Origin of the sequence: Neisseria sp. P0004.S004 (assembly GCF_051963335.1) — a bacterium.
Taxonomy (GTDB): Bacteria; Pseudomonadota; Gammaproteobacteria; order Burkholderiales; family Neisseriaceae; genus Neisseria.
Map to the genome: position 1 here is coordinate 1 of NZ_JBQCUK010000012.1, position 57,671 is coordinate 57,671.

Annotated in this window: 49 protein-coding genes (1 of these 49 running past the window's edge); 26 read left to right on the forward strand and 23 right to left on the reverse strand. The window is 50.0% G+C overall.

All coding sequences use genetic code 11. From position 1 onward, the window contains the following. Positions 1-207: 207 nt before the first annotated feature. From ACTHRY_RS09915 to gmk, 3 genes are all read right to left on the reverse strand, one after another. A complete protein-coding gene (locus ACTHRY_RS09915) occupies positions 208-2,364 on the reverse strand; it encodes a RelA/SpoT family protein (RefSeq protein WP_049359958.1) in 2,157 nt (718 codons plus the stop codon). Positions 2,365-2,464: 100 nt separating this feature from the next. Then, entirely contained in the window at positions 2,465-2,671 is a 207-nt protein-coding gene (gene rpoZ, locus ACTHRY_RS09920; protein ID WP_003682294.1) for a DNA-directed RNA polymerase subunit omega, read from the reverse strand. A gap of 52 nt (positions 2,672-2,723) precedes the next feature. Beyond that, positions 2,724-3,341: a guanylate kinase gene (gene gmk / locus ACTHRY_RS09925; protein WP_003745825.1), complete on the reverse strand. Its 618-nt coding sequence runs from the start codon at positions 3,339-3,341 to the stop codon at positions 2,724-2,726. Between the two features lie 168 nt (positions 3,342-3,509). On the opposite strand from gmk, the gene ACTHRY_RS09930 reads away from it, so the two are divergent. Continuing rightward, positions 3,510-4,070 (forward strand): adenine phosphoribosyltransferase, encoded by a 561-nt coding sequence (locus tag ACTHRY_RS09930; protein WP_003745823.1) that lies wholly within the window; start codon positions 3,510-3,512, stop codon positions 4,068-4,070. 49 nt (positions 4,071-4,119) lie between these two features. Here the strand turns inward: ACTHRY_RS09930 and ACTHRY_RS09935 are convergent, their stop codons facing one another. From ACTHRY_RS09935 to ACTHRY_RS09945, 3 genes are all read right to left on the reverse strand, one after another. Then, positions 4,120-4,857, reverse strand: coding sequence for a toxin-antitoxin system YwqK family antitoxin (locus ACTHRY_RS09935; RefSeq protein ID WP_049322129.1), 738 nt, complete (start codon positions 4,855-4,857; stop codon positions 4,120-4,122). Positions 4,858-5,082: 225 nt separating this feature from the next. Then, a complete protein-coding gene (gene prmB / locus ACTHRY_RS09940; protein ID WP_049322128.1) occupies positions 5,083-5,982 on the reverse strand; it encodes a 50S ribosomal protein L3 N(5)-glutamine methyltransferase in 900 nt (299 codons plus the stop codon). A gap of 103 nt (positions 5,983-6,085) precedes the next feature. Further along, entirely contained in the window at positions 6,086-8,341 is a 2,256-nt protein-coding gene (locus ACTHRY_RS09945; RefSeq protein ID WP_440374220.1) for a nitric-oxide reductase large subunit, read from the reverse strand. A 399-nt stretch (positions 8,342-8,740) separates the two neighbouring features. Here ACTHRY_RS09945 and nirK point away from each other — a divergent pair, with 399 nt between their 5' ends. The 4 genes from nirK (at position 8,741) to ACTHRY_RS09965 (ending at position 13,587) form a co-directional block, all read left to right on the forward strand. Then, on the forward strand, positions 8,741-9,910 hold the full coding sequence (gene nirK, locus ACTHRY_RS09950) for a copper-containing nitrite reductase (RefSeq protein WP_049359956.1): 1,170 nt from the start codon (positions 8,741-8,743) through the stop codon (positions 9,908-9,910). Positions 9,911-10,083: 173 nt separating this feature from the next. After that, the gene (locus ACTHRY_RS09955; protein ID WP_003745813.1) at positions 10,084-10,839 is read left to right on the forward strand and encodes a formylglycine-generating enzyme family protein; all 756 of its coding nucleotides are present in this window, start codon (positions 10,084-10,086) and stop codon (positions 10,837-10,839) included. A gap of 209 nt (positions 10,840-11,048) precedes the next feature. Beyond that, positions 11,049-11,318: a 30S ribosomal protein S15 gene (gene rpsO, locus ACTHRY_RS09960; protein WP_036491726.1), complete on the forward strand. Its 270-nt coding sequence runs from the start codon at positions 11,049-11,051 to the stop codon at positions 11,316-11,318. Positions 11,319-11,493: 175 nt separating this feature from the next. Beyond that, a complete protein-coding gene (locus ACTHRY_RS09965; protein ID WP_049322126.1) occupies positions 11,494-13,587 on the forward strand; it encodes an AsmA family protein in 2,094 nt (697 codons plus the stop codon). Positions 13,588-13,665: 78 nt separating this feature from the next. On the opposite strand, the gene ACTHRY_RS09970 is transcribed toward ACTHRY_RS09965, so the two are convergent. Together ACTHRY_RS09970 and ubiD are read right to left on the reverse strand one after the other, a co-directional pair. Beyond that, a complete protein-coding gene (locus ACTHRY_RS09970; protein WP_049322125.1) occupies positions 13,666-13,854 on the reverse strand; it encodes a hypothetical protein in 189 nt (62 codons plus the stop codon). Beyond that, positions 13,855-15,333 carry a 4-hydroxy-3-polyprenylbenzoate decarboxylase gene (ubiD, locus tag ACTHRY_RS09975; RefSeq protein ID WP_049322124.1) on the reverse strand — a complete coding sequence of 493 codons (1,479 nt, stop codon included), beginning with the start codon at positions 15,331-15,333 and terminating at the stop codon, positions 13,855-13,857. A gap of 248 nt (positions 15,334-15,581) precedes the next feature. Between ubiD and ACTHRY_RS09980 the strand changes: the two genes are divergently transcribed. From ACTHRY_RS09980 to trmA, 7 genes are all read left to right on the forward strand, one after another. Beyond that, complete coding sequence (locus ACTHRY_RS09980) at positions 15,582-16,244, forward strand: DedA family protein (protein ID WP_049322123.1); 663 nt, start codon at positions 15,582-15,584, stop codon at positions 16,242-16,244. A gap of 66 nt (positions 16,245-16,310) precedes the next feature. Next, on the forward strand, positions 16,311-17,294 hold the full coding sequence (locus ACTHRY_RS09985; protein ID WP_049322122.1) for an asparaginase: 984 nt from the start codon (positions 16,311-16,313) through the stop codon (positions 17,292-17,294). A gap of 13 nt (positions 17,295-17,307) precedes the next feature. Continuing rightward, complete coding sequence (locus tag ACTHRY_RS09990) at positions 17,308-18,075, forward strand: TatD family hydrolase (protein WP_049322121.1); 768 nt, start codon at positions 17,308-17,310, stop codon at positions 18,073-18,075. Between the two features lie 287 nt (positions 18,076-18,362). After that, entirely contained in the window at positions 18,363-19,631 is a 1,269-nt protein-coding gene (locus tag ACTHRY_RS09995; protein ID WP_049322120.1) for an Nramp family divalent metal transporter, read from the forward strand. Between the two features lie 156 nt (positions 19,632-19,787). Continuing rightward, positions 19,788-20,864 (forward strand): peptide chain release factor 1, encoded by a 1,077-nt coding sequence (gene prfA, locus ACTHRY_RS10000; protein WP_009174477.1) that lies wholly within the window; start codon positions 19,788-19,790, stop codon positions 20,862-20,864. A 149-nt stretch (positions 20,865-21,013) separates the two neighbouring features. Further along, entirely contained in the window at positions 21,014-22,516 is a 1,503-nt protein-coding gene (pta, locus tag ACTHRY_RS10005; RefSeq protein WP_049322119.1) for a phosphate acetyltransferase, read from the forward strand. Between the two features lie 117 nt (positions 22,517-22,633). Then, positions 22,634-23,716, forward strand: a complete 1,083-nt coding sequence (trmA, locus tag ACTHRY_RS10010; protein WP_440374221.1) for a tRNA (uridine(54)-C5)-methyltransferase TrmA — start codon at positions 22,634-22,636, stop codon at positions 23,714-23,716. Positions 23,717-23,787: 71 nt separating this feature from the next. Here the strand turns inward: trmA and ACTHRY_RS10015 are convergent, their stop codons facing one another. Next, on the reverse strand, positions 23,788-24,828 hold the full coding sequence (locus ACTHRY_RS10015) for a zinc-dependent alcohol dehydrogenase family protein (protein WP_049322117.1): 1,041 nt from the start codon (positions 24,826-24,828) through the stop codon (positions 23,788-23,790). Between the two features lie 161 nt (positions 24,829-24,989). Here ACTHRY_RS10015 and mutY point away from each other — a divergent pair, with 161 nt between their 5' ends. Further along, on the forward strand, positions 24,990-26,024 hold the full coding sequence (gene mutY, locus ACTHRY_RS10020) for an A/G-specific adenine glycosylase (RefSeq protein WP_049322116.1): 1,035 nt from the start codon (positions 24,990-24,992) through the stop codon (positions 26,022-26,024). 6 nt (positions 26,025-26,030) lie between these two features. Here mutY and ACTHRY_RS10025 read toward each other — a convergent pair whose 3' ends face one another. Next, on the reverse strand, positions 26,031-26,387 hold the full coding sequence (locus ACTHRY_RS10025; RefSeq protein WP_049322115.1) for a hypothetical protein: 357 nt from the start codon (positions 26,385-26,387) through the stop codon (positions 26,031-26,033). Between the two features lie 3 nt (positions 26,388-26,390). Then, the gene (locus ACTHRY_RS10030) at positions 26,391-26,588 is read right to left on the reverse strand and encodes a zinc-finger domain-containing protein (protein WP_003745781.1); all 198 of its coding nucleotides are present in this window, start codon (positions 26,586-26,588) and stop codon (positions 26,391-26,393) included. A gap of 112 nt (positions 26,589-26,700) precedes the next feature. Here ACTHRY_RS10030 and ACTHRY_RS10035 point away from each other — a divergent pair, with 112 nt between their 5' ends. Beyond that, the gene (locus ACTHRY_RS10035; RefSeq protein ID WP_049322134.1) at positions 26,701-27,195 is read left to right on the forward strand and encodes a DMP19 family protein; all 495 of its coding nucleotides are present in this window, start codon (positions 26,701-26,703) and stop codon (positions 27,193-27,195) included. A 63-nt stretch (positions 27,196-27,258) separates the two neighbouring features. On the opposite strand, the gene ACTHRY_RS10040 is transcribed toward ACTHRY_RS10035, so the two are convergent. Together ACTHRY_RS10040 and ACTHRY_RS10045 are read right to left on the reverse strand one after the other, a co-directional pair. Then, entirely contained in the window at positions 27,259-28,032 is a 774-nt protein-coding gene (locus ACTHRY_RS10040) for a M48 family metallopeptidase (protein WP_003745777.1), read from the reverse strand. Between the two features lie 108 nt (positions 28,033-28,140). Then, positions 28,141-29,049, reverse strand: a complete 909-nt coding sequence (locus ACTHRY_RS10045; protein WP_432757685.1) for a serine hydrolase — start codon at positions 29,047-29,049, stop codon at positions 28,141-28,143. A 313-nt stretch (positions 29,050-29,362) separates the two neighbouring features. Here ACTHRY_RS10045 and clpX point away from each other — a divergent pair, with 313 nt between their 5' ends. After that, complete coding sequence (gene clpX, locus ACTHRY_RS10050) at positions 29,363-30,628, forward strand: ATP-dependent Clp protease ATP-binding subunit ClpX (RefSeq protein WP_049322113.1); 1,266 nt, start codon at positions 29,363-29,365, stop codon at positions 30,626-30,628. A 190-nt stretch (positions 30,629-30,818) separates the two neighbouring features. Here the strand turns inward: clpX and ACTHRY_RS10055 are convergent, their stop codons facing one another. Beyond that, the gene (locus ACTHRY_RS10055; RefSeq protein WP_049322112.1) at positions 30,819-31,169 is read right to left on the reverse strand and encodes a hypothetical protein; all 351 of its coding nucleotides are present in this window, start codon (positions 31,167-31,169) and stop codon (positions 30,819-30,821) included. Positions 31,170-31,601: 432 nt separating this feature from the next. Here ACTHRY_RS10055 and ACTHRY_RS10060 point away from each other — a divergent pair, with 432 nt between their 5' ends. Beyond that, positions 31,602-32,993, forward strand: coding sequence for a DEAD/DEAH box helicase (locus tag ACTHRY_RS10060; protein ID WP_440374222.1), 1,392 nt, complete (start codon positions 31,602-31,604; stop codon positions 32,991-32,993). Positions 32,994-33,175: 182 nt separating this feature from the next. Here ACTHRY_RS10060 and acnB read toward each other — a convergent pair whose 3' ends face one another. Together acnB and ACTHRY_RS10070 are read right to left on the reverse strand one after the other, a co-directional pair. Further along, on the reverse strand, positions 33,176-35,761 hold the full coding sequence (gene acnB, locus ACTHRY_RS10065; protein ID WP_049322110.1) for a bifunctional aconitate hydratase 2/2-methylisocitrate dehydratase: 2,586 nt from the start codon (positions 35,759-35,761) through the stop codon (positions 33,176-33,178). A gap of 200 nt (positions 35,762-35,961) precedes the next feature. Beyond that, complete coding sequence (locus ACTHRY_RS10070) at positions 35,962-36,999, reverse strand: histidine kinase (RefSeq protein WP_049322109.1); 1,038 nt, start codon at positions 36,997-36,999, stop codon at positions 35,962-35,964. Between the two features lie 94 nt (positions 37,000-37,093). Between ACTHRY_RS10070 and argH the strand changes: the two genes are divergently transcribed. Next, positions 37,094-38,473: an argininosuccinate lyase gene (argH, locus tag ACTHRY_RS10075; protein ID WP_049322108.1), complete on the forward strand. Its 1,380-nt coding sequence runs from the start codon at positions 37,094-37,096 to the stop codon at positions 38,471-38,473. 168 nt (positions 38,474-38,641) lie between these two features. Further along, positions 38,642-39,166, forward strand: coding sequence for a hypothetical protein (locus ACTHRY_RS10080; RefSeq protein WP_049322107.1), 525 nt, complete (start codon positions 38,642-38,644; stop codon positions 39,164-39,166). Between the two features lie 50 nt (positions 39,167-39,216). On the opposite strand, the gene fumC is transcribed toward ACTHRY_RS10080, so the two are convergent. Beyond that, positions 39,217-40,605, reverse strand: coding sequence for a class II fumarate hydratase (fumC, locus tag ACTHRY_RS10085; protein ID WP_049359952.1), 1,389 nt, complete (start codon positions 40,603-40,605; stop codon positions 39,217-39,219). Positions 40,606-40,913: 308 nt separating this feature from the next. Between fumC and ACTHRY_RS10090 the strand changes: the two genes are divergently transcribed. The 6 genes from ACTHRY_RS10090 to ACTHRY_RS10115 all read left to right on the forward strand — a co-directional run bounded on the left by ACTHRY_RS10090 (position 40,914) and on the right by ACTHRY_RS10115 (position 47,888). Further along, entirely contained in the window at positions 40,914-42,833 is a 1,920-nt protein-coding gene (locus tag ACTHRY_RS10090) for a TonB-dependent receptor (RefSeq protein ID WP_440374223.1), read from the forward strand. Between the two features lie 58 nt (positions 42,834-42,891). Further along, the gene (locus ACTHRY_RS10095; RefSeq protein ID WP_049322103.1) at positions 42,892-43,869 is read left to right on the forward strand and encodes an ABC transporter substrate-binding protein; all 978 of its coding nucleotides are present in this window, start codon (positions 42,892-42,894) and stop codon (positions 43,867-43,869) included. Positions 43,870-44,081: 212 nt separating this feature from the next. Then, entirely contained in the window at positions 44,082-44,879 is a 798-nt protein-coding gene (locus ACTHRY_RS10100; RefSeq protein ID WP_049322102.1) for an ABC transporter permease subunit, read from the forward strand. Then, positions 44,879-45,571 (forward strand): ATP-binding cassette domain-containing protein, encoded by a 693-nt coding sequence (locus ACTHRY_RS10105; protein ID WP_193388252.1) that lies wholly within the window; start codon positions 44,879-44,881, stop codon positions 45,569-45,571. Before ACTHRY_RS10100 ends, ACTHRY_RS10105 begins: the two co-directional genes overlap by 1 nt. Before the next feature lie 309 nt (positions 45,572-45,880). Next, positions 45,881-46,495, forward strand: coding sequence for a CadD family cadmium resistance transporter (locus ACTHRY_RS10110; RefSeq protein WP_004519352.1), 615 nt, complete (start codon positions 45,881-45,883; stop codon positions 46,493-46,495). A 295-nt stretch (positions 46,496-46,790) separates the two neighbouring features. Next, the gene (locus tag ACTHRY_RS10115) at positions 46,791-47,888 is read left to right on the forward strand and encodes an NnrS family protein (protein ID WP_440374224.1); all 1,098 of its coding nucleotides are present in this window, start codon (positions 46,791-46,793) and stop codon (positions 47,886-47,888) included. A gap of 52 nt (positions 47,889-47,940) precedes the next feature. Here ACTHRY_RS10115 and pgi read toward each other — a convergent pair whose 3' ends face one another. From pgi to zwf, 5 genes are all read right to left on the reverse strand, one after another. Next, positions 47,941-49,584, reverse strand: a complete 1,644-nt coding sequence (gene pgi / locus ACTHRY_RS10120) for a glucose-6-phosphate isomerase (protein ID WP_003745746.1) — start codon at positions 49,582-49,584, stop codon at positions 47,941-47,943. 143 nt (positions 49,585-49,727) lie between these two features. Then, positions 49,728-50,576 carry a DNA-binding transcriptional regulator HexR gene (hexR, locus tag ACTHRY_RS10125; protein WP_003745745.1) on the reverse strand — a complete coding sequence of 283 codons (849 nt, stop codon included), beginning with the start codon at positions 50,574-50,576 and terminating at the stop codon, positions 49,728-49,730. A 75-nt stretch (positions 50,577-50,651) separates the two neighbouring features. Beyond that, a complete protein-coding gene (locus ACTHRY_RS10130; RefSeq protein WP_049359664.1) occupies positions 50,652-51,632 on the reverse strand; it encodes a glucokinase in 981 nt (326 codons plus the stop codon). Then, positions 51,613-52,308, reverse strand: coding sequence for a 6-phosphogluconolactonase (gene pgl, locus ACTHRY_RS10135; protein WP_049359662.1), 696 nt, complete (start codon positions 52,306-52,308; stop codon positions 51,613-51,615). The genes ACTHRY_RS10130 and pgl overlap by 20 nt, the downstream gene beginning before the upstream one ends. Before the next feature lie 63 nt (positions 52,309-52,371). Then, entirely contained in the window at positions 52,372-53,817 is a 1,446-nt protein-coding gene (gene zwf, locus ACTHRY_RS10140; protein ID WP_049322097.1) for a glucose-6-phosphate dehydrogenase, read from the reverse strand. A 481-nt stretch (positions 53,818-54,298) separates the two neighbouring features. On the opposite strand from zwf, the gene edd reads away from it, so the two are divergent. After that, positions 54,299-56,134: a phosphogluconate dehydratase gene (gene edd / locus ACTHRY_RS10145; RefSeq protein WP_440374225.1), complete on the forward strand. Its 1,836-nt coding sequence runs from the start codon at positions 54,299-54,301 to the stop codon at positions 56,132-56,134. Positions 56,135-56,329: 195 nt separating this feature from the next. After that, positions 56,330-56,968, forward strand: coding sequence for a bifunctional 4-hydroxy-2-oxoglutarate aldolase/2-dehydro-3-deoxy-phosphogluconate aldolase (locus ACTHRY_RS10150; protein ID WP_049322095.1), 639 nt, complete (start codon positions 56,330-56,332; stop codon positions 56,966-56,968). 66 nt (positions 56,969-57,034) lie between these two features. Here ACTHRY_RS10150 and ACTHRY_RS10155 read toward each other — a convergent pair whose 3' ends face one another. After that, a protein-coding gene (locus tag ACTHRY_RS10155; protein WP_049322094.1) for an NAD(P)-binding protein crosses the window boundary here: on the reverse strand, positions 57,035-57,671 show its final stretch. The gene runs 968 nt beyond the window's last position; only the last 637 of its 1,605 coding nucleotides appear in the window; its start codon lies off the right edge, out of view — the gene reads right to left on this strand; the stop codon is at positions 57,035-57,037.

A 57,671-nucleotide genomic window follows, 5' to 3' on the forward strand; every position in this document is an offset into this window, starting at 1 on the left:
ACTTCGGCACACCGTCCCGGCAACTAAAAATTCTGCGGGATTGGTGTGGAATTTAGGGCTAATCTACGTCAGCCCCTTTGGTTAAGTTAAATCCAGCCTGAAGCATTATTTTTCTTCAAAACAAACTGACAGAGTTTGTTTGTACATACTCAAAAGGCCGTCTGAACATACTTTCAGACGGCCTTTTCTTAGCACACTTATTACAGATTATTCTCGGATTACTTTGCGGATATTCGGATTGGCATGCATCTCATGAACAATCTGATTAACCTGATCCAAGTCCTTGACTTTAATTGTGAATTTAAATTCCACAAAGCCTTCCGTTCCCGCTTGCGCTTTGGTCGGCGTATCGACAGATTCGATGTCCGCACCCGAGTTGGAAATCGCTTGCGCCATTGAAGCCAGCAAGCCATGGGCATCCTCGGATTTGACGTTGAGGATGGTGCGATACGTTTGATTACGCATACTGTCCCAACTGGCATCCAACTGCTCTTCCGGATCGGCTTTAACCAAAGTTTGGCAGGTATCACGGTGAATAATCATGCCCTTGTCTTTGACCAATAAGGCGCGAATCGGATCGCCGGGAATCGGATGGCAACACTCGGCAAAATGAATCCGGCCGGTCTCTTGATCGTTGACTTTAATCGGGCTGAGTTTGACCTCACTGCCGAAATGTTGGCCAGCCAACTCGGCAATATGCATGGCAACGTGAATCGGCAAAGTATGCCCCATACCGACTTTGTAGAGAACTTCTTCAAACGAAGTTTGTTTGGTATTCAAATCGGCAAGGTATTTTTCTTTGAGGTCGTCTGAAAGCAAAATATCTTTAGGCAGCAGGCTGGATAAAGCTTTTTGCAGCAGGTTTTCACCCAAAACAACGGCATCGTGACGATTCAGATTTTTAACGTATTGGCGGATGGCGCTGCGCGCACGGCTGGAAACGGCAAAATTCAACCATGCCACATTGGGCTTGGCATGTTCGGAAGTAATGATTTCGACCGTATCGCCGGTTTTCAGCTTGGTGCGCAACGGCATCATGACATTGTTAATGCGCGCGGCAACGGTTTTATGACCGATATTGGTGTGCACGGCATAGGCAAAGTCAATCGGCGTTGCACCCTTAGGCAAGGTCAAAATATCACCTTTCGGAGTAACGATATAGACTTCGTTGGGGAACAAATCGACTTTGACATGTTCCAGAAACTCGATGGCATTTGAGCTGCTGGCTTGCAGGTCAAGAATATTTTTCAACCATCGGTTCATATGGAGGACGGCCTGATCCGGAGTGTTTTCACCGGATTTGTAAATCCAATGGCCGGCAATACCGCCCTCGGCTACGGCATCCATTTCACGTGTACGGATTTGCACTTCGATCGGCAAACCGTAAGGACCGACCAAGGTCGTGTGCAGGCTTTGATAGCCGTTGCTTTTCGGAATGGCAATATAGTCTTTGAAACGGCCGGGCTTGGGTTGGTATAAATTATGCAATGCACCTAATGCGGCATAACAGGCAGGAATGCTGTTGACGATGACCCGAAAGCCGTAAATATCCATTACTTCGGCAAAATGCAGTTTTTTAGCCAGCATTTTTTGATGAATGCTGTATAGGTTTTTCTCGCGGCCTTTGATTTTGGCTTCAATATTTGCACCCACCAAACGCTGACTGAATGCACGCAGCACTTTGCCGACAACATCGCGACGGTTTTTGCGGCTGTTGTCCATGGCTTTTTTCAGGGTTTCGTAGCGGCTTGGGTGAAGGTTTTGGAACGATAAGTCTTGAAGCTCTTGATACGCGTTGTTCAGACCGATGCGGTTGGCGATTTGAGCATAAATTTCAAGGGTTTCTTTGGCGATGCGGCGGCGCTTGTCCGGACGCATAGAGCCAAGGGTGCGCATATTGTGCAATCGGTCGGCCAGTTTGACGACGATGACGCGCACGTCTTTAGTCATGGCGAGGATCAGTTTGCGGAAACTTTCCGCCTGATGCTCGGCATGATCTTCAAATTTGAGTTTTTCCAGTTTGGAGAGGCCGTCTACCATTTCGGCAATGGTATCGCCGAATTCCGCCTCCATTTCGACTTTGGTTACGCCCGTGTCTTCCAATACATCGTGCATAACGCCTGCGCAAAGGCCCTGAACATCCATGTGCCAAATCGCAAGCTGCGTGGCAACGGCAAGGGGATGGGTGATGTAGGGTTCGCCGCTCTTACGGGTTTGTCCGTCATGGGCATGAAAAGCGTAGGCAATGGCTTTTTCAAGCTCGGCCTGTTCATTCTCATTGAGATAGGATGCGGTGCGAAACAGAAGATCGCGCGCTTCTGCTGTCAACGGGTCATAAGGAGCGGTAGGCAGTGGAGCTGGCATTTTCAGACGGCCTTTTATGGCTATTTTGAAGCCGTCAGACTGTATCGGTTGTTATATCGCACCGATACAGTCCGCGCGGCGGTTTTATCGGTTTGCCGGTTTATTTGTTGCGTGTCAAAAGCTCGGTTCCGATTTGTCCGGCTGCGATTTCACGCAAGGCGGTTACGGTTGGTTTGTTGTTGCGGATGTCGTCAACCAAAGGCGTGTTGCCGTTTTCCAGTTGACGTGCGCGACGGGCGGCGACGAGGGTAAGGTCGAAGTGGTTAGGGATTTTACCTGTGCAGTCTTCAGTAGTAATACGGGCCATGTTTGCTTGCTTTCTTTCTATGTTTCAAATAAACGGTTATTTTCGCTGTTTTTTAGGAATTTTCCAACAGGTTTGAGATAAATCCCTGCTGGGCGGATTTTTTCAGACGGCCTGCTTTAATGATGTGGAACAAATCGGCTTCGGCACGATCCAAATCGTCATTCACGACGACGTAATCGAACAAAACGGATTGTTCAATCTCGTGACGGGCTTTGGACAGGCGTGTTTGAATGACTTCTTCGCTATCCGTACCACGGCCGATCAAACGTTGCGCCAATACCTCAAAGGAAGGCGGCAGAATGAAAATGCTGCTGGCTTCAGGCAACGATTTACGCACTTGCGCCGCACCTTGCACATCGATTTCCAAAATCACATCATAGCCCTCTTCGCTCAACGAATTTACGCCGGCGATGCTGGTGCCGTAATAGTTGCCGAACACATTGGCGTGTTCCAAAAAGGCCCTTTGCTCAATCAGCGATTCAAATTCGTCTTTGGGGACAAAGTGGTAATGCACGCCATGCACCTCTCCTTCGCGCGGCTGGCGCGTGGTGTGAGAAACGGAAACACGGATATCGTCATGATTTTTCAACAGGCGCGACACCAAAGTCGTTTTGCCTGTGCCCGAAGCGGCGGAAATGATGAAAATATTGCCTTTTTTGTGATTTTGCATGGTAATTCAGCCGATGGTATGTATCTGTAAATTATAACACAACACAATGTTTCTCGGAATTTCAGACGGCCTGTTGCAAAATTTGGCTATTGTATCGATTAATTTGGCAAGTTTGCATATGACCGCTACAATGGCGTGTTAAAAACTTTTTGATTTCGGAATGTCGAAATGTTGATTCATCCTGAAGTAATGGGCGTAGAAGCTTTGGCGGACAAAATCCGTAAAATTGAAAACTGGCCGCAAAAAGGGATTTTGTTTCATGACATTACTCCCGTTTTACAAAGCGCAGAATATTTCCGCCTGCTGGTCGATTTACTGGTTTACCGCTATATGGGGCAAAAAGTTGACGTTGTGGCAGGCTTGGACGCGCGCGGTTTCATCATTGGCGCGGCTTTGGCCTATCAGCTGAATGTCGGCTTCGTTCCCATTCGTAAAAAAGGCAAACTGCCGTTTGATACGGTTTCTCAAAGTTACGCTTTGGAATATGGAGAAGCAACGGTAGAAATCCATACCGATGCCATCAAGCCGGGCGCACGCGTTTTGTTGGTAGATGATTTGGTGGCGACCGGCGGCACCATGCTGGCAGGTGTCGAGCTGATCCGAAAACTGGGCGGCGAAGTAATCGAAACGGCTGCTATTTTGGAGTTTACCGACTTGGACGGCGGCAAAAAAATCCGCGAAAGCGGCGCGCCGTTATTTACCCTGTGCCAAAACAAAGGCTGTATGTAACACACAAAAAACCGCAAGCCGATCAGCCTGCGGTTTTTTATTGTCAAAATTATTCGAGAACGTATCCATCTGTATCCCAAAAGGTTTTTTTCACCAACTGGTCGTCTTTATAAACCAACTCGGATTTCTTCGCACCATCATCATACCAATCCAAAATAATGCCGCTGCGTTTGCCGTTGCGAATACTCAATTCAGACACAATGCGGCCATTTTCATCCCAACTGATAATCTCCGTCGGTTTATCATTGCTCATCATCATTTCGGTTTTCGGGCTGCCGTCTGAATACCATTGTTTCCAATGACCATTGGCCTTATCGTGCTTGAATTGGATTTCGCTTTCTTTGACGCCGTTGCGGTAATAACGAGAGCCTACGCCCTCACTCAAGCCGTTTTGATAAGGCATGACCGCAGATTTTTTGCCGTTTGGATACCAGTTAATCCACTCGCCGTGCGGCTTGCCGTTACGATAGCTGCCAACCATCTTTTTCTGCCCGTTAAAATGCCACAGGGTCAGCGTGCCATTGTCCAACGCCGGCACAAAAACCTTAATCTGACCCGCAGGTATCTCGTACGGATCAGAATATTTTTTCATTGATGGATAGTAAAAATCCTGAACCTGCGCCTTACCTGCCGCAATTTTGTATTGGCGGACATAAGCAACCGAAGGCATGGTTGCCGTCAGTTTACCGTTTTGATTGAAATAAACGGTATATTGCTGGGCAAAGGCGGCAACGGGCATACTGAATAAAACAGCAGCCAACAGGCCTGATTTTAAACAATTATTCATAATATTGGGTTTGGCAGTATATGTTCTACAAAAAGTCAGTAATAAAAATCTACCGGCATTTAAATCTATGACAAATATTATAAGCCATAGTTTCAAACTCTGCTTGGATTTCACAGCCGACATATCATAGGCGTTTGTATTTTCTTAAGACATTAAAGACATTACAAAATAGAGGCCGTCTGATTTTTTTTCAGACGGCCTCTATTTCAATTACATTAAAACAATTTATTCTTCACCCAACAATTGCTCACGGGTCAATAAGAATACAAACCCGTCGCCACCACTGGTTTCCAACCAAGTAAACGGCAATTCCGGATAAGCCGCCTCCAATACTTCGCGGTTGTGGCCGATTTCAACCAGCAATACACCTTTCGGATTCAAATATTTCGCAGCCTGCAAAATGATTTGGCGTGTAGCATCCAAACCATCTTCTCCGCTACCCAAAGCCAATTCCGGCTCATGCAGGTACTCATCGGGCAATGCTTCCACAGATTCCGCATCAACATAAGGCGGATTGGAAACAATTAAGTCGTAGGTTTCATCCAAACCTTCAAACAAATCGGTATGCACCAAGCTGATGCGGTCTTCCAAGCCATAATCTTCAATATTGATCGCGGCCACTTCCAGCGCATCCAAGCTCAAATCAACGGCATCGATTTGTGCATCGGGATAGTGATGCGCCATTTGAATGGCCAAACAGCCGCTACCGGTACACAAATCCAAAGCTCGATGCACCAACTCATCATGTTCAATCCAAGGACGGATACCGTCGCCAAGCAATTCATAAATAAAAGAACGAGGCACGATGACGCGCTCATCGACATAAAAATCAAACTCGCCCTGCCATGCTTGATGTGTCAGATACGCGGCAGGAATATGCTCCACTGCGCGACGTTCGAGAATGGACAATACCTCCTCCTTCTCACTTTGCAACAATTTAGCATCCAAATAAGGCTCCAACGTATCCAACGGCAGATTCAAAGTGTGCAAAATCAGATAGGCTGCCTCGTCATGGGCATTATCGCTTCCGTGTCCGAAAAACAGTCCGGCATCGTTAAAACGGCTGACGGCGAAACGCAACAAATCGCGAACAGTGGTCAGCTCTTGAGCAGCTTGCTTAAACATAATGTTTTGTCTTGTCGATTTAAGAATATTGAAATTATAAAATTATAACAGAAAGGCCGTCTGAAAACTTTTCAGACGGCCTTCGATTTAATTCAGCTTAAGATTATTTATCGCGGCTGAATACGATTTTGGTAGCTTGGATAGCAATGCAGACAGCACCACCGATGAAGATCAAGTCAGCAGCGGTACGAACCCAACGCAGGGTATCCAGAATTTCCATTTGCAGGAATTCTTCGCTACGTGCATACCACAGACCGTGAGTGATAGAAGCATAAGCTTGAATCACGCCGACCGGCAACAGGCTGATGGCAATCATACCCACCAGGCCGCCGTTCAACAGCCAGAATGCCCAAGTCATCAGTTTGTCATCAAATTGAGCATTAGGTTTCAGGTAGCGTGCAACCAGCAATACGAAGCCCAGAGCCAAGAAACCGTACACACCGAACAGAGCCGCGTGAGCGTGAACTGCAGTAGTGTTCAGACCTTGGATGTAGAACAGGGAAATCGGCGGGTTAATCAGGAAGCCGAATACGCCGGCACCGATCATGTTCCAGAAGGCAACTGCTACGAAGCACATCAGAGGCCAACGCAGACGTTTCGCCCAATCGGACAGATGTTGGTAAGACCAGTGTTCGTAAGCTTCACGACCCAGCAGAACCAAAGGTACAACTTCCAAAGCGGAGAAACATGCACCGATTGCCATAGAAGCAGAGGTAGAGCCGGAGAAGTACAAGTGGTGCAATGTACCTGGAATACCACCCAACATGAAGATGGCAGCAGCAGCCAAAGTAGAAGCAGTAGCAGTACTACGGCGGACAAAGCCCATGTTGTAGAAGATGAATGCGAAGGCGGCAGTAGCGAACACTTCGAAGAAACCTTCTACCCACAGGTGAACCACCCACCAACGCCAGTATTCCATCACAGCGATTGGAGATTTTTCACCGTAGAACAGGCCAGGAGCATAGAACACACCCACACCGACCATAGAAGCTACGAAGATAGCCAACAGGTTTTTGTCTGTACCTTTTTCTTTAAAGGCAGAGACAGTACAACGCAGCATCAGGAACAGCCACAACAGCAAGCCGACCATCAGCAACAGTTGCCAGAAGCGGCCCAGATCCAAGTATTCGTAACCTTGGTGACCGAACCAGAAGTTCAGCTCAGGCGGAATGATGTGGGTCAAAGCAAAGAAGTTACCTGCATAAGAACCGCCGACTACGATGAACAGGGCGATGTACAGGAAGTTCACACCGGCACGTTGGAATTTAGGATCTTTACCGCCGTTCACAATCGGAGCCAAGAACAGACCTGCTGTCAGGAAGCCGGTTGCAATCCAGAAAATAGCGGATTGGATGTGCCAAGTACGGGTCAGCGCATATGGGAACCAGTCGGCCATTTCAAAGCCCAGTGCGGTATCGATACCGTAGAAGCCTTGACCTTCGACAGTATAGTGAGCAGTCAAACCACCCAACAGTACTTGTACGACAAACAGCGCAACAGTCAGGAATACATATTTGCCCAACGCTTTTTGAGAAGGAGTCAGTTGTACTTTAGAGATAGGATCTTCAGTAGGTACTTCAACCTCTTCATGTTTGGTCAAGAAAGAGTAACCCCACATCAGCAAGCCGATACCCATCAGCAACAATACCACGCTGGTGAAGGACCACATGTAGTTTTCAGTAGTCGGTACGTTGTTGATCAAAGGCTCGTGCGGCCAGTTGTTGGTGTAAGTGAAGTTCTCGTCAGGACGGTTGGTCGAAGCAGACCAAGAAGTCCAGAAGAAGAAGTTGAACAGTTTTTCACGCGCTTCTTGGCTTGGCAATGTGTTGTTTTTCATTGCAAAGTGTTCGCGAGTGGTTTGGAACTTAGGATCGTCGCTGTACACACCGTGGTAGTAAGGCAGAATGCTTTCGATCGCTTTCACGCGAGTATCGCTGATAACGACAGAACCGTCTTCCTTAATACGGCTTTGGTTGCGGTATTCGTCAGCCAAACGGGTTTTCAGAACAGCTTGTTCCTCAGGGGAGACTTCGTCAAATTTTTTGCCGTAAGTTTCTTGCGCAGTCAGATCCAACCATGCAACCAGCTCGCGGTGCAGCCAGTCGGCAGTCCAGTCCGGAGCTTGGTATGCACCGTGACCCAATACAGAGCCAACTTCCATACCGCCGGTAGTTTGCCATGCAGATTGACCTGCCAAAATATCGTCTTTGGTCATCAGGACTTTGCCGGATGTAGAAACGACTTGTTCAGGGTATGGCGGAGCCTTTTTATAGACCTCGCTACCCATATAACCAAGAATGGTAAAGCATACTGCCAGTACGGCAAACAGCAAGTACCAAAGCTTCTTGTACTGTCCCATTTTGAGTACTCCTTGATTTTGGTAAAAAGTGGTTGGGTATTAATTCATCAAATATGAATGTTAAAGATTGTATCACGGTTTTAAAAGTAAAGAAATATTTTGTCAATAATATTCCTTTAAAACCATTAACTTACATGATATTGATTCCTATTATCCTGTATAACTCCTCCTTTGTTATATTTTGTGTTAAGCCCACACTAACATTTTCACACAAAAATAAACTTTTCGGTTTAGTTTTTTATACTACTAAAGGAGTATTTAAGGATTAAAAGATTCATATTCATTGAATAATTTGATTTATGTCAAAATACACCCAAACAAGCGCCTACATAATCATACAAAATTTCAAACCATCCTATCAGGATACTTAACTTTTCTTACAATAAGGAAACTTTAAACATGAAACGCCAAACCTTAGCTGCACTTATCGCTTCTGTATTTGCACTGGCCGCATGCGGCGAACAAGCTGCTAAACCAGCTGAAACTCCGGCTGCCACCGCTTCTGCCGAAGCTCCTGCTGCTGCTTCTGACTCACAAGCTGCTGCCGAGACTCCTTCTTCAGAATTGCCTGTAGTCGATGCCATCATGACTCACGCTCCGGAAGTTCCACCTGCAATCGATCGCGATCATCCGGCTAAAGTACGCGTTAAAATGGAAACCGTCGAAAAAACCATGACTATGGAAGACGGTGTTGAATACCACTACTGGACATTCAACGGCGACGTTCCGGGCCAAATGATCCGTGTACGCGAAGGCGATACCGTAGAAGTAGAATTCTCTAACAATCCTTCTTCTACCGTTCCTCACAACGTTGACTTCCACGCTGCTACCGGTCAAGGCGGTGGTGCAGAAGCTTCTTTCACTGCCCCAGGCCACACTTCTACTTTCAGCTTTAAAGCTCTGCAAGCCGGTTTGTACATTTACCACTGTGCCGTTGCTCCTGTCGGTATGCACATCGCCAACGGTATGTACGGTTTGATCTTGGTTGAACCTAAAGAAGGTCTGCCTAAAGTGGACAAAGAGTTCTACATCGTACAAGGTGACTTCTATACTAAAGGTAAAAAAGGCGCTCAAGGCCTGCAACCTTTCGATATGGACAAAGCAATTGCCGAACAACCTGAATACGTTGTATTCAACGGCCACGTAGGCTCTATCGCCGGCGACAATGCCCTGAAAGCTAAAGCTGGTGAAACTGTTCGTATGTACGTTGGTAACGGTGGTCCTAACTTGGTATCTTCTTTCCACGTTATCGGCGAAATCTTCGACAAAGTATATGTTGAAGGTGGTAAACTGATTAACGAAAACGTACAAAGCACTGTGATTCCTGCCGGTGGCGCCGCCATGATCGAATTCAAAGTCGATATTCCAGGCAGCTACACTATAGTTGACCACTCTATCTTCCGTGCGTTCAACAAAGGTGCTTTGGGTCAATTGAAAGTTGAGGGTGACGAAAACCCTGAAATCATGACCAAAAAACTGAGCGACACCGCTTACCAACCTGCCGGTGCTGCCGCTTCTGCCCCAGCCGCTGCGTCTGCCGCACCTGCTGCTTCTGAAGCCGCTAAATAATCCCTCGGTTTAATACGCCAAGCCACTGCTGCTCTTCTCTTAGAGTCGCAGTGGCTTCCATCACAATTAACCTTCCCATTCAATCAGACAGATTGATTTTTCAGACGGCCTTGTTATGATTAGGCTATCTTAAAAATGAATTTTCTGTTTTCAAACGATAATAAGGGCGTACCATGAAACTCATACGACTCCTCCTCTTAGGCAGTGCCTTAATCTGCGGCAATACATTTGCAGCCGAAATGGTAAAAATCGAAGGAGGCAGCTATCGCCCTCTCTATCTCAAAAAAGAGACTTCCCTTATTAAAGTCAAGCCCTTCCAACTTGACAAATATCCTGTAACCAATGCCGAATTCGCCGAATTTTTGAAAACACATCCACAATGGCAAAAAGACAAAATCAGCTCTAAACAAGCTGAAAAAGCTTACCTGAAACATTGGGTAAAAAACGGCAGCAACAGTTATGCGCCTAAGGCCAGCGAACTCAAACATCCGGTAACCAATGTTTCATGGTTTGCCGCCAATGCCTACTGCGTTTCCAAAGGCAAACGCCTGCCGACTATTGACGAGTGGGAATTTGCAGGCTTGGCCTCTGCCACTCAAAAAGACGGCTCTGCCGAACCCGGCTACAACCGCACCATCTTGGATTGGTATGCAGACGGCGGCCGCAACGGCCTGCACGACATCGGTAAAAACAAACCCAACTACTGGGGCGTATACGATATGCACGGCCTGATTTGGGAATGGACTGAAGACTTCAACAGCAGCCAACTCTCAGCCGGTTCGTCCAACACACAAATGTTCTGTAGCGGCGCATCCGTAGGCTCAAGCGACCCATCCAACTATGCGGCTTTCTTGCGCTACGGCATCCGTACCAGCCTGCAATCCAAATATGTTTTAAATAACTTAGGCTTCCGCTGTGCAAGCAAATAAAGTTTAGTTTTATCACCAAAGCAGCTTTGGCGGTACTGGAAGGTATCGCCGCTTTTTTTGGCCGTCTGAAAAGATGTGGCACACAAAGACAAATTGTGGCATAATCCGCCCGTCTTTATAAAAAGGCACTTAGGAGTTTGCTTAGGTCGTTTGGCTTGGCAAACTTGTCCGAACCTGAAAAGGTTCTTTTATTTTCGGAGTTATCCATCATGGCATTGACCGTAGAACAAAAAGCACAAATTGTTAAAGATTTCCAACGCAAAGAAGGCGATACCGGTTCTTCTGAAGTACAAGTCGCTCTGTTAACTTTCCGCATCAACGACCTGACTCCTCACTTCAAAGCCAACCCTAAAGACCACCACAGCCGTCGCGGCCTGTTGAAAATGGTTAGCCAACGTCGTCGCCTGCTGTCTTACCTGCGCCGTACTCAGCCTGATACTTACCGTTCACTGATTACCCGCCTGGGTCTGCGTAAATAATTTATGCTTAAATCAACACCGCCTTTGGGCGGTGTTTTTATTCGTATGCCCATGCCGTCTAAAACACAGGCTCACTCTGTGTTATACTTCCACACGCTTAAGCAGCAAGGCTTAAACTCCCAATCACTCCTTAAAGCTCCCATCAAAGCGAGAATCTGAATTGTCTGTTCATTCCATGTTGCACTCAGGAAAATTTTGGTTGAAAACCCTGGTTTTCAGCATTACCGCGCTTTTATGCCTCGCGGCGGTATTGAGTGCCTTAATGTTCCGCATATTCAACACAGAAAACATCGACGCATTCATACAAAAAAACTTTTCCGCCCATGGCTGCCAAATCAAATACAACGCCACTATCGGCAGAAAATGGCTGCCACGCCCCACGCTAATTTTAAAAGACCTCAGCCTTTCCTCTTCCGAACCTGACACGCCGACGTTGAACATCGCCGAGTCAAAAATGGGCTTTGGCTGGAGCAGCCTATGGTCGGATGCCCCCATTCTTGAAAAATGGATTCTTTTAAACCCGACACTGACACTGGACTCAAAACACCATCTGCCCGCCTGCCTGCAACAAGACCCATCGTCAAAAGAAAGTTTTCAGCTCAACCGCATCATCATCAATAACGGCAGCATCCGTTATCACACTAAAGAGCAAAATATTGCCTTAAACAATCTGCAATTTTCCCTGCAGCAAGCCGATTCAGACGGCCACCCCTTCGACATCAGCGGCACATTGCAAAACATCGGCAACCCCATCAGTTGGCAGGGTGCAGGCTATCTGGTACCCAACAATGCCGGTTGGAGTGTTCCCGCCCTTAAGCTGAACCTGCAAACCGTATTACTCAAAAACAAGCTGGATGCCCAAATCGCAGGCAGCCTTAATTGGCAAAACCAAACCGCCCTACTCCGCGACTTCAATCTGCAAGCCGAAAGCGGCTTTCAAAACTTGCATATCAACGCACGTTCGCCCCTATTGCAATTCAAAAACGGCTATTTACACCTTAATACACTCAACGGCGCATTGACTGCCGGCAGCGAAAACAACCAATGGGACGGCTCATTCAAACTGGACAAAGCCAACCTCTACGCAACCGTTTTGACCGCCGCCAATTTTGAACTCAAAGGCAGCCATAAAAACGACCGCCTCCAAACCAACTTTACCTTTTCCAGCCCGTTGGTTTGGCAAAAAGGCAAAGGCATCGATGCGCCCAAACTGCACCTCAGTACCCTGCAAGACACCATCAACCGCCTTCCTCGTCCACGCTTCATCAGCACACTTGAAGGACAGGCCAACTTCAGCCTGAATACATGGGAAGGCCGTCTGAAAGGCGCATTTGACAGACAAGCCCTCGCCTTGGCCTTTAAATACCAACGCGATGCCCAACCGCGTCCGCACCTTGACGCCGGTATCGCCTTACAAAAACTTAATCTGACCCCTTATTTAGAAGACCTGAAAACCCAGCCGTCGCTCAGTCTTCCTTCCCTGCTGGCCAAATCCTGGCTGCCCGACATTGAGGCCAACCTCCAAATCGGCACCATTCAAACTGCCGGCCTGCAACTTGAAAACGTCGAATCCCTGCTTACCGCAGATAAAGAACATATCGCCCTGCACCGTTTCAAAGCCGGGCTTTATGGCGGCAAAACAGAGGGCGGACTGAGTATTGCGGCCACCGAACCCGCTTCCTACCACCTTCAGCAAAACGCAAAAGGCATACAAATTCAGCCGCTGCTGCAAGACTTGTTCGGCTTCCACAGCTTCAGCGGCAGCGGCGACGCCGTTATCGACATTCAAACTTCCGGTAACGACCGCGCCCAAATGATACAAGCCCTAAACGGCAGCCTGCTCCTCGATATTACCAACGGCGCATGGCACGGCATCGATATGGACAGCATTCTGAAAAACGGCATCTCTTCGGAAAAAATCGACAACAGCAACCTCAAAACCCCTTTCCATCATTTCATCCTCAATAGCGAAATCGAGAAAGGCATCAGCCATCATATCAATACCGAACTGTTTTCCGACAGCCTGCACGTTGTCAGCAGCGGCTATACCGATTTGAATACCCAAAAACTGTCTGAAAACCTGCTTATCAGCAACGTACTGCAACCCAAAAACAAACCGATTCCCCTCAAAATCGGCGGAACCGTACAAAACCCTTCCATTACCCTTGACTACAGCCGTTTGACCAACGGCATGAACACACCGGCAGAAAAACAAAAAGCCCTGCAAGAAACCATACAAGAACAATGGAAGTGGCTCAAACCACGCTAAGTTTTCAAATCAAAGGCCGTCTGAAACCCAAAAAGTTTCAGACGGCCTTTTAACAGATGTATTGTCAGAATAAGATGTTTACTTAGGAATGACCATATACACAATCAGTGCAACAATGACGGCAGACCATACGGTCAACATTATCAAGCCTTCTTTGGAGAGTTTTCTTTTGCTCCAATCGAGCCACAATATTTCTACCGTACCCTCAAACATCGCCCCAATCATTTCCATCACGATTTGAAGTATAAATTCCAATAGAAATGACATCTATAAGCCCAAACGCTCCCAAATCTCATCGATTTTGTCCGTAACGGCAGGGTCTTTTTTGATCACACGACCCCATTCGCGGTTGGTTTCACCCGGCCACTTGTTAGTCGCATCCAAACCCATTTTGCCGCCGAGTCCGCTGACGGGGCTGGCGAAGTCGAGGTAGTCGATGGGCGTGTTTTCCATCAAAACAGTGTCGCGTACGGGATCCATGCGCGTGGTGACTGCCCAGATGACTTCTTTCCAGTCGCGCACGTTCACATCGTCATCCACCACGATGATGAATTTGGTGTACATAAATTGGCGCAGGAACGACCAGCAGCCCATCATCACGCGCTTGGCGTGTCCGGCGTACTGTTTTTTCATGCTGACTACCGCCATGCGGTAGGAACAGCCTTCGGGCGGCAGATAGAAATCGGTGATTTCGGGGAACTGCTTTTGCAAAAGCGGCACGAACACTTCATTCAACGCCACGCCCAAAACGGCGGGTTCATCGGGCGGTTTGCCCGTGTAGGTGGAATGGTAAATCGGGTTTTCACGCATGGTGATGCGTTCGACCGTGAACACGGGGAAATGATCCTGCTCGTTGTAATAGCCCGTGTGGTCGCCGTATGGTCCTTCCAGCGCGGTTTCGTTCGGATGAATCACGCCTTCTAATACAATTTCGGCACGGGCGGGCACTTGCAAATCGCTGCCGATACATTTCACCAGCTCCGTCCGCGAACCACGCAGCAGTCCGGCAAACTGGTATTCGCTCAAAGTATCGGGAACAGGCGTTACCGCGCCCAAAATGGTGGCAGGGTCGCAACCGAGCACGACGGCGACGGGATACGGCGTATCGGGATTGAGTTTGCGGAATTCCTGATAATCCAGCGCGCCGCCGCGATGCGACAGCCAGCGCATAATCAGCTTGTTTTTGCCGATTAACTGCTGACGGTAAATGCCTAAGTTCTGGCGTTTTTTGTTTGGTCCGCGCGTAACGGTCAAGCCCCATGTGACCAGCGGCGCAACGTCTTCCGACCAGCAATGCTGAATCGGAAGTTTATATAAATCAACGTCTTCGCCTTCCCACACGATTTCCTGACACGGCGCGTTTTTCACCACGTTTGGCGCCATGCTCCAAATGTCTTTCAACAGCGGCAGTTTGGAAAACGCGTCTTTAATGCCTTTGGGCGGTTCGGGTTCTTTCAAATACGCCAGCGTCTGCCCGATTTCACGCAGCTTGGACACACTGTCCGCCCCCATGCCCAGCGCCACGCGTTCGGGCGTGCCGAACAGATTCGCCAACACGGGATAATCGTAGCGCGTACCGTCGGGCTTAATCGGGTTTTCAAACAGCAACGCCGGCCCCTCGGCGCGCAGCACGCGGTCGGCGATTTCGGTCATTTCCAAATGCGGCGACACCGGATGCTGAATGCGCTTGAGTTTGCCATCAGCTTCCAATCCGGCGATAAATTCTCGCAAATCTCTATATTTCATGATTTCATTTTCCTGAACAGACCGTCTGAAAACAGACCGCCATTTCGGCTTTGAAAGATAAACCAGTGGCTATTGTACCTGCCAAATCCGTCCATATCCCAACTTTCCGCGTCCGAATTTCCATATTTTTGCAAACTACCGTCAAATTTGAACAATATCTGCTTGTGATTGCTTTCAGACGGCCTTATCTTTGGTAGAATTCCAACTTAATCCAGTCATCAATTAATATCTATCGTGGGACGGCGGCCATGTTTGCATTTTTAGAATCTTTTTTCGTTGAATACGGCTATGCGGCCGTGTTTTTCGTTTTGGTTATTTGCGGCTTCGGCGTACCGATTCCTGAAGATTTGACGCTGGTAACCGGCGGCGTAATCTCCGGCCTGGGTTATACCAACTCGCATATTATGTTTGCCGTCGGTATGCTCGGCGTATTGGTAGGCGACGGCTTTATGTTTGCGGCCGGCCGGATTTGGGGACAAAAAATCCTTAAATTCAAACCGATCGCGCGTGTGATGACGCCCAAACGCTATGCCCAAGTACAGGAAAAATTCGACAAATACGGCAACTGGGTTTTATTTGTCGCCCGCTTCCTGCCCGGCCTGCGTACCGCCGTTTTCGTGACCGCAGGCATCAGCCGCAAGGTTTCCTACCTGCGCTTCATCCTGATGGACGGCTTGGCCGCACTGATTTCCGTTCCGGTTTGGATTTATTTGGGCGAATACGGCGCACGCAATACCGACTGGCTGATGAAAAAAATGCACAGCCTGCAATCAGGTATCTTTATCGTACTGGGCATCGGCGCAATCATTGTCGGCTGGATTTGGTGGAAAAAACACCGCCGCCACACCTTCTTCCGCGAGAAACTGCACGAAAAACGCGCGGCAAAAGCCAAAAAACAAACCAATCAATAAATCATTCCAGGCCGTCTGAAACACTTCTCCGCTTTCAGACGGCCTCAATCATTCATCAGAAACACCATGAAACAAAAAATCTTCGTCCTCTACACCGGCGGCACCATCGGCATGACCCAAAGCAGCGCCGGCCTGCGTCCCGACACCGCACTCGTCGATAAAGCCCTCGCCCCCTTTTCAAACGGCCTTGATTTCGAATGGCACGTTTGCCAGCCGCTCATCGATTCTTCCGCGGTAACGCTGCAAAACCAACGCGACTGGTTGGAGCTTATTATCGCCAAGCTGCCTGACTATGACGGCATTTTGGTGTTGCACGGCACGGATACCATGGCATACACCGCCAACCTATTCACCCTCTCGCTGCAAGGCTTGGACAAACCCGTTATCCTAACCGGCTCGCAATGGCCTTACGATGCCGCCAACAGCGATGCGCCGCGCAACCTGGCCACCGCCGTTTCCGCTTTCTCGCTCAAGCTCAAACAAGTGACGATTGCCTTTGACGGCAAGCTCTTTCCTGCCGTCGGCAGCAGCAAAGTCAGCACCGAGACCGCCGCAGGTTTCGACAACCTGCATTTTGGCGCACTCGCCGAATGGGAGGAAAACAAAGGTTGGCACAATATCCGTACCGCCCCGACCCAACATTCAGACGGCCTCAAACCGCGTCTTCCCAATCCTGAAGCCAAAGTTTCCGTCCGCACGCTGATTCCCGGTTATGCTGCGCAAGAACTTTCAGACAGCCTGCCCCACCTTTGCGCCCAAGCCCTGATTCTGCAAAGCTATGGCCACGGCAATGCACCAAGCAACGATGCGTTTGTCCGAGCCGTCCAAACCTTTACGCAACAAGGTAAGCTGCTGCTCAACATCAGCCAAGTGCCGCAAGGTTGCGCCGCCGCCGTCTATGCCCAAGGCAATGCTTTGCGTCAGGCAGGCATCATCAACGGCGGCAAATGCAATCTCGAAACGGCCACCGCGCTGATGACCCTTGCCGTATCTCATGACTTGAATGCGGATAAGGTGCAACAAGAATTGCAACAATTAAATCTGCTGTAAACCACTATTTAATATGACTTTTACCGACACCCACTGCCATCTTGCCGACCCCAAACTTGCCGATACGCTGCCTGCCGTGCTTACCGAAGCGCAAGCCGCCGGCGTGGCGCGTTTCATCGTACCGGCTACGTCCCCCAAGGATTGGCACTCCGTTGCGCAGTTGGAAAGGCCGTCTGAAAACATCCATATCGCTTTGGGCATTCATCCGTGGTTTTCAGACGGCCTCAACGAAGCTGCATTCCAAGAATTAGAGTCCGAATTAATCCGACATCCGCAAGCATGGGTTGGCGAAATCGGTTTGGATTTTTATGGAAAAGAGCAAACCCAAGCACAACGCAACACGCAGACTGACGTCTTTATCCGCCAACTTATCCTCGCCCAACACCTCAACCGCCGCGTCATCACCCATAATCTGAAAGCCACCGCCGCCATTGCCGCCGCCGTCAAAACCGTCGGTTTCACGCAAGGCGGTATCGTCCACGCTTTCTCCGGCAGTGTAGAAGAAGCGCAGATTTTAGTAAAACTCGGCTTCAAAATCGGCATAGGCTCGCTGCTGCTCAATCCCAATGCCAAAAAAGTCCGTGCCGCCTTACAAGCCTTAGACGACACGGATTTCGTTCTCGAAACCGACAGCCCCTTTATGCTCGGCCACGAAACCAATACCCCGGCCAACATCCGCCGTATCGCCGAAATTGCAGCCGAAATGCGCGGCGTACCGCTGACACAACTGGCTGAAGCAACCGAGCAAAACGTGGATTCCCTGCTCCATACTTCCCCTTAATATGCCGGCCTCAATGCATCAAAAAGCCTTGCCCAGCCGTTCCGTTTCCAAACGGACACACTCAGCCCTCCCTACCCCATGTTCATGAATAAAAAGCGATACAAGACCGTCTGAAAAAATGTTTTTGGCACAAAATATCGTTCACTCCGTCATCTCGGCTTTTTAACACCGTATTTTCCCTTTGATTGATAAAAAGTATTACGCATATTATTGGGCAAACTTTTTATTTACGTTAAAATATGCTTTTTTTTGATAATAAGGCCGTCTGAAAAAGGCGGAAACTAATTATGGCTGAACAACATACACACGCTTCCACCTGGAAGAGCAAAATCAATGCTCTGGGCCCAGGTATCATGATGGCTTCGGCGGCAGTCGGCGGCTCGCACCTGATTGCCTCCACGCAGGCAGGCGCACTTTACGGCTGGCAGCTTGCGCTGATTATTATTCTGACCAACCTGTTCAAATACCCGTTTTTCCGCTTCAGCGCACATTACACGCTGGACACGGGCAAAAGTCTGATTGAGGGCTATGCCGAAAAAAGCCGCGTTTATTTGTGGGTATTTTTGATTTTGTGTATTGCATCGGCAACGATTAATGCCGGTGCAGTCGCCATCGTTACTGCCGCCATCGTCAAAATGGCGATCCCGTCACTGACTTTCGATGCCGGCATGGTGTCCGTCATGATTATGGTTTCCTGCCTGCTGATTTTGGCAAGCGGCCGCTATAAAGCATTGGACAACGTTTCCAAAATCATCATCGTCAGCCTGACCATCGCCACCGTCGCCGCAGCCGCCGTTGCCATGTCCCGCGGTATGCAGATGAAACCCGACTTTATCGAGCCTACCCCGTGGACATTAGCAGGCTTGGGCTTCCTCATTGCGCTGATGGGCTGGATGCCTGCGCCGATTGAAATTTCCGCCATCAACTCTTTGTGGGTTACCGAAAAACAACGCATCAACCCTTCCAGCTACCGCGACGGCATTTTCGACTTCAACGTCGGCTACATCACCAGCGCGATTTTGGCGGTTGTCTTCCTCGCCTTGGGTGCATATGTCCAATACGGCAACGGCGAAGAAGTGCAAATGGCGGGCGGCAAATATGTCGGCCAACTGATTAATATGTACGCCGTGACCATCGGCGACTGGTCGCGTCCACTGGTGGCATTTATCGCCTTTGCCTGTATGTACGGCACCACCATTACCGTAGTGGACGGCTACGCACGCGCGATTGCCGAACCGGTACGCCTGCTGCGCAGTAAAGACAAAACCGGTAACGTCGAGCTGTTTGCTTGGAACATTTGGGTCGCAGGCTCAGGCTTGGCCGTGATTTTCTGGTTCAACAGCGCAATGGCGGAGCTGCTCAAATTCGCCATGATTACCGCTTTCGTTGCCGCCCCTGTGTTCGCATGGTTGAACTACCGCCTCGTCAAAAGCGACAAACGCCACAAACTGACCATGGGCATGAACTTCCTCGCCATTATCGGTTTGATTTATTTGACCGGCTTTACCGTTTTGTTCCTGCTGAACCAAACAGGCATCTTGGCTGCGCCTAAATAAGCACATATGAAAAAAGGCCGTCTGAAACTTCAAAACAGGTTTCAGACGGCCTTTCTAATCCATCATATCTTTTTGAATTTTCATTCAAACCCATTATAATGACTCCTTATTTCGCCGTTGCAGACCACTCGACGGCATCCGTATTTTGGAAAATTTATGAAGCCGTCTATCTTAGAAAAACTACAACAACTCAGCGACCGACTGGAAGAAGTCACGCATTTGCTCGGACAGCCCGAAGCCACGTCCGATATGGACAACTACCGCAAACTCACGCGCGAACACGCCGAATTGACCCCCGTCGTCGAAGTCTTCCAAAACTATCAGCTGGCTCAAAGCGACTTGGCGGATGCCGAAGAAATGCTGTCCGACCCTGAAATGAAAGACTTTGCCGCCGAAGAAATCGAAGCGGCCAAAGCCAAAATCGACACGCTCGATACCGAATTGCAAAAACTCTTGCTACCCAAAGATGCCGACGACGACAAAAACATCTTCATCGAAGTACGCGCCGGAACGGGCGGCGACGAAGCCGCGCTGTTTGCAGGCGATTTGCTACGTATGTACAGCCGCTACGCCGAGCGCAACCGCTGGCAGGTCGAAATCGTTTCCGCCAACGAAAGCGAGTTGGGCGGCTATAAAGAAGTCATCGCTCGCATCGTCGGTTTGGGTGCGTACAGCCGTCTAAAATTTGAATCCGGCGGCCACCGCGTGCAGCGCGTTCCCGCCACCGAAAGCCAAGGCCGTATCCACACCTCCGCCTGCACCGTCGCCGTCATGCCCGAAGCGGACGAACTGGAAGACATCGAGTTGAATCCGGCTGATCTGCGCATCGATACCTTCCGCGCATCCGGCGCCGGCGGTCAGCACATCAACAAAACCGACTCCGCCGTCCGTATTACCCACTTGCCGACAGGCATGGTGGTCGAATGCCAAGACGGCCGCAGCCAGCATGCCAATAAAGCGCAGGCGATGAAAGTCCTCGCCGCCCGCTTAAACGATGCGCAAAAACGCGAAGCCCAAGCCAAAGAAGCCGCCGAACGCAAATCCCTCATCGGCAGTGGCGACCGCAGCGAGCGCATCCGCACCTACAACTACCCACAAGGCCGCGTGACTGATCACCGCATCAACCTCACCCTGCACAAGCTGGATTTTGTGATGGACGGCGATTTGGAAGAAATCACCAATGCCCTGATTGCCGAGCATCAAGCCGAGCTTTTGGCGGCAATGGGGGATTGATGGATTTGGTCCATTGCGTTTATACTTTTCAGACGGCCTGATGACATATGTCAATATGACCGTGTATATGTTATCCCAAAGTGATAAAATGCAGCACCAGCTGCACAACAGCAACACCCTTCTACAATCACCGAAAGAGAGGACACAAAATGGCAAAAATCCTGATCGCACCGGTATCTACCGGCCTGAGCGCCGATGCAGCGGCAAAAGCATTTGCAGCGGCATTGAATGCGCAAGTTTTCCAAGCCGTTGACTCCACTACAGAAGCCCTGTTGGCTCAAGGCAAGAGCGACGACTGGTTTGACGCGCTTGTCGGTAAAGTTGCAGCATTGAACGCAGATAACCTCGTTATCGAAGGCATCACTCCTGATGCGGACAAATTGTTCTTGGCAGGCAAAAACGTAGAATTGGCGCTGTCTTTGGACGCAGGCGTTGTATTGGCGCTGAAATCCGACAACACCGATGCAGCCGCCGTCGCCCAACAATTAAACCTCACCAAACAGCTCTACACCAACGCACCAGGCTTATTGGAAGGCTTTATCATTGACGGCGCAGCCGCCGCTTTAGGCGCACAAGTTGCCGAGCAAACCGGCCTGACTTTCTTCGGCTCCAGTGACAAACTGCAAGATGTATCCGCTTTGGCTAAACGCGAAGCCAAACGCCTGTCTCCAGCCCAATTCCGTTACAACCTGATCGATTTCGCACGCAAAGCCGATATGCGCATCGTTCTGCCTGAAGGCGCAGAGCCTCGCACCGTTGCTGCCGCCGCTATCTGTCACGAAAAAGGCATTGCCCGTTGCGTACTGTTGGCGACCCGCGAAGAAGTTGAAGCCGTAGCGAAAGAACGTGGCATCTCCCTGCCTGATTCTTTGGAAATCATCGATCCTGCTTCTTTGGTTGAACAATACGTTGAGCCAATGTGCGAATTGCGCAAATCCAAAGGTCTAACTCCTGAAGATGCACGCAAACAGCTGCAAGATACCGTCGTACTGGGCACCATGATGATGGCTCAAAATGACGTGGACGGTTTGGTTTCCGGCGCAGTCCACACTACTGCCAACACCATCCGCCCTGCCCTGCAACTGATTAAAACCGCTCCGGGTGCAAGTCTTGTATCCAGTGTATTCTTCATGTTGCTGCCTAACCAAGTATTGGCATTTGCCGACTGCGCGGTTAATCCGAACCCAACACCGGAACAACTGGCCGACATCGCCATCCAATCTGCCGACAGCGCCAAAGCCTTCGGTATCGATCCAAAAGTAGCCATGATTTCCTACTCCACCATCAACTCAGGCAGCGGCCCTGATGTCGATGCTGTGATCGAAGCCACCAAACTGGCTAAAGAGAAACGCCCTGATTTGGCTATCGAAGGTCCGTTGCAATACGATGCAGCTACCGTTCCATCTATCGGCAAATCCAAAGCTCCGGGTAGCGCTGTTGCCGGGCAAGCAACCGTTTTGGTTTTCCCAGACCTCAATACCGGCAACTGTACTTACAAAGCCGTACAACGCAGTGCCAACGTCCTGAGCGTAGGCCCGTTGCTGCAAGGCTTGCGTAAACCGGTTAACGACTTGTCCCGCGGCGCATTGATTGAAGACATCGTCTTCACCATCGCCCTGACTGCCGTTCAAGCCAAACAAATGCAAGGCTGATTGACAAGCTGATGCTTTGAAATCAAAGGCCGTCTGAAACCGATGTTTCAGACGGCCTTTCGTATCTTTGCGCCAACTATATTATAATTCGCCATTATTTTCTGAAAGACTGCCCCGATGACTGCCTACCAGCAACAACTAGCCGACAAAAAGCAATATCTTCAGCAACTTTTCCAAGGACTGGATTTTCCAGAAATCGAAGTCTTTGAATCTCCGGAACAGCATTACAGAATGCGTGCCGAGTTCCGTATCTGGCATGAGGGCGGCGAAATGTTTTACGCCATGTTTGAGCGCGGACAAAAGGCAAGCGGGGCAAGCCTGATCCGTTGCGACCAATTTCCTGCCGCGTCCGAATCCATCAATACCTTGATGCCGAAATTGATTGAAGCCGCATCCAATCATCCCGAGCTGAAAAACCGCTGGTACGCCGTCGAATTTTTATCCACTTTAAGCGACGAAATGCTGGTGACCATGATTTACCACAAGAAGCTGAACGAAGCATGGCAACAAGCTGCGCAAGAGCTGGCGCACAATTTGGGTATCCACATCATCGGCCGCAGCCGCGGACAAAAAATCGTATTGAGCCAAGATTTCGTAACCGAAGCATTGACAGTCAACGGCAAGACCTTCCGCTATCGTCAAATCGAGGGCAGCTTTACCCAACCCAATGCCCAAGTGTGCCAAAAAATGCTGACTTGGGCGTGTGATGCCGCAAAAAACTTAGGCAAAGACCTGCTTGAGCTATATTGCGGCAACGGCAATTTTACCCTGCCGCTTTCGCAACATTTCAATCAAGTGCTGGCAACCGAAGTTTCCAAAACTTCCGTCAACGCCGCCCAATGGAATATTGAAGCCAACCAAATTACCAATCTCAAAATCGCCCGCCTGTCTGCGGAAGAGTTTACCGAGGCCTACACGCAAAACCGTGAATTCCGCCGCCTGCAAGAACAAGGCATCGACTTGAAAAACTATGATTTTTCAACCATTTTCGTTGACCCTCCCCGCGCCGGTGTCGATGATGAGACGCTCAAATTGGTTGCCCGATTCGACAACGTTCTCTATATTTCCTGCAACCCTGAAACCCTGCGCGCCAACCTCGACACGCTCTGTCAAACCCATACCATCGAACGCGACGCCCTGTTCGACCAATTCCCATTTACCCACCATATCGAAAGCGGTGTTTGGTTGAAGAAAAAATAAAACCATACAAAAAGGCCGTCTGAATGTTCAGACGGCCTTTATAATCAGCGACATATTAAGCGATTTTCAAATCAATCCGCTTCCAAAACCACTTTCATGGCTTGGTTTTCAGCAGCGTGTTTGAATACATCGTAAGCTTTTTCCAATTCGCTGAATTTGAAATGGTGGGTCAGCATTTTGGTGTAATCCACTGAGCTGCTGGAAATGGCTTTCATCAGCATTTCGGTGGTATTCGCGTTAACCAGGCCTGTTGTGATGGCAAGGTTTTTAATCCACAGTTTTTCCAGTTTGAAATCAACGGATTGACCATGTACGCCAACCACAGCGATATGGCCGCCGGGTTTCACGATATCTTGGCACATATTCCAAGTTGCAGGGATACCGACCGCTTCGATGGCGCAATCCACGCCGTCGTCGCCGACGATGGCAAAGACCTGTTTGAATACGTCGCCTGAAGCAGGGCTGACGGTATGGGTTGCGCCCAATTCTTTCGCCAGTTTCAAACGGTTTTCGTCCATATCGCAGACGATGATGGCAGCAGGGCTGTACAGTTGGGCGGTCAACAGGGCGGACATGCCGACAGGACCTGCGCCTGCGATGAAGACGGTGTCGCCGGGTTTGACATCGCCATATTGCACGCCGATTTCGTGGGCGGTCGGCAAGGCGTCGCTCAACAACAGGGCGACTTCTTCATTGACGTTGTCAGGCAGCGGAACAAGGCTGTTGTCGGCATAAGGCGTGCGGACGTATTCGGCTTGCGTGCCGTCAATCATGTAGCCCAAAATCCAACCGCCGTTGCGGCAGTGTGAATAGAGTTGGATTTTGCAGTTGTCACAAGTACAGCATTTGCTGACGCATGAAATAATGACTTTATCGCCGACTTTGATGTTTTTTACAGCCTCACCGACTTCTTCTACAATACCGATGCCTTCATGGCCGAGAATACGACCGTCGGCGACTTCGGGGTTTTTGCCTTTCCAAATACCCAAGTCAGTACCGCAAATCGTGGTTTTGACGATTTTCACCACCGCGTCGGTCGGATCGATAATCTGCGGACGGGGTTTTTCTTCAAAACGGATGTCGTTTGCGCCGTGATAAACCATTGCTTTCATGTGAATCTCCTTGAGCAGTTAATAAACTTTAACAATACAGCGTAAATCCACGTTAACTATATTTATATACCCCTACATCAGATAAGTCAATCCTGATTATTATTTTTATGTTATACTGTAACATACTGTTTTAAAAATAAATACTTAAAAAGTAAATATTAATGAACATACCCACATCCTTCGCGCGACGACTCATCGATTGGCAGCAGCAGCATGGCCGTCACGACTTGCCTTGGCAGGTCAAAGACCCCTATTCCGTCTGGCTTTCAGAAATCATGCTCCAACAAACGCAGGTTGCTACCGTATTGGACTACTATCCGCGTTTCTTAGCCAAATTCCCAACTGTGCAATCGCTTGCCGCCGCGCCGCAAGACGAGGTTTTATCCTTGTGGGCAGGCTTGGGCTATTACAGCCGCGCACGCAACCTGCACAAAGCCGCGCAACAAGTCATCGGACAATTCGGCGGTATCTTTCCATCCGAACGCAAAGACTTAGAAACGCTCTGCGGCGTAGGCAGAAGTACCGCTGCCGCCATTTCTGCCTTTGCTTTTAACCGACGAGAAACCATCTTGGACGGCAACGTCAAACGCGTTCTCTGCCGTGTCTTTGCTCAAGACGGCAATCCGCAAGATAAGAAATTTGAAAACTCGCTTTGGACGCTTGCCGAAAGCCTGCTGCCGTCTGAAAACACTGATATGCCTGCCTACACGCAAGGCTTGATGGATTTGGGCGCAACCGTCTGCAAACGGACAAAACCTTTGTGTCATCAATGCCCTATGGCAGACATCTGCGAAGCAAAAAAACAAAACCGCATTGACGAGCTTCCCCGCAAAAAAACTGCTCCCGAAGTGCAAACCCTACCGCTTTACTGGCTGATTATCCATAACACTGACGGCGCATTATTGCTTGAAAAACGCCCTGCCAAAGGCATTTGGGGCGGTCTGTATTGCGTACCCTGTTTTGAAAAATTAGACGATTTGTATGCTTACGCCAAACGCTTCGGCATTGTTTCAGACGACCTTGAAGAACAAACCACGTTTACCCACCGCCTGACCCACCGCTTATTGATGATTACCCCTTTTCAGACGAAACAAAGGCCGTCTGAACATCTTTCAGACGGCCTTTGGATATCATCGGAACATTTGGCGGATTATGGTTTGCCCAAACCTTTAATCAAATATTTGGCTAAAGGCTAAACCGCCCTATTCCACAATCTCTTTAAATACAACTTCTTTTCCGCCGCGAATCAGCACGGCAAACCCGTCGCCAATCTGCCAACGCGAGCTTGGATTGGCGTACTCGACACCCTGACTGCGCAAGCGGACTTGCACCAGTTTCTCAACCGTATTGCCTTCACGCAGCTCAACCATCATCGGGCTGTGGCTGTTGATATAAATTGCAGTAATCGTCCGACCTTGTACGGATTGATAACGGACAGAATACGTCTGCGCCTGTGCAATGACCGGTAACGGCGCATCAGGGCGCACGGCCTTATACGAGCCGCACGCAGCACACAAACTCAGGCACAAAGCGCAGATGATTTTGTTCAACATAGGCATAGATTAGTAATGGTGATGCGGAATCTCGCCATCAAGACGGTAATAAGTGCCGCAATATGGGCATTCAATCTCACTATTGGACTGAATCGGCAAGAACACGCGCGGATGGCCGTTCCATGTTTCATGATTAGGGCCGGAGCAATGCAGCGGCAAATCCTGCGGCTTGATGACTACAACGTTTTTTTCAGACTGTGTACTCATGGTTTGGTTCCTCACTATGTTTTCTTATCTTCCGATATTGTAAAGCAAAACGGCCGCTAGGTTCGACTGAAAACATTATATAATCACTTTTTTCAGACGGCCTTTGATGATGATGACTACCCTGCTCCGCCTTCAAGATTTCGATACTTCCGATTCCGCTTCATTTCTTTATACACTCAGCGCAGCCTATTTGGACCACACCGAACAGGCAGGAGATGAGGAAATGTCCGGCCTTAACGACGAACAGCATACATTGACCGCCCTTTGCTATCTCGACAGCCAGGTTCAAGAAGGCGGCTTCGTACAGCTTATCGCTTCAGGATACGGAGAATACATCTTCGGCAATCCGGTTACCGACAGCCTGCGCCGCTGGCGCATCAAACCGATACCGAAAATCTTAGACAAAGCCAAAACCTTGTACGAAAAACACGGCGAAGCCATTGAAAAAATGGCAGATGAGCAAAGGGATTTCGACGAAATCCGTAAAGCTTTTCCCGATTTTGAAGAGCTTGACGGCGATTATTATGACGTTGCCGACGAAGACTTGGAAACCGCAGCAGCCTACGTTCAAGCAAATTGGGATAAATTTGCCAAACTGTCAGACTGAAACCATAAAACTTTGCCAGTTTGAATCATCTGTTCAAACCGGCAAAATTATAAGTACATCAAATTAACGTTTGTTTTTCTGATAAATCGGCATTACTTCAGGCAACATTTTGCGGATTGCATTGATACGCGCCTGATTGGTTGGGTGGGTCGACAAAATAGACAATGAGCTACCGCCCTGTACTTTGTTCATTTTTTCCCACACGCTTACCGCAGCCTCAGGGTTGTAGCCTGCTTCAGCCATCAAACGTACACCACCGGCATCCGCTTCGCTTTCCTGATGGCGTGAGAACGGTTTGGTTGCCAACAAATCTGCACCCAAGCCGACCAAATCACCATCCACACCGGTTGAGCTAGCTAAAATCGAACCGCCCAAACCGGTCAATACTTGTCCGCCCAAAGCTTTTTTACTGTGTTCCAATAGAGCATGGGTCATTTCATGGCCGACAACGGCGGCAATTTCATCATCCGTCAGCTTCAATTTTTCTACTATACCGGTGTACACGGCCATTTTACCGCCCGGCATTGCCCATGCGTTCATTTCATCACTGCGGATAACGTTCATCTGCCAGTTGAAAGGCACGCCGGTTTTGTTGGCGCGCTCAGCATGAGGACGCAGACGTGCAAACACGCGTTGAACGCGTTGAGCGGTTGGAGATGAAACATCCAAAGCTTTTTGACCACGCGCGTTTTGAATGACTTGTGAGTAACTTTTAGCCGCGTCTTCATTTAAAGTCGCAGTATCGTAGCCAACCATATCCGCTACAGAAGTACAGCCGGTCAACGCCAAAATCACACCCATGCCGGCCCAATATTTTTTATTCCATTTTTTCAACATGTTTTCTCTCTGTGTTTTAAAATTAATGTAACGACATTGTACCCAAATTTAATACCCTTTACACAAAAGGCCGTCTGAACGGTTTCAGACGGCCTTTAAGCGTAATATTTAAGAACGGCGCTGAAGCATCCAAGACTCAATCTTACGCGCATCGTTCACGCGGGTTGTAGAAGACGGAGAGTTGAGCAATACGATGGTAATCGGCTGATTCTGTACATTGGCCTTAACCACCATAGAACGTCCTGCCTCGCGGATATAGCCGGTTTTCTGCAATTCGATATTCCAGCTACCCTCACGCACTAAGGCATTGGAGTTTTTGTAGTTTTGACGACCGTTTGCCGTCCAAACTGAGCCGTAATTTGAAGTAGAATTTTTACGGATCAGCGGATACTTGCTGGCTGCCGCAACCATTCGGTTCAAATCGCGTGCAGTGGAAACGTTTTGGAAATTCAAACCGGTAGGCTCATAGAAACGGCTGCTGGTCATACCCAGGCTTTGCGCTTTGGCATTCATAGCCGCAACAAATGCGCTCATACCGCCCGGATACGTACGGCCCAATGCATGAGTAGCACGGTTTTCACTGCTCATCAGGCTCAGGTGCAACAGTTCGCCGCGTGTCAGCGTCGTGCCGATGCTCAAACGGCTGCCTGTACCTTTCAAACGGTCGATTTCAGCCTCGGTAATCGTGATAGGCTCGTTCATATCAAGATGCGCATCCAACACCACCATCGCGCTCATCAATTTGGAAATAGAGGCAATCGGCATGACACGATCAGGGTTTTTCTGATACAGCACTTCACCGGTTTTATTATTGAAAATCAAAGCAGATTGCGAAGACAACAGAGGGCCTGCCAAAGCGGCTTGAGCTTCGACTTGGTCGGCATGACTCAACGCAAAAGCTTCCAGCGGATCATTTTGCACTGGGAAATTTTGCTCCAAAAATTGTCCCAATACATCCATATCATCGGCAACGGCAGGCGCAGAAGCAAAGGCCAATGCCACACCTGTCCATACCATTCCTAAAGTTTTATAGAATTTCATATCTGCCAATTCAAAAAAATACATTTAATTCAACATTCTGTTAAATTTTTCGCTAATTGTAAAGCGAGTTGAGAAAACTTTGCGTTTGTTTGCGAGATATTCAAATCCAACGTCCGCATCTGTTTCTTAGACGATACGGCGCAATGCCTGCTCTGATTTGAAAAAACACAAGATAGTCATTATACTTAGGCTCCTTTGTCAGAGGCATTCCCTCAATCCGGCAATACGCCCGAAATATCTGTTCCCCCTTTACAACACAGCCTCCATACAACCATACGAAGAAATTATTATGTCTGAAGAAAAACGCACCTGTTCATTCTGCGGGAAGTCTGAAAACGACGTTAAAAACCTGATCGAAGGCGAACACGCCTTCATCTGCAACGAATGTGTAGAAACTTGCGGCATAATGCTGCAAGACAACGAATCCGGCGAGATTGAAAACGAATTTGCCAAAGTAAAAGAAGAAAACGCCGAGAAAAAACTGCCTACCCCTGCCGAAATCGTTGCCAACCTCAACGACCACGTTATCGGCCAGGAACACGCAAAAAAAGCGTTGGCGGTATCGGTTTACAACCACTACAAACGCCTGCGCCATCCAAAAGCAGACGGCAAGGTTGAATTGTCCAAATCCAACATCCTGCTTATCGGTCCGACAGGCTCAGGTAAAACCCTGTTGGCGCAATCTTTGGCGCGCAAACTGGATGTCCCTTTTGTTATGGCAGATGCCACAACTTTGACCGAAGCCGGTTATGTCGGTGAAGACGTCGAACAAATCATCACCAAACTTTTGGGCAAATGTGATTTTGACGTTGAGAAAGCCCAGCGCGGCATCGTTTATATCGATGAAATCGATAAAATCTCACGCAAAAGCGACAATCCGTCCATCACGCGCGACGTATCCGGCGAAGGTGTGCAACAAGCCTTGCTGAAACTGATTGAAGGTACGGTGGCCAGCGTTCCTCCTCAAGGCGGCCGCAAACATCCGAACCAAGAATTCATCAATGTTGATACCACCAACATCCTCTTTATCTGCGGCGGCGCATTTGCCGGCTTGGAAAAAGTCATCCGCCAACGCACTGAAAAAGGCGGCATCGGCTTTGGTGCGGCGGTACACAGCAAAGATGAAAACGCCGATATTTCAGCCCTGTTTGAAACCGTCGAGCCTGAAGACTTGATTAAATTCGGTTTGATTCCCGAGCTGATCGGCCGTCTGCCCGTGATTGCCACATTGGCGGAATTGGACGAAGACGCTTTGGTCAATATCTTGACCGAACCGAAAAACGCCTTGGTCAAACAATATCAAACCTTGTTTGAAATGGAAGATGTTGGCCTTGAGTTTGAAGAAGACGCTTTGCGCAGCATCGCCAAACTGGCAATGGAACGCAAAACCGGTGCGCGCGGCCTGCGCTCTATCGTCGAACGCTGCCTCTTGGACACCATGTATGCCCTGCCTGATTTGAAAGACGTAGCCAAAGTCGTCATCAATAAAGAGGTCGTGGAAAAAGGCGAACAGCCAAAACTTTTCCGAAAAGACGGCAGCGAATACAAACAGTAAAACTGATTCTTTGAAAAAGACGTGTAACCGTATACGTCTTTTTTTGAATTAAACCATATTGCCGAACAATTCCATATACGAAACAAAGGCCGTCTGAAACATATTCAGACGGCCTTTGTCTTCAAGTTGCTCTACAGCCTGCTTTCATCCGGAGTATTGATGAGCGAGACTACCTTGAATTTTATGAAGCTTATTTTTTCACTTTTTTAGCAGCTTTTTTTGCAGGAGCGGCTTTAGCAGGAGCAGCTTTAGCAGCAGGCTCGGATGCGGCAGCTTCAGGAGCAACAGCCTCAGGCGCTGCTACTGGTTCAGAGGCAGCAGGCTCGGAAGCAGCTGATTCAGCGGTACGTTGATAGCCTTTGTCTTTCATGCAGGCATCAAACACAGCGCGGTCAGCATTTTCACCAGATGCCTGTTGGCATTGGGTCATTGCTTCTTCAACAGTGACGCGTGGCGCTGCCGCTTCTTCAGCAGGTTTGGAAGAAGAACAAGCTGCCAACATCAGGCTACCGGTTGCAAGAGCGATCAATAAAGTTTTCATAATTGTATATTCCTAAATTTTAATTTTATGGTTTACCGTTAAACGGGAGATACAGGCTGTCAAACAGCCCTGCACCTCAATATTGAGTACCCAATTCCAATTTAGTTTCATTTTAGCCTGTAAGTTTTTGATAAATTAATCCTATTGACGTTAAGACAAATGCTTAATCCTCAATAAACTCAAAACCTTGCCGATCAATTTATTTTTCTTCTCTTAGACTGTAAAAATATCAAAATCAGGCCAATCAAAGCTGTCGCCATCATTTGGGGAGTCCTTCGTTTTATGGCATAATGGACTACTTGACGGATTTTCGGTACCCTATTTTTTTCAAACCGCAGAATCGACACCATACTGCGGTTTGTCCATTTCAGAATCAGATTTTTTCAAACGGCCTTATTATGCAAAAGGCCGTCTGAACAGAAAGCCGCTATCATGAATCCTTTCTCTTCACTCGGTTTAGGCAGCGAATTGGTCTCTGCCCTGACCGATCAGGGTTATGAAAACCCGACGCCTATCCAGGCCGCAGCCATTCCTAAGGCTTTGGCCGGACACGACCTTTTAGCCGCAGCACAAACCGGCACAGGCAAAACCGCCGCCTTTATGCTGCCCAGCCTCGAACGCCTGAAACGCTACGCCACATCCAGCACTTCCCCGGCCATGCACCCCGTCCGCATGCTGGTATTGACCCCGACCCGCGAACTGGCTGATCAAATCGACCAAAACGTACAGGCATACATTAAAAACCTCCCTTTGCGCCACACCGTCCTCTTCGGCGGCGTCAATATGGACAAACAAACTGCCGACTTGCGCGCCGGTTGCGAAATCGTTGTTGCTACGGTTGGCCGACTGCTCGACCACGTCAAACAAAAAAACATCAATTTAAACAAAGTTGAAATCGTCGTACTCGACGAAGCCGACCGTATGCTGGATATGGGTTTCATCGACGATATCCGCAAAATCATGCAGATGTTGCCCAAACAGCGACAAACCCTGCTTTTCTCCGCCACTTTCTCACCGCCTATCCGCAAGCTTGCACAAGATTTTATGCACACGCCTGAAATGGTCGAGGTGGCCGCGCAAAACACCACCAACGCCAATGTCGAGCAACACATCATTGCCGTTGATGCACTCAAAAAACGCGACCTGCTCGAACGCCTGATTGTTGATTTGCATATGAATCAAGTCATTGTATTCTGCAAAACCAAACAAAGCGTCGATCAAGTTACCCGCGACCTCGTCCGCCGCAATATCGCCGCGCAATCCATCCACGGCGACAAATCCCAACAAAGCCGACTGGAAACCCTCAACGCCTTTAAAGAAGGTACATTACGCGTTTTGGTTGCCACCGATGTTGCTGCACGCGGCCTGGATATTGCTGAGTTGCCTTTCGTCATCAACTACGAGTTGCCGACCCAACCCGAAGACTACGTCCACCGCATCGGACGTACCGGCCGAGCAGGTGCTGACGGCGTTGCCATTTCCTTGATGGATAAAACCGAACAAAAAATGTTTGAAGCCATTAAAGAGCTGACCGGCAGCGATTTGAAAGTAGAACGCATCGAAGGCTTTGAGCCGCATTGGTGGGGCAACGGCAACCAAGATGAAGCTGAAACACACCAGAGTCAACACAACGACAGCCGCTCCCGCCGCGATGACAGAAACAAACGCAGCGAATATGCGAGCAATTCGGACAAAAACTCGAAAAAAACAGAAGACAAAAATGACCCGGGTATTGCCTGCGGCAAAATTGCCGGCAGAACACGCCGCAGCCGTCACGAGCGTCAGCCTTGCGCCCTACTCCAACCTGGTTTTGGCGTAAAATAAACAACGCTAATTAATCGGTTTTCTGATTATTTATCCTAACAAAGGCCGTCTGAAACTCATCTTTCAGACGGCCTTTTATTAAACTAAAAATAAAAAGGACGTGATGAACACGCCCTTTATTTTTCCGTTTCAGACGGCCTTTATTATTTAAGGCCGTCTGAAAATCGGTTTACCTTGTTACATTAAACATTTACTTTCTCGGCTACTTCGTTGTAGCTGTCGATTTCGTTGAAGTTCATGTAGCGGTAGATTTGATCGCCCTGCTCGTTGATGATACCGATATTAGCTTGGTATTCTTCAACGGTCGGGATTTTACCCAGTTTGGAGCAGATTGCTGCCAACTCAGCCGAGCCGAGGTAAACGAAGGTGTTTTTACCCAAGCGGTTCGGGAAGTTACGGGTGGAAGTGGACATGACAGTCGCGCCTTCGTGTACTTGGGCTTGGTTACCCATACACAGCGAACAGCCCGGCATTTCCATACGCGCACCTGCACGGCCGAGTACGCCGTAGTGGCCTTCGTCGGACAACTCTTTCGCGTCCATTTTGGTCGGCGGCGCCATCCACAGGCGGACGGGGATGTCGGACTTACCTTCCAAAAGTTTGGAGGCAGCGCGGAAGTGGCCGATGTTGGTCATACAAGAACCAATGAACACTTCGTCGATTTTGGTGCCGGAACGTTCGGACATGAAGCATACGTCGTCCGGGTCGTTCGGGCAGGCGATAATCGGCTCTTTGATGTCGTCCATGTTGATTTCAATCACGGCAGCGTATTCGGCATCTTTATCTGCTTCGAGCAGCTCAGGATTTGCCAACCATGCTTCCATGGCTTTGATACGGCGCTCCAAAGTGCGCGGATCTTGATAGCCGTCGGCAATCATGTTTTTCATCAACACAATGTTGGATTTCATGTACTCGATAATCGGCTCTTTATTGAGCTTCACAGTACAGCCTGCTGCGGAGCGTTCGGCAGATGCGTCAGTCAATTCAAAGGCTTGTTCCACTTTCAAATCAGGCAGGCCTTCGATTTCGAGGATGCGGCCGGAGAAGATGTTTTTCTTACCGGCTTTAGCAACGGTCAGCAGACCTTGTTTAATCGCGTACAGCGGAATGGCGTTTACCAAATCGCGCAGGGTTACGCCCGGTTGCAGCTTGCCGCTGAAACGTACCAATACGGACTCAGGCATATCGAGCGGCATTACGCCGGTAGCTGCTGCGAAAGCAACCAAGCCGGAGCCGGCAGGGAAAGAAATACCGATAGGGAAACGGGTGTGGCTGTCGCCGCCGGTACCCACTGTATCAGGCAGCAGCAGACGGTTGAGCCATGAGTGAATCACGCCATCGCCTGGACGCAGGGATACGCCACCACGGGTAGAGATGAAAGCAGGCAATTCTTTATGTGTTCTCACATCAACAGGTTTTGGATAAGCGGCGGTGTGACAGAAAGACTGCATTACCATGTCGGCGGAGAAGCCCAAACAAGCCAAGTCTTTCAGCTCATCGCGGGTCATCGGGCCAGTAGTATCTTGCGAGCCGACAGTAGTCATGCGTGGTTCGCAGTAAGTACCCGGACGTACGCCTTGTCCTTCGGGCAGACCGCAGGCGCGACCGACCATTTTTTGTGCCAACGTGAAACCGGCTTTGCTTTCGGCAGGCGCTTGCGGCAGGCGGAATTCGGTGGAAGCAGGCAGTTTCAGGGCTTCGCGCGCTTTGGCGGTCAGACCGCGACCGATAATCAGGTTGATACGGCCACCGGCTTGCACTTCGTCCAGCAATACTTGGGATTTCAGGCTGAACTCAGCAACGGTTTCGCCGTTTTTCACGATTTTGCCTTCATAAGGCAGAATATCGACGACATCGCCCATTTTCAGTGCGGAAACATCGACTTCAATCGGCAGCGCGCCGGAGTCTTCTTGGGTATTGAAGAAAATCGGCGCGATTTTTCCGCCCAAGCAGACGCCGCCGAAGCGTTTGTTCGGTACGAACGGAATGTCTTCGCCGGTATGCCAAATCACAGAGTTGGTCGCGGATTTGCGTGAAGAACCGGTACCGACCACGTCGCCGACATAGGCAACGGGATGACCTTTGGCTTTGAGTTCTTCCAACAATTTAATCGGACCGACTTCGCCCGGTTTGTCGGGCGTGATGCCGTCGCGCGGGTTTTTCAGCATCGCCAGCGCGTGCAGCGGAATGTCGGGACGGCTCCACGCGTCAGGCGCGGGAGAGAGGTCGTCTGTATTGGTTTCGCCGTCGACTTTAAAGACGGTAACGGTGATTTTTTCGGGAACTTTGGCACGAGAAGTGAACCATTCGGCATCCGCCCAAGATTGCAAAACTTCTTGCGCGTATTTGTTGCCTTTTTCGGCTTTTTCTTGAACATCGTGGAAAGAGTCGAACATCAGCAGAGTGTGTTTCAAACCATTTGCAGCAATAGGCGCAAGTTTGTCGTTGTCTAAGAGTTCGATGAGTGCATGAATGTTGTAACCGCCGAGCATGGTACCCAACAGTTCGGTAGCGTACTCTGGGGAAATCAACGGGCTGGATGCGCTGCCTTCGGCAACGGCTGCCAAAAATGAGGCTTTAACTTTGGCGGCATCATCCACACCGGGTGGTACGCGGTGAGCCAACAGCTCAACCAAGAATTCACCTTCACCGGCAGGTGGATTTTTCAGTAGCTCAACCAAATCAGCAGTCTGCTGAGCAGTCAGAGGAAGGGCGGGAATACCAAGGGCGGCGCGCTCGGCGGCGGCTTTACGATAGGCTTCTAACATCTCTTTGTTCCTTTTTCTGTTTTTTCTTCTGGGCAGTTGCAAATGATTTGCAATTAAGGATTGTGAACAATCCTTTTGATCATCATAGACCAGTTTTCAAAAAATGGGAACAGTTATGTTACTGAATGTAATAAATTTAAACTATTTTATTTAATGTATTAATAGCCTAACCTATCTAAAGCCACCTTCTTCTATGCATTTTAGCCAAACAGACGGGAAACTTCGGCTGATTTTTTACGATACGGCAATATGATTTCAACGCGGAACAGGCCGTCTGATTGGATGTTTCTGATTTTCGCGTCGGTGTCATACATCAAAATCAGCCGTTCTTTCAGATTGCGCAGAGCCATAGAATTACCTTTATGCGGCTTGGTATTTTCGTTAGGTTCCGTTCCGCACGGATTTTCGATACTGATGAAAATAGATGATTTTTCCAATTTTGTTAATACCGTAATTATCCCTGGACGGTGGATGGATTCGACACCATGGAATACGGCATTTTCCAAAAGCGGTTGCAGCAGCAGATGCGGCGTTTCCGCATCATCAGGCGCATGGTGCTGCCACATGACCTGTACGCGCATATGTCCCATGCGGATTTGCTCGATGGCAATATATTCCTGCGCCCACTCAATTTCCTGCCCCAAGGTGCTGTTTTGACTACCGTCACGCAGTTGTGCGCGGAACAGGTTGGCCAGATTTTCCAGCAAAGTTTCCGCATCATACGGACGCAGACGGATTAAGCTGATGGCGGCATTCAGGCTGTTAAACAAGAAATGCGGACGGATACGCGCCGTCAACGCGCTCAGTCTGGCTTCGGAAATGGAAGGCGCGAGGCTGTTGCGACGAGCCGCTTCGATGTACATGAAACTGAAACAAAAAAAGGTCAGCAAGAAGAAGTGTTGAATCAGCGGCCAAATCTCTGTCTTCAAAATCACTAAATCGACAAACAAGAAAATCAGCAGGTTGGAGACGTAGGAAACCACGACGCTGTACTGCGAGCGAAGCAGGGACGGCGCAAATGCCTGTAAAAAATAGACCTTAAGTAGAATTAAAAGGATGACGGGGCAAGCCCATGAAAAATGTTGGAAAATCTGTTCCGGATAAGGCACACCCGATACCGTCATCAACGGAAAGATAAACAAACTGATTAACAAAACAATGAGCAGGCGCACCAGAGTTGCGGAATTGCGCAAATCCGGCACTGCGAAATTCTGGTTTATTTGACGTATAATAGACATGATTTCAACCGTTTTCTTTCATAATGTATAGACGGGTCTGCTATATTGAAGACGTAGACCCTGTTTTTTTTATTTATATTTTAAGGATGCTGATATGAGCAAGGACAAAACCTGGTCAGGCCGTTTTAACGAACCTGTTTCCGAGCTGGTCAAAAAATATACCGGCTCGATTGATTTTGACAAACGACTGGCAGAATGGGACATCCAAGGCTCGCTGGCACATGCGCAAATGCTGACACAGTCGGGCGTTTTGAGCGAAGACGACCTCTCCGCCATCCGTCAGGGCATGGCCGAGATTATAGCAGAAATCAAAGGAGGAACGATTTCCTGGTCGCTGGATTTGGAAGATGTCCACATGAACATCGAACGCCGCCTTACCGACAAAATCGGCGATGCCGGCAAACGCCTGCACACCGGCCGCAGCCGCAACGACCAAGTCGCTACCGACATCCGCCTGTGGCTGCGCGATCAAATTACCGTTATTCAAAGCCTGATTCAAAACCTTCAGACGGCCTTGGTTGATTTGGCGGAACAAAACGCCGAAACCGTTATGCCCGGCTTTACCCACCTGCAAGTCGCCCAGCCGGTCAGCTTCGGGCATCACATGCTCGCCTACGTTGAAATGCTCGGCCGCGATTTCGAGCGCATGGCCGACTGCCGCAAACGCGTCAACCGTATGCCGCTCGGCGCCGCAGCCCTTGCCGGTACCACCTACCCGATTCAACGCGAAATTACCGCCGAGCTGCTGGGCTTTGAGCAAATCTGCCAGAACTCGCTTGATGCCGTATCTGACCGCGATTTTGCCATTGAGTTCACGGCTGCCGCTTCTCTGATTATGGTTCACCTGAGCCGTCTTTCCGAAGAATTGATTTTATGGATGAGCCCGCGTTTCGGCTTTATCGATATTGCCGACCGTTTCTGCACCGGCTCGTCCATCATGCCGCAAAAGAAAAATCCCGACGTACCTGAACTCGTGCGCGGTAAATCCGGTCGCGTGATTGGCCACCTGATCGGCCTGGTTACCCTGATGAAATCGCAACCTTTAGCATACAACAAAGACAATCAGGAAGACAAAGAGCCTTTGTTTGATACTGCCGACACGCTTATCGACACCCTGCGCATTTACGCCGACATGATGCGCGGCGTGACCGTCAAACCCGACAATATGCGCGCCGCCGTAATGCAGGGTTTTGCAACGGCTACCGATTTGGCGGATTACTTAGTGAAAAAAGGCATGCCTTTCCGCGACAGCCACGAAGTCGTTGCCCAAGCCGTGCGCCATGCCGATGAAGCTGGCGTTGATTTAAGCGAATTGCCGCTTGAAGTCCTGCAAGGTTTCAGCGGTTTGATTACCGACGATGTGTACACTGTACTGACACCCGAAGGCAGCTTAAACGCGCGCAACCACTTGGGCGGCACCGCGCCTGAACAAGTCCGTTTCCAAGTGAAACGCTGGCGTGAATTGTTGGCTTAAGCCCATCTAAACACACAATAAAAGGCCGTCTGAAAATTTTCAGACGGCCTTTTGATTACCCGTGTTACACTCAACCTCAAAATAAAAACAGATAAAACCTAAACTTACCTTCAAACGAGAAAACACGCCTCCTGACTTTGCCGCTATCTTCAAACAAAAGGAGCAAGGATGAAAAGCATTGTCTTAAAATTGGCTATGATCTGCCTATTCAGCGGATGCTATGCCGTATTCGTTGCCTGGGGAAATGGCGGATTCAGCCAGCTCCATGATTTTCAAGCAATAGAGAGCAACGGCATGAGCGCATACCTTCATCAAACCTCCGCCGCCACCATGCAGGCTGAAAAAAACGAGCTGTCAATTTTGCAAAACAACCAAAACAGCTTGGCCTCTTGCGTCGGCATTGAATCTTTATGCGAACACGCCAAGCCGGGCATCTGGGTAGAACATGCCAAATTCTTACAACACAAGGACACGGGCAAATTATTGGTACTTTCGTTGGACTATTTGGAAAACAATGACACCGCAAAAACCCTACACAACCGCTATTCTGCATCGCTCCTCCCCCAAGCAGACAGAACGGAAGCGTGGCATTATGCCTGGCGTACATTTTTGAGCTCAATAATGTTTCTAATAGTCGTCAATCTGACGCCAATGATTTTTGCCCTATTCGAAGAAAAGACAAGCGCAGCATAAAAACATGCCGTCTGAAAACATTTTCAGACGGCATGTTTCATTATTAAAGCTTAACGCGGATGAACCATATCGGCAGGAACAACCAATTCATCAAACTCTTCGCCTGTCAGCAAGCCCAATTCGATGGCGGTTTCGCGCAGCGATTTATCGTTTTTGTAGGCAGTTTTGGCGACTTTGGCGGCGTTTTCGTAACCGATTTTACGGTTTAACGCGGTAACGAGCATCAGGGAATGGTGCAGGAAATAGTCGATTTTTTCCGGTACGGGCTCGATGCCGACGGCGCAGTTTTCGTTGAAGCTGTTGCACGCATCGCCCAACAGGCGGATGGATTGCAAGAGGTTGTAGGCGATAACGGGCATATAGACGTTCAGCTCAAAGTTGCCCGATGCGCCTGCCATGCCGATGGTAACGTCGTTGCCGAACACTTGGCAGCACACCATGGTCATTGCTTCGCATTGGGTCGGGTTGACTTTGCCCGGCATGATGGACGAACCCGGCTCGTTTTCGGGGATTTTAATTTCGCCCAAACCGCAGCGTGGCCCGCTTGCCAGCCAGCGGATGTCGTTGGCGATTTTGTTCAGGCTTGCCGCCAGCGTTTTCAATGCGCCCGAAGCGGCAACGGCGGCATCGCGTCCGCCCAAGGCTTCAAATTTGTTCGGCGCGCTGACAAACGGCAAGCCGGACAGTTCAGCAAGTTTGGCGGCGGCTTTTTCGGCGTATTCGGGATGGCTGTTCAAACCCGTACCGACTGCCGTGCCGCCTAAGGCGAGTTCGTACAAACCTTTGAGCGCATCGTTCAGACGGCCTAAGCCGTGGTCGAGTTGGGAAACGTAGCCGGAAAATTCTTGTCCCAAAGTCAGCGGCGTCGCGTCCTGCAAATGGGTGCGGCCGATTTTGACGATGGGGGCGAATTCTTTGGCTTTTTTGTCCAATGTGTCGCGCAGGGCTTTTACCGCCGGAATAAGGTGGCGGTTGATTTCAATCGCGGCGGCGACGTGGATGGCGGTTGGGAACGCGTCGTTGGTCGATTGCGCGTGGTTCACATGGTCGTTGGGATGGACGGGCTGGTACGCCGCCAAACCCGTACCGGCGATTTCGTTGGCGCGGTTTGCCAGCACTTCGTTCATGTTCATATTGGACTGCGTGCCGGAGCCAGTCTGCCATACTACTAAAGGAAACTGCCCGTCGAGCTTGCCGTTCAACACATCGTCCGCCGCCTGCGTAATCAAATCCGCCTGCTCAGGCTTAATCCTGCCGAGGGAAACATTGGTGGCGGCGGCGGCTTTTTTCACCAACGCCAAAGCATAAATCAGCGGCTGCGGCAGGGTTTCGCCGCCGATTTTGAAATTGTTGCGGCTGCGCTGGGTCTGCGCGCCCCAATAGGCTTCGGACGGGACTTCGACATTGCCCATGGTGTCGTGTTCGGTACGGGTACTCATGCGTTTCTCCTATATTTAAACAGAAATAATAATGATTCGTAAATTTATTATACCCAGCAAAAGGCCGTCTGAAAAGAGAGGGGTTTTCAGACAGCCTTTTGCTTTATCAACCTGAAATATTAATAGAAGATAAAACCCGATTTCGGAACAAATACAACCTGCGCCGCCGCTCCTCTCTTCTAAAAATTTTCCTCCTTGTCGATTTGTGTTCTACGCTAGGTATTTATCGACAATAAATACCTTATCGTTTCTTTACTTTGTTTCTCTCCAAGAGCATAATAAATAAAAATGATTATCAGGAGATAAAGATGAAACGAAAACATTTGGTTTACCTGTTAATGAGCGGTTTTGCCGCCGCAAACGGCTTTGCCGAAACCTTGGCAGACCCCGATGAAATCCAGCCTGTCAAAACCTTTTCCCCTCCCAAACCGATTGCTCCGACCGCCGCACAAGGCTATTTCCCCGAAAACCAATTCGACCGCACCGACCGCAGCGATCATTACTTTGTTACCGAAAACATAGACCAAGCCTTCCGTCCGCTGAAAGCAAACAGCGGTTTTTACGGCAAAAGCTTTTACAATTCCATTACCGCGCAAGCGCGCGGGGCGAAAGTGTACGGCGTGGCCAACCTCAATCACACCAAGGCCAACGGCTATAAAGACGGCGACGGCAATCAAACAGATTGGAAATACAGCCGTTTTAATCAAGCTTTGGTACTCGGTTTCGTGCCGTCTGAAAACCAGGAATACCGCCTCACCTATCTACACGATGACATCAACAACGACCGCCAACCGCAGTTCGTCAATGACGCATTGGATACCGAACGCCACATCGCCAAACTCAACGCGCGTTGGGGCAATGCCGATTTGAGCAATACGGTCAGCGCGGAAGCAGGCATCATCAAACTCAAACGCCATGCCGACAACTACTCCCTACGCCCAAACAACACGCCGCAGCAAATGTTTGTAGAACTTGACCGCAAAGTGTACGACTTCTCGCTCAAACACGACGCGGACTTCGGCAAATTCCACAACAACGCCGTCGTCAGCTACCGTAACGACAGTCAAAACGGCGAGCGCAACGCCCACACCGCCATGCGCGATTTCCTCAACGGCTACCGTTTCGCCGATGTACACCTCGACCGCTGGCGCATCGCCGATACCCTGTCTTACAAGTTCAACGACCAACACAAACTGGGCTTGGGCTTAAGCTACGAAATCAACGAAGCGGACGTTCGCAAAAATACGGCGCAGCCTGCCCATCCGATGAACCGCAACCTTGCCTTCGCTTCATCGCAACAAATCTGGAAAACCCATTACGGCTACGACTTCAACGGCAAAGTTCGCCGCCATGCCTTCTCCGGTGAACTCAAATACGATTTCACGCCGTCTGAAACGCAAAAATACAGCGTTTCCCTTGCTCACTTAGAACGCATCAGCGACAACACCGAACGCTTCAACTCACTTGCCGCCATCGTGCAAAACCGTATGAACGGCGCGTTGATGAACCAAAACCCAGCCGCCGCCATCGCAGGCAACCCCCTGCTGAAAACCGAAAAACACAACCGCATCAAGCTCACCGCCGACAGCCGCAACGACTACTACAACGGCTACATGAACTCGTTGGCAGGTGCAGGCTGGAACATGGGCGGCACACTTGTGGCAGACAAAGTCAAAGACCTGATTATTTTTGACCGCGCTCACGGACAAAGCGGCACGGCTTCCAAAGGTGGCGGCATCATCACACGCAACGTGGACGCGCGATTGTTTACCGCGCAGGCCTACGCGCGTTACAACTTCAATCCGCATTGGGCGGCAGGCATCAAAGCCGCCTACAACTACGGACACAACGAAACCGACGGCAGGCCGCTCTATCAAATCCGTCCGTTTGAAGCCACCGTCCAAGCTGACTACAAAAACTACTTTGCCCACGGCAGCTACAACATCGGTGCCGCAACACGCTTTGTCGCCAAACAAACGCGCGGCGATTTTGATATGGCAAGCGGTCTGGGCATAGATAAACGCGAAGCCGCCAAAGGCTTTACCGTTGCCGACGTGTATGCCGGCATGAACATCAAAGACAAATACGGCTTACGCTTGGGCGTGAACAACGTGTTCAACAAAAAATACGCCGAATACATCAGCGGCGACCACGTCCTCGCCCTATCCCCCAGCGTAGTGTATGCACCGGGCAGGACATATTGGTTGAGTTTGCATGCAGCTTTTTAAAATCAGGCCGTCTGAAAGAATGCCTACACTGGCTTATTAAGAATTAGGAGATAAAAAAATGGATATGAAAAGACGCGATTTCTTAAAAATGACTGCCGCGCTGGCAGCCGCAGGCATTTCGCCTTCTCTGCTTGCTGCTGGTAAAGAACAATTTACCGTATACGGCGCACCGGCAATGCCCAGCGTTACCATTGCCGTAGCGGCGTTGCAAGGCAAGCTGGCGAAGCAGGCGGATGTATCGCTGAAAATCTGGCGTTCGCCCGACCAACTGCGTGCAGGCGTAGCAAGCGGACAATTTAAAGTTATGATGAGTCCGAGCAATGTCGGCGTAAACCTGCGTAGCCAAGGACAAAAAGTCGGCATGGTCAATATTTTGACCAACGGCATCACACAGCTGATGTGCAAAGGCAGCGCGATTACCTCGCCGCAGGATTTGGTCGGCAAAAAAATCCTCGTGCCGTTTAAAAACGATATGCCCGACATCGTGCTGCAAGCCTTGTTGAAAAAACTGAAAATCGATGCGCACAAAGTCGGCATCACTTACACCGCCACGCCGCCCGAAGCAGTCGGACTGTTTTTGAGCAAGGACTACCACGCCGCCATCCTGCCTGAACCGATGGCAACCGCCAGCCTACTTAAAGGAAAAACCATGGGCGTAAACGTCGTGCGCGGATTTGACTTGGTGAAAGCATGGGGACAGGCGTTTGACACCAAACCGCTGATTCCGATGGCAGGCATCATCGCCAACGAAGAATATTTCCACGCACACAAGGCACAGTTCGACCTCTTCCATCAGGATTTGAAAAACGCGCTCAACTGGATACTCGCCAACCGCCAAAGCGCCGCGAAAATCGGCAAAAACTACCTACCCGCCCCCGAACCTGCCCTAGTCATGGGCTTGGACGGCGCACGGCTGACGGTAACCAAAGGCAGCGAAGTGAAGAACGAGATTTTGAAGTTTTACGAAATCCTGATGCAGTTCAACCCGAAACTCTTGGGCGGCAAGCTGCCGGATAACGGGTTCTTCTTAGCTTAAAAGAGGAGAGAGGCCGTCTGAAAATAGTGAAAGCCATTGAAATTTGACTTATCATTTTTCAGACGGCCTGTTAGGACACTATCAGCAGCGTAGGTCGGATTCTTGAATCCGACATTTCGGCTAAATGGGGGCTGTCGGATACGAGTATCCGACCTACTTTTTTCAGACGGCCTATCCTTGCCAAAACATAACGACAAACCAACACCCAAACCATGATTAAAACTGACAAAATCCGCAAACCGCAGCCTGCGCTGTTTTACATCATCGACTACCTTTGGAGCGGCTTTGCCGGTCTGAGCGTGGCGATGGTGGTGGTGGCGTTGTGGGCGTGGGGCAGCGCCGTGTTCGGCGAGTTTATGCTGCCCGCGCCGGTGGAGGTGTTTCAAAAGTCGTTTGATTTATTGAAACATTTTCAGGAAAACGAAATCGGGATTTCGCTGTGGCGGTCGGTGGTGGGCATTTCGGTTGCGCTGGTGGCGGGATTGGCTGCGGGGCTGGTGGCGGGCAGTTTTAAAACGGCGATGGCGTTGCTCAAGCCTGTGATTACGATTTTGTTGGCGATGCCGCCGATTATTTGGGTAGTGATGGCGTTGTTTTGGTTCGGATTTGGCAATCCGAGCGTGTTGTTTACTATCATTGTGTTGGTTGCGCCGCTGACGTTTGCGAGTGCGGCTGTCGGAATGGCGAGCGTGAACAAGCAGCATGAGGAGTTGTTTGACGCTTATAAATTAGGCCGTCTGAAAAAAATCCGTTATCTGTATATCCCGCATCTGACGGGTTATGTGATTTCCAGTGTCGGCGTGGCGGTGGCGATGGGGGTGAAGGTGGTGATTATGGCGGAACTCTTGGGCGCGAGCGAAGGCGTGGGCGCGCGGATTGCGGACGCGAGGGCGATGCTGGAGACTTCGACGGTGATGGCTTATGTGGTGTTGGTTATCGTGTTTGTGTCGCTGTTTGAATACTTGATTACCAAGCCTTTGGAAATTTTGTTTATGCCGTGGAGGAGATGATGCTCTGTCTTGAAAACGTGCGTTTTGAAATTCTCCGCGACCCCATCGTGCGCGATTTCAGTTTAAACTTGCAACATGGAGAAGTAAAAGCCTTGTTCGGGCCGAGCGGATGCGGCAAGACGACGGTTTTGCGGCTGATTGCGGGCTTGGACACGCCGAAATCGGGCACGATACGCAATACTTTCCGCAAAACGGGTTTTCTGTTTCAGGAAAACCGCCTGCCGGGAAACTTGACCGCGATGCAGAATATCGCTATTTTTATGGACAAACCCGATGAAGGCGAAATCATCGCGCTGGCGGCGAAAGTCGGGCTGACTGCGGGCGATTTGAACAAATATCCGACCGAATTGTCCGGCGGCATGGCGAAACGGGTAGCATTTTTGCGCCTGCTGCTGTGCGGCTGCGACCTTGCCTTGCTGGACGAGCCGTTCGTCGGTTTGGACCGCGATTTGCGCGATATTTTGGTCGCCATGCTGGTGGAAAAAATCGAGCGGCAGGGCATGGCGTGTATGCTGGTAACGCACGACCGCTTCGAAGCCGCACGCCTGAGCCATGAAATCATGCTGCTTTCCACTAAGGGCATGAACGTGCAAAACGTGATTACCCTGCCTACGCCGCTGTCCGAACGCGATTCGGCTTTTGAAGAAGCCGTGGTGGCAAGAGAGTTTCAGGGGATTCATTATTATGAGTGATAGGAATTTAAATTTCTGACAAACCTTGCGGTTCGTTGCCCTCTCCCTAACCCTCTCCCACGGGGAAAGGGGATCAGGTTTCTCAAAATCAGAGAGCCGTAGAATTGGGAATCAGATGTCAGGTAAACCTGAAAATGTTCAGGCTCGACAGCCCAATTCCCTCTCCCCGTGGGAGATGGCTAGGGAGAGGGTAAGCAAGCCGCAGGCTTGCCTCTTTAGCGAAAGATACGAATCTGTTATCCGAACGCGATTCGGTTTTTGAAAAAGCCGTGGTGCCAAGGGGGCAGGGGATTCATTATGAGGTGCTTTATGTTTTCGACTGTGATTACTGCTGCTGTTTTATATATTGCTACAGCAGTAGATTTGTTGGTAATACTATTAATATTTTTTGCTAGAGCAAATACTAGAAAAGAATATCGAGATATTTATATCGGACAATATTTAGGTTCTGTAATTTTAATATTAGTTAGTTTATTTCTAGCTTTTGTTTTGCATTATGTTCCGGAAAAATGGGTGTTGGGTTTATTAGGTTTAATACCGATTTACTTAGGTATTAAAGTTGCTATTTACGACGATTGTGAGGGCGAAAAAAGAGCTAAAAAAGAATTGGATGAAAAAGGGTTGTCAAAATTAGTCGGTATTGTTGCTTTGGTTACAGTTGCTAGTTGTGGTGCAGATAATATTGGACTTTTTGTTCCTTACTTTGTGACTTTAGATCTTGTCGACTTATTAGTTACTCTTCTTGTATTTTTAATATTGATTTTTGTTTTAGTATATACAGCACAAAGATTGGCTAATATTTCAGGTATTGGTGAAATTGTAGAGAAGTTTAGTCGTTGGATAATGGCTGTTATTTATATTGGTTTAGGATTATTTATTATTATTGAAAATAATACAATTCAAACAATAATATCAATAATATGAATGATACGGGCATTTGAGTATCTGACAAACCTTGCGGTTCGTTACCCTCTCCCTAACCCTCTCCCACGGGGCGAGGGGAACAGGTTGCTGAAAATCAGAGAGCGCAGGATTGAAAATCAGATGGCAGGTAAACCTGAAAATGCTCGGGCTCGACAGCCTAATCCCCTCTCCCCGTGGGAGAGGGCTAGGGAGAGGGTAAGCAAGCCGCAGGCTTGCCTCTTTGGCAAAAGATACGGCCCTGTCCGCCCAATAAATCCATATCCGAAAGCATCTTCATGCAGAATCAAGCCAAGTCATGAATAAATTTTTCACCCACCCCATGCGGCCGTTTTTTGTCGGCGCGGCGGTACTTGCCATACTCGGCGTGTTGGTGTTTCTCATCAGCACCGGTGCCATCGTCTTGCACCGCCAAATCTTCTTAGAACTCATGCTGCCTGCGGCATACGGCGGTTTTCTGACTGCCGCCATGCTCGAATGGACGGGTTATAAAGGTCGTCTGAAACCCGTTGCCACCGTCTTGGCGGCGCTGTTGCTTGCCGCATCCGTCCTGCTGCCGTTTTCGCCGCAAACCGCTTCGTTTTTCGTCGCTGCTTATTGGCTGGTGTTGCTGCTGTTCTGCACCTGGCTGATTTGGCTCGACCGCAACACCGACAACTTTGCCCTGTTGATGTTACTTGCCGCGTTCACCGTTTTTCAGACGGCCTATGCCGTCAGCGGCGATTTGAACCTGTTGCGCGCGCAAGTGCATTTGAACATGGCGGCGGTCATGTTTGTATCCGTCCGCGTCAGTGTCCTTTTGGGCGCGGAAGCCCTTAAAGAATGCCGTCTGAAAGACCCCGTATTCATCCCCAACGTCGTCTATAAAAACATCGCCATCACCTTCCTGCTGCTGCACACCGCCGCTGAACTTTGGCTGCCCACGCAGACCGCCGGTTTTACCGCATTCGCCGTCGGTTTCATCCTGCTCGCCAAGCTGCGCGAACTGCACCATCACGAACTCCTGCGCAAACACTACGTCCGCACTTATTACCTGCTCCAACTCTTTGCCGCCGCAGGTTATCTGTGGACAGGCGTGGCGAGACTGCAAAACCTGCCCGCCTCCGCGCCCCTGCACCTGATTACACTCGGCGGCATGATGGGCGGCGTGATGATGGTGTGGCTGACTGCCGGACTGTGGCACAGCGGTTTTACCAAACTCGACTATCCCAAACTCTGCCGCATCGCCGTTCCCATCCTCTTCGCCGTAGCCGTCTCGCGCGCTGTTTTAATGAACGTGAATCCGATATTCTTCATCACTGTCCCCGAGATTCTGACCGCCGCCGTATTCGTACTCTATCTTTTCACGTTTGTACCGATATTTCGGGATAATGCGTTTACGGATGATCCGGAATAAAACAAAAGGCCGTCTGAAAGTTTCAGACGGCCTTGGCATTTAACTAAATGCTTTATTTGTTGGCGTTCAAATAAAGATTAATCAGGCGTGTAGTCGAGCTGTCGTGTTTTTGCACTTCAGTCTCGCCGTTCAATTCGGCAAGAATGGTTTTGGCCAATTGTTTGCCGAGTTCTACGCCCCATTGGTCAAAGCTGTTGATGCCCCAAATAATGCCTTGAACGAAGGTTTTGTGTTCGTACATGGCAATCAGGCTGCCCATATTGCGCGGGTTGATTTTGTCCATGAGGATGAGGTTGGTCGGGCGGTTACCTGAGAAGGTTTTGTGCGGAACCAGCTCTTCGATGCGCTCTGCTTCCATACCTTGGGCTTTAAGTTCGGCGCGGACTTCGTCTGGGGTTTTGCCACGCATAAAGGCTTCGGCTTGGGCAAAAACGTTGGCCAACAGGATTTCGTGATGGCCTTGCAAATTGCTGCGTTTTTCAAGCGAGGCAATCAGGTCAATCGGCGTGATGTGTGTACCTTGGTGCAGCAGTTGGAAGAATGCGTGCTGGCCGTTGATACCGGTTTCGCCCCAAATAATCGGGGAAGTTTCGTAGCCGACCGGTTTGCCGTCAAGGGTAACTTGTTTGCCGTTGCTCTCCATGTCGAGCTGCTGGATGAATTTGGGCAGGCGATGGAGGTGTTGGTCGTAAGGGGCGATGACGTGGCTGCCGCCGCCGTAGTAGTTGATGTACCAGATGCCGATAAGGGCGAGGATGACGGGCATGTTGCGCTCTAGCGGCGTATTGATGAAGTGTTGGTCCATCAGGTGCGCGCCGTTGAGCATTTCGATGAAGTTCTCTTCGCCGAGATACAGCATAATCGGCAGGCCGATGGCTGACCAGAGGCTGTATCGTCCGCCGACCCAGTCCCAAAATTCAAACATATTGGCAGTATCGATACCGAATTCGGCAACGGCTTTTTGGTTGGTCGATACGGCAACGAAGTGTTTGGCTACGGCGCTTTCATCGCCTGCATGATCCAAGAACCATTTACGCGCGGTCAGGGCGTTGGTCAGGGTTTCTTGGGTGGTGAAGGTTTTGGAGGCGATGATGAAGAGGGTGGTTTCAGGGTGAACTTTGGACAATACGTCGCGCAGTTGGGAGCCGTCCACGTTGGAGACGAAGTGCATGTTCAAACGCGGATGGCCGAATTGTTTGAGCGCGGTACACATCATCAGCGGACCGAGGTCGGAGCCGCCGATACCGATGTTGACGACGTCGGTGATGACTTGGTTGGTATAGCCCAACCAGCTGCCGCTGCGGACTTCGTGTGCAAATTCGCCCATGCGTTGCAGGACATGGTTGACTTTAGGCATCACATCTTCGCCGTCTACGACGATGGGGGCGTTGGTGCGGTTACGCAGGGCGACGTGGAGAACGGCGCGGTTTTCCGTCGTATTGATTTTTTCACCGTGGAACATTTGCTGCATCCGCTCCGGCACGCCTGCTTCACGCGCCAGCTCGAACAACAGTGCCATGGTTTCGTCGTTAATGCGGTTTTTGGAATAATCCAGCGTCAGGCCGCCAACCTGCAGCCAGTAACGCTCGGCACGTTCGGGATCTTGATCGAACATTTCGCGCATGTGTTGTTCTTTGGTTTCGTCAAAATGTATCCATAATTTTGACCAAGCCGGTAAATCGTGAAGGTGTTTCATCGGATGCTCTCCTGGATAGTGGACAGTTTTGTTGAGAAAACGGCCGTGAGGTCGTCTGAAACGGGAACGGGATGGTTTCCGTTTTTTGAGGTTTCAGACGGCCTGGATATGAGGCGAGGCCGTCTGAAAATGTCAGTGAAGAATCAATCTTTATCGTATTCGATGTGTTTGTTGTGTATGCTTTTTTTACTTTTTTGCAGTTGCGTGCTGGCGGTATCACCCAAACGTAAGGCCAAGCCGATGGCAAGAATGTCGATAACGGCCAATTGCAGAAGACGGGACACCATAGGCGTATAAAGCTCGGCATTTTCCTGAGTGGCAATACTCAATACGCAGTCGGCCATTTGGGCCAACGGCGAATCATTGCGGGTCAGCGCGATAACGGATGCGCCGTTTTCTTTGGCGATACTGGCCGCGTCCAGCAATTCGATAGACGAGCCGGTATTGGAAATCGCCACCAGCACATCCTGCTCGGTCAATACGGAAGCCGCCATCAGCTGGGTATGCGTATCGACATAAGCAACAGTGGACATGCCGAAGCGGAAAAATTTGTGTTGTGCGTCTTGGGCTACGATGCCGGAGTTGCCGACGCCATAAAACTCAACGCGTCGTGCGTGCATCAGAATGGCAATCGCGTTTTCCAGCTCGGATTCTTTCAGGAAGCGGCGCTCGCCCAAGAGGGAGGCTGCGGCATTGCCCAATACTTTTTCGACCACGCTGCCCATGTTGTCATCGGCGTTTAATTCTTCATGCACGTAAGGCATGCCTTCGTGGCCGATGCTGGCAGACAAAGCAAGTTTGAACTCAGGCAAGCCTTTGTAACCCAGGCTGCGGCAGAAACGGATTACTGTCGGCTGACTGACGGACGCACGCTCGGCGATTTCCGCCACAGCGGCATGAACGAACCATTTCGGCTCGGCCAGCGCAGATTCGGCAACTTTGCGTTCTGCGCCGGAGAGGTTGGACAATGATTCGCTGATTTTGCTTAACATATACTCTACCCTTTGATTTTTTGACGTTCAGGATAACGGGTTCTCCACCCCTGCCCTGCACCGCCGTTTGTGTGTTTAAACGTTATTTAAATGATTGTCTAATGCCGCCGCTGCGCCGACGATGCCCGGAAACTCGCTCAATACGACATACACGGGAATAGCGGCAAGATAAGCCTCAAAGCGGCCTTTATTTTCAAAGCGGCTGCGGAATGGGGACGTTTTAAAGTAATCCAACACGCGCGGGATAATGCCGCCGCACAAATACACGCCTCCGCGCGCACCCAAAGACAAAGCCAAATTGGAAGCAACCGTACCCAGCATGGCGCAGAAAATATCCAAAGTCTGACGGCAAAGCGGAGAAGTCCCACTCAATGCCTTATCGGTAATTTCAGACGGCTTCAGACGGTATTGCTTGATGTTGTCGCGTTTGGCCAATGCCTCATAAATCAGGCTCAAACCTGCGCCGCTCAAGAAACGCTCGGCGGAAACATGGCCGTATTTGTTTTTAGCGTATTGCCAAATCAACACTTCCATATCGTCAAACGGCGGAAAGCTGGTATGGCCGCCCTCGCCTGACAAAGCCACCCAGCCTGCGGCGCTGTGCACCAAACCGCTGACACCCAAACCTGTACCCGGGCCGATGACGGCTTTAGGCGCAAATTCGATGGGCTTTTGCCCGCCGATTTGTACCAAGTCATTCTTTTCGGTTTTGGTCACTGCCAAAGCTTGGGCGGTAAAGTCGTTCAACAGAATCAAGGTTTCCAAACCCAAAGCCTGACGGGTGGTCTCGATGGAAAACGCCCAATGGTGGTTGGTCATTTGCACCCAGTCGCCCAAAATCGGATTGGCAATCGCAAAGGCGGCGTGCAAAACTTTCGGACTGCCTGCGCGTTCCAAATAAGTTTTGGCGGCATCAACGACGGTATCGTAATCTTTGCATGGTAAAACTTCAGCCTTCTCAATCACTTGCGGGGCAGTTTCAAGCGCAAAACGGGCATTCGTACCGCCGATGTCGGCGACCAGGCGGGGATAAGCTTCAGTGTGCATAGTAGACATGGCAGTTAATTCCTTGATGATTGAGAATCAGGCTGGTCGGATATTCGGTATCGGCCCTTGCTGCAGCTTTATCAAATACTGCTTTTTTCTCTGCGCCTTGAATGGCCAAAAACACATTCGGCGTTTTGGCAATCGCACCCAAAGTCATGCTTACGCGCTCATGCGGCGCGGTAACCGGCGTGGTATGAATCAATGTCGGGTCCTCGGCTTCATTGATTGCAGCCTGTAATTGAGGCGCTTGAGGGAACAACGACGCCGTATGCCCGTCTGAACCCATGCCCAACACCAGCACGTCAGGTTGCTTGTAATGTTTCAATGCGTAAGCAACGACAACTTCAGGTTGTAATTCAGTTTCAGATTTTCCGTCTTCAACAACCGGAATCCATGTGGCAACGGCCGCGTTATTTTTGAGCAAATATTCGCGCACCAGGCCCGTATTGCTGTCGGCATGCGTGGTCGGGACAATACGCTCGTCCACCAAAGTAATGCTGATGTTTTGCCAATTTAAATCTTTTTGCGACAAAGCCTCGAAAAACGCAATCGGCGAACGACCGCCGGAAACGGCTAAAACCGCATGGCCTTTCTCATTCAATGCGGTTTGCAATGCGGCGGCAACGGCATCGGCCAAAGCTTGCGCGGCAGTTGCAGCGTTTTCTTGTTCGTGCCAAACAAACATGTTTCGTCCTTTCATGGTTTCAGACGGCCTTTTGTTGGAAAACAAGGCCGTCTGAAAGAAATATTATTGCTCTTCGTGCCACTTGTTGCCGTCGCGCGCCAACAGCGCGCGCGCGGCTTCAGGACCCCAAGAATGGGCTTCGTAAGCATGCGGAGGCGTTGTATTGTTCGCCCAGTTTTCCAAAATCGGCATCACATATTCCCAAGCGGCTTCGAGTTCGTCGCGGCGGTTGAACAAAGCAAGTTTGCCGTTAATCACATCCAGCAGCAGACGCTCATAAGCCTCGGCGCGACGGCCTTCTATGGCTTTGCCCAAATCCACGCCCAAAGATGTTACTTCCACTTTATTGCCTGCACCCGGGGTTTTCACTTGCGTGTAAAGGCGGACGGATTCGGTCGGTTGTAGTTCAATAACCAAACGATTCGGCGCGGCTTGGCTGTTGTCAAAAATATGGTTTTGCAACGGACGGAAGTTCAACACGATTTCCGCTACTTTGCCTGCCATGCGTTTGCCGGTACGCAGGTAGAAAGGTACGCCTTTCCAACGTTCGTTTTCGATTTCGGCTTTGATGGCGACATAGGTTTCAGTGAAACTGTCTTTCGGTACATCGACTTCTTCCAGATAGCCGTTCATGCCGTTTGACGCAACATATTGGCCACGAATAACATTTTCATTGACGGATTCGATGGTCAGCGGTTTCAAAGCCTTGATGACTTTCACTTTTTCATCGCGCACGGCATCGGCATCCAAGCTGGCGGGCGCTTCCATCGCAGTCATGCACAGCATTTGCATCAAGTGGTTTTGCACCATATCGCGCAATGCGCCGGTAATGTCGTAGAACTCGCCGCGCTCTTCCACGCCCAACTGCTCGGCAATGGTCAGCTGTACGCTTTCAATGTATTTGTTGTTCCACAAAGGCTCGAACATCACATTGGCAAAACGCAGGGCCAGCAGGTTTTGCAGGCTTTCTTTGCCCAAATAATGGTCGATGCGGTAGATTTGTTCTTCTTTGAAATAACGGGCCACATCTGTATTGATTTGTTGGGAAGAGGCCAGGTCTGTACCCAGCGGTTTTTCCAAAACCACGCGCACGTTATCGGCATTCAAACCGATTTCGGCAAGGTTTTCACAGGCTTGCGCAAAGAATTTCGGCGCAGTTGAGAGGTAGATCACGACATTTTCAGTATTCTTGCGCGCTTTTACCAAGTCGCCCAAAGCAATGAAGTCGTCTTTCTTTGTCACATCGACTTTCAAATATTCGAGACGTTGGATAAACGATGCCCACGCTTCTTCTGAGAAGTTTTGTTTGACATGGATTTTAGAATTCGTTTCCACTTTGGCCAAAAAGCCGGCGGTATCCAATTCGCTGCGGCTTACGCCCAAAATACGACCTTCGGGATGAAGCAAACCGGCTACATGCGCCTGATACAGGCAAGGCAAAAGTTTACGCATTGCCAAATCGCCGGTCGCGCCAAACAACACCAAATCAAAATTTGTCTGTGTACTCATTGTTTCATCTCTCGTTGAGGAAGCTTGCTTCAAAACTTTTGGACTGTCGTCATCTATAAAAATCGATTAGAATCAAAAGCCTTTAAGCAATAAGCAGTAAAAAACCAATCGCCTGCACCAAAATTTCAAACAAGCGGGCTAATGAGTAGTAATACTACACATGGCTACACATTTTGTCTATTCTCATTTTTACAAATTGTTTGATTTAACATAAAAGTTTGATGACTTTTACAGCCCATCGTTTTACGAATTGACCATACCTCGATTTAAATCAAATTTCTTACATTTAGCAAATTATTTTGTAACAAAATTACAGATTTTGTACTATAATATGCGAACGCTTCGAAGAGAAATCTTCAAATATTCAGACGGCCCTTATTATTCATTCCCACAGCTCAAGGCCGTCTGAAACATACCCAATACAAAAATCAGAAACGCGCAAACAAAATCCCTATCATATCGTTTAGCCAGGAGACCGCACATGAACCCCACTCCTATTCACCCGAAACTCGCCGAAATTACCGAGCGCATCATCGAGCGCAGCCGCCCGACGCGTGAAAAGTATCTGGCGAAAATCCGCAGCGCCAAACAGATGGGACGCTTAGAGCGCAACCAGCTCGGCTGCAGCAACTTGGCACACGGCTACGCCTCCATGCCTAAGAGCATCAAAATCGAAATGCTTCAGGAAACCGTCCCCAACTTAGGCATCATCACTACCTATAACGACATGGTTTCCGCACACCAGCCGTTTAAAGACTTCCCCGACCAAATTAAAGACGAAGCACAAAAAAACGGCGCGACCGCCCAAGTCGCCGGCGGCACGCCCGCCATGTGCGACGGCATCACGCAAGGCTACGCAGGCATGGAATTGTCGCTGTTTTCCCGCGACGTGATTGCCATGAGTACCGCCATCGGTCTGTCGCACCAAATGTTTGACGGCGGCCTGTTTATGGGCGTATGTGACAAAATCGTACCGGGTTTGATGATTGGTGCGTTGTCGTTTGGCCATATCCCAGGCATCTTCGTCCCTGCAGGCCCGATGTCCAGCGGTATCGGCAATAAAGAAAAAGCCCGTACCCGCCAACTTTTTGCCGAAGGCAAAGTCGGCCGTGATGCCCTGCTTGAAAGCGAAATGGGTTCTTACCACAGCCCGGGTACTTGTACCTTCTACGGCACCGCCAACTCCAACCAAATGATGATGGAAATGATGGGCGTACACCTGCCTGCCGCCGCCTTCGTCCACCCTTACACCAACCTGCGCGAAGCCCTGACCCGCTACGCTGCCGGACACCTCGCGCGCGGCATTAAAAACGGTACCATCAAACCATTGGGCGAAATGTTGACCGAAAAATCCTTCATCAACGCCCTGATCGGCCTGATGGCGACCGGCGGCTCGACCAACCACACCATGCACCTCGTCGCCATGGCGCGTGCCGCAGGCGTAATTTTGAACTGGGACGACTTTGACGAAATTTCTTCCATCATCCCATTGCTGATCCGCGTGTACCCCAACGGCAAAGCCGACGTGAACCACTTTACCGCAGCAGGTGGCCTGCCTTTCGTTATCCGCGAATTGCTGGATGCAGGCTTGTTGCACGACGATGTTGATACCGTTGTCGGACATGGTATGCGCCACTACACCAAAGAGCCTTTCCTCATCGACGGCAAACTCGAATGGCGCGAAGCCCCTGAAACCAGCGGCAACGACGACATCCTGCGCAAAGCCGACAACCCGTTCTCCCCGGACGGCGGTCTGCGCCTGATGAAAGGCAACATCGGTCGCGGCGTGATTAAAGTGTCCGCCGTACGCGAAGGCTGCCGCATCATCGAAGCGCCTGCCATCGTGTTCAACGACCAACGCGAAGTATTGGCGGCATTTGAACGCGGCGAGTTGGAACGCGATTTTGTGTGTGTTGTCCGCTACCAAGGCCCGCGCGCCAACGGTATGCCCGAATTGCACAAACTGACCCCGCCTTTGGGCATCCTGCAAGACCGCGGCTTCAAAGTGGCGCTGCTGACTGACGGCCGTATGTCCGGCGCGTCCGGCAAAGTGCCCGCGTCCATCCACATGACGCCCGAAGCCCTGATGGGTGGTAACATCGCCAAAATCCGTACCGGCGACCTGATCCGCTTCGACTCCGTTACCGGCGAACTCAACGTCCTGATTGATGAAGCCGAATGGAACGCCCGCGAAGTCGAACACATCGACTTGAGCGCAAACCAACAAGGCTGCGGCCGCGAACTCTTCGCCAACTTCCGTAGCATGACCAGCAGCGCAGAAACTGGTGCCATGAGCTTCGGCGGCGAATTTGCCTGATGTCCGTTTCAGACGGCCTTTTAAAACAGAAGGTCGTCTGAAAAATTATTAAAGCTGTTTAAACGGATCAAACGCAGCGTGAGCTTTGCCCGCGAATAAGCAACGTCTCCCATTTTTCAAAAAGGCCGTCTGAAAACCTAGCCCCTTCCCGTTTGACCTCAACAAAAATGCCCCTATCCCACTTGGAGAACTGAAATGTCCAAACTGACCCCACGCGAAATCCTGACCGCCGGCGCAGTTGTGCCTGTGATGGCGATTGACGACTTAAGCACCGCCGTCGATTTATCCCACGCCCTTGTCGAAGGCGGCATCCCTACCCTCGAAATCACCCTGCGCACCCCCGTCGGCCTCGACGCCATCCGCCTGATTGCCAAAGAAGTGCCCAATGCCATCGTCGGCGCAGGTACGGTAACCAATCCCGAACAGCTCAAAGCCGTCGAAGACGCAGGCGCGGTTTTTGCCATCAGCCCGGGTTTGCATGAATCCCTCGCCAAAGCCAGCCACAACAGCGGCATCCCCCTGATTCCCGGCGTTGCCACTCCGGGCGAAGTCCAACTGGCTTTGGAACACAGCATCGACACCCTCAAACTCTTCCCTGCCGAAGTCGTTGGCGGCAAAGCCATGCTCAAAGCCCTGTACGGCCCTTACGCCGACGTGCGCTTCTGCCCGACCGGCGGCATCAGCCTGGCAACTGCACCCGAGTACTTGGCGCTGCCTAATGTCTTGTGCGTCGGCGGCTCATGGCTGACTCCAAAAGAAGCCATCAAAAACAAAGACTGGGATACCATTACCCGTCTGGCTCGCGAAGCTGCTGCTTTAAAACCAAAAGCCTAATCGGGTTATTAAGTTAAAAGAGAAAAGGCCGTCTGAATATGATTTCAGACGGCCTTTTTATATCAATTAAGCCAACACTTTCCGTGCCGCTTCCACACCCCAATACAAAGCCTCTTCAAATACCGAATAGCCGCTTAAGTCACTGTGTGCAAACAATAATCCAGTATTTCGATTTCTGATTTTTAATAAAGCCTCATCGCTTAAATAGCCGGGTTTCGGCACGCTCATGCCATGCCCGCGGACGGTAATGTCAACATGGGAAACATGCCGCCAAAAGCCTTCGCCGTAAACGGTAAGCAGATCTTGGGCGGCAAGCCGGAGCAGCTCTTCGTCGCTTGCTTCAAGCAATTTGCGGCGGACGGCTTGCGGCGCATCGTGGTTGATCGCGGCGTAGGCGGTAAAAATCGTGCGTTCGGGACGGGCAACCCGGATAAGCTGGTTGGTCGCAACAACATAGCCCAGCCCTTGGCTGCCGTAAACCACATTGTCCCACGCAAGTTCGCTGTTGTTTTTTTCTTTCGGGAAACTGTGCAGTTCAAAATTGGAAATCAGCCATGGCGCGTATTCGGGAATATCCAGACCAAATTGTTCGGGAGATTCAATAATGCGGGCGGCAACCATCAGCGGCATGGCGGAGATAAGGTGTTGCGCAGTGACGGCAACGGTTTCCCCTTTTGCATTATCACGCAGCCACACTTCAATC

What these genes read in the sequence shown, in the direction of transcription:
- ACTHRY_RS09915 (WP_049359958.1), bottom strand. Translation starts at nt 2,364, where the DNA reads ATGCCAGCTCCACTGCCTACCGCTCCTTATGACCCGTTGACAGCAGAA.
- rpoZ (WP_003682294.1), bottom strand. Translation starts at nt 2,671, where the DNA reads ATGGCCCGTATTACTACTGAAGACTGCACAGGTAAAATCCCTAACCAC.
- gmk (WP_003745825.1), bottom strand. Translation starts at nt 3,341, where the DNA reads ATGCAAAATCACAAAAAAGGCAATATTTTCATCATTTCCGCCGCTTCG.
- ACTHRY_RS09930 (WP_003745823.1), top strand. Translation starts at nt 3,510, where the DNA reads ATGTTGATTCATCCTGAAGTAATGGGCGTAGAAGCTTTGGCGGACAAA.
- ACTHRY_RS09935 (WP_049322129.1), bottom strand. Translation starts at nt 4,857, where the DNA reads ATGAATAATTGTTTAAAATCAGGCCTGTTGGCTGCTGTTTTATTCAGT.
- prmB (WP_049322128.1), bottom strand. Translation starts at nt 5,982, where the DNA reads ATGTTTAAGCAAGCTGCTCAAGAGCTGACCACTGTTCGCGATTTGTTG.
- ACTHRY_RS09945 (WP_440374220.1), bottom strand. Translation starts at nt 8,341, where the DNA reads ATGGGACAGTACAAGAAGCTTTGGTACTTGCTGTTTGCCGTACTGGCA.
- nirK (WP_049359956.1), top strand. Translation starts at nt 8,741, where the DNA reads ATGAAACGCCAAACCTTAGCTGCACTTATCGCTTCTGTATTTGCACTG.
- ACTHRY_RS09955 (WP_003745813.1), top strand. Translation starts at nt 10,084, where the DNA reads ATGAAACTCATACGACTCCTCCTCTTAGGCAGTGCCTTAATCTGCGGC.
- rpsO (WP_036491726.1), top strand. Translation starts at nt 11,049, where the DNA reads ATGGCATTGACCGTAGAACAAAAAGCACAAATTGTTAAAGATTTCCAA.
- ACTHRY_RS09965 (WP_049322126.1), top strand. Translation starts at nt 11,494, where the DNA reads ATGTTGCACTCAGGAAAATTTTGGTTGAAAACCCTGGTTTTCAGCATT.
- ACTHRY_RS09970 (WP_049322125.1), bottom strand. Translation starts at nt 13,854, where the DNA reads ATGTCATTTCTATTGGAATTTATACTTCAAATCGTGATGGAAATGATT.
- ubiD (WP_049322124.1), bottom strand. Translation starts at nt 15,333, where the DNA reads ATGAAATATAGAGATTTGCGAGAATTTATCGCCGGATTGGAAGCTGAT.
- ACTHRY_RS09980 (WP_049322123.1), top strand. Translation starts at nt 15,582, where the DNA reads ATGTTTGCATTTTTAGAATCTTTTTTCGTTGAATACGGCTATGCGGCC.
- ACTHRY_RS09985 (WP_049322122.1), top strand. Translation starts at nt 16,311, where the DNA reads ATGAAACAAAAAATCTTCGTCCTCTACACCGGCGGCACCATCGGCATG.
- ACTHRY_RS09990 (WP_049322121.1), top strand. Translation starts at nt 17,308, where the DNA reads ATGACTTTTACCGACACCCACTGCCATCTTGCCGACCCCAAACTTGCC.
- ACTHRY_RS09995 (WP_049322120.1), top strand. Translation starts at nt 18,363, where the DNA reads ATGGCTGAACAACATACACACGCTTCCACCTGGAAGAGCAAAATCAAT.
- prfA (WP_009174477.1), top strand. Translation starts at nt 19,788, where the DNA reads ATGAAGCCGTCTATCTTAGAAAAACTACAACAACTCAGCGACCGACTG.
- pta (WP_049322119.1), top strand. Translation starts at nt 21,014, where the DNA reads ATGGCAAAAATCCTGATCGCACCGGTATCTACCGGCCTGAGCGCCGAT.
- trmA (WP_440374221.1), top strand. Translation starts at nt 22,634, where the DNA reads ATGACTGCCTACCAGCAACAACTAGCCGACAAAAAGCAATATCTTCAG.
- ACTHRY_RS10015 (WP_049322117.1), bottom strand. Translation starts at nt 24,828, where the DNA reads ATGAAAGCAATGGTTTATCACGGCGCAAACGACATCCGTTTTGAAGAA.
- mutY (WP_049322116.1), top strand. Translation starts at nt 24,990, where the DNA reads ATGAACATACCCACATCCTTCGCGCGACGACTCATCGATTGGCAGCAG.
- ACTHRY_RS10025 (WP_049322115.1), bottom strand. Translation starts at nt 26,387, where the DNA reads ATGCCTATGTTGAACAAAATCATCTGCGCTTTGTGCCTGAGTTTGTGT.
- ACTHRY_RS10030 (WP_003745781.1), bottom strand. Translation starts at nt 26,588, where the DNA reads ATGAGTACACAGTCTGAAAAAAACGTTGTAGTCATCAAGCCGCAGGAT.
- ACTHRY_RS10035 (WP_049322134.1), top strand. Translation starts at nt 26,701, where the DNA reads ATGACTACCCTGCTCCGCCTTCAAGATTTCGATACTTCCGATTCCGCT.
- ACTHRY_RS10040 (WP_003745777.1), bottom strand. Translation starts at nt 28,032, where the DNA reads ATGTTGAAAAAATGGAATAAAAAATATTGGGCCGGCATGGGTGTGATT.
- ACTHRY_RS10045 (WP_432757685.1), bottom strand. Translation starts at nt 29,049, where the DNA reads ATGGTATGGACAGGTGTGGCATTGGCCTTTGCTTCTGCGCCTGCCGTT.
- clpX (WP_049322113.1), top strand. Translation starts at nt 29,363, where the DNA reads ATGTCTGAAGAAAAACGCACCTGTTCATTCTGCGGGAAGTCTGAAAAC.
- ACTHRY_RS10055 (WP_049322112.1), bottom strand. Translation starts at nt 31,169, where the DNA reads ATGAAAACTTTATTGATCGCTCTTGCAACCGGTAGCCTGATGTTGGCA.
- ACTHRY_RS10060 (WP_440374222.1), top strand. Translation starts at nt 31,602, where the DNA reads ATGAATCCTTTCTCTTCACTCGGTTTAGGCAGCGAATTGGTCTCTGCC.
- acnB (WP_049322110.1), bottom strand. Translation starts at nt 35,761, where the DNA reads ATGTTAGAAGCCTATCGTAAAGCCGCCGCCGAGCGCGCCGCCCTTGGT.
- ACTHRY_RS10070 (WP_049322109.1), bottom strand. Translation starts at nt 36,999, where the DNA reads ATGTCTATTATACGTCAAATAAACCAGAATTTCGCAGTGCCGGATTTG.
- argH (WP_049322108.1), top strand. Translation starts at nt 37,094, where the DNA reads ATGAGCAAGGACAAAACCTGGTCAGGCCGTTTTAACGAACCTGTTTCC.
- ACTHRY_RS10080 (WP_049322107.1), top strand. Translation starts at nt 38,642, where the DNA reads ATGAAAAGCATTGTCTTAAAATTGGCTATGATCTGCCTATTCAGCGGA.
- fumC (WP_049359952.1), bottom strand. Translation starts at nt 40,605, where the DNA reads ATGAGTACCCGTACCGAACACGACACCATGGGCAATGTCGAAGTCCCG.
- ACTHRY_RS10090 (WP_440374223.1), top strand. Translation starts at nt 40,914, where the DNA reads ATGAAACGAAAACATTTGGTTTACCTGTTAATGAGCGGTTTTGCCGCC.
- ACTHRY_RS10095 (WP_049322103.1), top strand. Translation starts at nt 42,892, where the DNA reads ATGGATATGAAAAGACGCGATTTCTTAAAAATGACTGCCGCGCTGGCA.
- ACTHRY_RS10100 (WP_049322102.1), top strand. Translation starts at nt 44,082, where the DNA reads ATGATTAAAACTGACAAAATCCGCAAACCGCAGCCTGCGCTGTTTTAC.
- ACTHRY_RS10105 (WP_193388252.1), top strand. Translation starts at nt 44,879, where the DNA reads ATGCTCTGTCTTGAAAACGTGCGTTTTGAAATTCTCCGCGACCCCATC.
- ACTHRY_RS10110 (WP_004519352.1), top strand. Translation starts at nt 45,881, where the DNA reads ATGTTTTCGACTGTGATTACTGCTGCTGTTTTATATATTGCTACAGCA.
- ACTHRY_RS10115 (WP_440374224.1), top strand. Translation starts at nt 46,791, where the DNA reads ATGAATAAATTTTTCACCCACCCCATGCGGCCGTTTTTTGTCGGCGCG.
- pgi (WP_003745746.1), bottom strand. Translation starts at nt 49,584, where the DNA reads ATGAAACACCTTCACGATTTACCGGCTTGGTCAAAATTATGGATACAT.
- hexR (WP_003745745.1), bottom strand. Translation starts at nt 50,576, where the DNA reads ATGTTAAGCAAAATCAGCGAATCATTGTCCAACCTCTCCGGCGCAGAA.
- ACTHRY_RS10130 (WP_049359664.1), bottom strand. Translation starts at nt 51,632, where the DNA reads ATGTCTACTATGCACACTGAAGCTTATCCCCGCCTGGTCGCCGACATC.
- pgl (WP_049359662.1), bottom strand. Translation starts at nt 52,308, where the DNA reads ATGTTTGTTTGGCACGAACAAGAAAACGCTGCAACTGCCGCGCAAGCT.
- zwf (WP_049322097.1), bottom strand. Translation starts at nt 53,817, where the DNA reads ATGAGTACACAGACAAATTTTGATTTGGTGTTGTTTGGCGCGACCGGC.
- edd (WP_440374225.1), top strand. Translation starts at nt 54,299, where the DNA reads ATGAACCCCACTCCTATTCACCCGAAACTCGCCGAAATTACCGAGCGC.
- ACTHRY_RS10150 (WP_049322095.1), top strand. Translation starts at nt 56,330, where the DNA reads ATGTCCAAACTGACCCCACGCGAAATCCTGACCGCCGGCGCAGTTGTG.